Source organism: Kurthia huakuii LAM0618, assembly GCF_000505545.1.
Lineage (GTDB): Bacteria > Bacillota > Bacilli > Bacillales_A > Planococcaceae > Kurthia > Kurthia huakuii.
On sequence record NZ_AYTB01000013.1, the window covers coordinates 115343 to 172754 of the forward strand.

General features: G+C 40.8%; 61 protein-coding genes, 1 pseudogene and 4 riboswitches (1 of these 66 only partly in view). Of the genes and pseudogenes, 46 read left to right on the forward strand and 16 right to left on the reverse strand.

Annotation, left to right across the window (positions count from 1 at the left end; genetic code table 11):
- A protein-coding gene (gene tnpC, locus V514_RS0110385) for an IS66 family transposase (RefSeq protein ID WP_029499883.1) crosses the window boundary here: on the forward strand, positions 1–1345 show its 3' portion. 236 nt of this gene lie to the left of the window's left edge; 1345 of the gene's 1581 nt are visible here — the last part of the coding sequence; the start codon falls outside the window, past its left edge; it ends in the stop codon at positions 1343–1345.
- Between the two features lie 305 nt (positions 1346–1650).
- Here tnpC and V514_RS20400 read toward each other — a convergent pair whose 3' ends face one another.
- Positions 1651–1803, reverse strand: coding sequence for a hypothetical protein (locus V514_RS20400; RefSeq protein ID WP_161630191.1), 153 nt, complete (start codon positions 1801–1803; stop codon positions 1651–1653).
- A 184-nt stretch (positions 1804–1987) separates the two neighbouring features.
- Here V514_RS20400 and V514_RS0110395 point away from each other — a divergent pair, with 184 nt between their 5' ends.
- The 6 genes from V514_RS0110395 to V514_RS0110425 all read left to right on the forward strand — a co-directional run bounded on the left by V514_RS0110395 (position 1988) and on the right by V514_RS0110425 (position 8755).
- A complete protein-coding gene (locus V514_RS0110395; RefSeq protein ID WP_029499884.1) occupies positions 1988–2638 on the forward strand; it encodes a ribonuclease H1 domain-containing protein in 651 nt (216 codons plus the stop codon).
- Positions 2639–2880: 242 nt separating this feature from the next.
- Entirely contained in the window at positions 2881–3270 is a 390-nt protein-coding gene (locus tag V514_RS0110405; RefSeq protein WP_029499885.1) for a (deoxy)nucleoside triphosphate pyrophosphohydrolase, read from the forward strand.
- Positions 3271–3280: 10 nt separating this feature from the next.
- On the forward strand, positions 3281–6178 hold the full coding sequence (locus V514_RS0110410) for a DUF3427 domain-containing protein (protein WP_029499886.1): 2898 nt from the start codon (positions 3281–3283) through the stop codon (positions 6176–6178).
- Between the two features lie 357 nt (positions 6179–6535).
- Complete coding sequence (locus V514_RS0110415; RefSeq protein WP_029499887.1) at positions 6536–6889, forward strand: hypothetical protein; 354 nt, start codon at positions 6536–6538, stop codon at positions 6887–6889.
- Positions 6890–6916: 27 nt separating this feature from the next.
- Positions 6917–7618, forward strand: a complete 702-nt coding sequence (locus tag V514_RS0110420; RefSeq protein ID WP_235073273.1) for a hypothetical protein — start codon at positions 6917–6919, stop codon at positions 7616–7618.
- Between the two features lie 12 nt (positions 7619–7630).
- Positions 7631–8755, forward strand: coding sequence for a methyl-accepting chemotaxis protein (locus V514_RS0110425; protein ID WP_029499889.1), 1125 nt, complete (start codon positions 7631–7633; stop codon positions 8753–8755).
- Between the two features lie 354 nt (positions 8756–9109).
- Here the strand turns inward: V514_RS0110425 and V514_RS20220 are convergent, their stop codons facing one another.
- Positions 9110–9457 carry a hypothetical protein gene (locus tag V514_RS20220; protein ID WP_152528967.1) on the reverse strand — a complete coding sequence of 116 codons (348 nt, stop codon included), beginning with the start codon at positions 9455–9457 and terminating at the stop codon, positions 9110–9112.
- A 75-nt stretch (positions 9458–9532) separates the two neighbouring features.
- Between V514_RS20220 and V514_RS20760 the strand changes: the two genes are divergently transcribed.
- The 4 genes and pseudogenes from V514_RS20760 (at position 9533) to V514_RS0110430 (ending at position 10709) form a co-directional block, all read left to right on the forward strand.
- Positions 9533–9655 (forward strand): hypothetical protein, encoded by a 123-nt coding sequence (locus V514_RS20760; RefSeq protein ID WP_268744214.1) that lies wholly within the window; start codon positions 9533–9535, stop codon positions 9653–9655.
- A 221-nt stretch (positions 9656–9876) separates the two neighbouring features.
- Positions 9877–10062 (forward strand): annotated as a pseudogene (locus V514_RS20955) (IS3 family transposase); the annotation flags it as partial.
- Between the two features lie 9 nt (positions 10063–10071).
- Positions 10072–10176, forward strand: coding sequence for a hypothetical protein (locus V514_RS20915; RefSeq protein ID WP_152528975.1), 105 nt, complete (start codon positions 10072–10074; stop codon positions 10174–10176).
- 245 nt (positions 10177–10421) lie between these two features.
- Positions 10422–10709 carry a hypothetical protein gene (locus tag V514_RS0110430; protein WP_029499890.1) on the forward strand — a complete coding sequence of 96 codons (288 nt, stop codon included), beginning with the start codon at positions 10422–10424 and terminating at the stop codon, positions 10707–10709.
- Between the two features lie 120 nt (positions 10710–10829).
- Here the strand turns inward: V514_RS0110430 and V514_RS0110435 are convergent, their stop codons facing one another.
- Genes V514_RS0110435 through fdhF form a run of 3 tightly spaced genes read right to left on the reverse strand, consistent with a single transcriptional unit; the run spans position 10830 to position 15312 of the window.
- Positions 10830–11876 (reverse strand): P-loop NTPase, encoded by a 1047-nt coding sequence (locus V514_RS0110435; protein WP_029499891.1) that lies wholly within the window; start codon positions 11874–11876, stop codon positions 10830–10832.
- Positions 11877–11889: 13 nt separating this feature from the next.
- A complete protein-coding gene (locus V514_RS0110440; RefSeq protein ID WP_029499892.1) occupies positions 11890–12369 on the reverse strand; it encodes a DUF1641 domain-containing protein in 480 nt (159 codons plus the stop codon).
- A 3-nt stretch (positions 12370–12372) separates the two neighbouring features.
- Entirely contained in the window at positions 12373–15312 is a 2940-nt protein-coding gene (gene fdhF / locus V514_RS0110445) for a formate dehydrogenase subunit alpha (RefSeq protein WP_029499893.1), read from the reverse strand.
- A 609-nt stretch (positions 15313–15921) separates the two neighbouring features.
- Between fdhF and V514_RS0110450 the strand changes: the two genes are divergently transcribed.
- From V514_RS0110450 to V514_RS0110465, 4 genes are read left to right on the forward strand one after another with little or no spacing between them, the layout of a single operon-like run.
- A complete protein-coding gene (locus V514_RS0110450; RefSeq protein WP_029499894.1) occupies positions 15922–16269 on the forward strand; it encodes a DUF2294 domain-containing protein in 348 nt (115 codons plus the stop codon).
- 12 nt (positions 16270–16281) lie between these two features.
- On the forward strand, positions 16282–17073 hold the full coding sequence (fdhD, locus tag V514_RS0110455) for a formate dehydrogenase accessory sulfurtransferase FdhD (protein WP_029499895.1): 792 nt from the start codon (positions 16282–16284) through the stop codon (positions 17071–17073).
- Between the two features lie 23 nt (positions 17074–17096).
- Positions 17097–18113 carry a GTP 3',8-cyclase MoaA gene (gene moaA / locus V514_RS0110460; protein WP_029499896.1) on the forward strand — a complete coding sequence of 339 codons (1017 nt, stop codon included), beginning with the start codon at positions 17097–17099 and terminating at the stop codon, positions 18111–18113.
- A gap of 35 nt (positions 18114–18148) precedes the next feature.
- The gene (locus V514_RS0110465) at positions 18149–18928 is read left to right on the forward strand and encodes a formate/nitrite transporter family protein (RefSeq protein ID WP_029499897.1); all 780 of its coding nucleotides are present in this window, start codon (positions 18149–18151) and stop codon (positions 18926–18928) included.
- Positions 18929–18970: 42 nt separating this feature from the next.
- Here the strand turns inward: V514_RS0110465 and moaC are convergent, their stop codons facing one another.
- The 3 genes from moaC to V514_RS0110480 are packed head-to-tail and all read right to left on the reverse strand — an operon-like array spanning position 18971 to position 20522.
- Entirely contained in the window at positions 18971–19459 is a 489-nt protein-coding gene (gene moaC / locus V514_RS0110470) for a cyclic pyranopterin monophosphate synthase MoaC (protein WP_029499898.1), read from the reverse strand.
- Entirely contained in the window at positions 19456–20031 is a 576-nt protein-coding gene (gene mobA, locus V514_RS0110475) for a molybdenum cofactor guanylyltransferase (RefSeq protein ID WP_029499899.1), read from the reverse strand. Before mobA ends, moaC begins: the two co-directional genes overlap by 4 nt.
- Complete coding sequence (locus tag V514_RS0110480) at positions 20028–20522, reverse strand: MogA/MoaB family molybdenum cofactor biosynthesis protein (protein ID WP_029499900.1); 495 nt, start codon at positions 20520–20522, stop codon at positions 20028–20030. The genes mobA and V514_RS0110480 overlap by 4 nt, the downstream gene beginning before the upstream one ends.
- Positions 20523–20615: 93 nt before the next feature.
- Here V514_RS0110480 and V514_RS0110485 point away from each other — a divergent pair, with 93 nt between their 5' ends.
- The 5 genes from V514_RS0110485 to moaD are packed head-to-tail and all read left to right on the forward strand — an operon-like array spanning position 20616 to position 24108.
- Complete coding sequence (locus V514_RS0110485; protein WP_029499901.1) at positions 20616–21632, forward strand: MoeB/ThiF family adenylyltransferase; 1017 nt, start codon at positions 20616–20618, stop codon at positions 21630–21632.
- A 13-nt stretch (positions 21633–21645) separates the two neighbouring features.
- Positions 21646–22935: a molybdopterin molybdotransferase MoeA gene (locus tag V514_RS0110490; protein WP_029499902.1), complete on the forward strand. Its 1290-nt coding sequence runs from the start codon at positions 21646–21648 to the stop codon at positions 22933–22935.
- Complete coding sequence (gene mobB / locus V514_RS0110495; protein WP_235073284.1) at positions 22899–23417, forward strand: molybdopterin-guanine dinucleotide biosynthesis protein B; 519 nt, start codon at positions 22899–22901, stop codon at positions 23415–23417. The genes V514_RS0110490 and mobB overlap by 37 nt, the downstream gene beginning before the upstream one ends.
- Positions 23418–23885, forward strand: coding sequence for a molybdenum cofactor biosynthesis protein MoaE (locus V514_RS0110500; RefSeq protein ID WP_029499904.1), 468 nt, complete (start codon positions 23418–23420; stop codon positions 23883–23885).
- The gene (gene moaD / locus V514_RS0110505; RefSeq protein ID WP_029499905.1) at positions 23878–24108 is read left to right on the forward strand and encodes a molybdopterin converting factor subunit 1; all 231 of its coding nucleotides are present in this window, start codon (positions 23878–23880) and stop codon (positions 24106–24108) included. Before V514_RS0110500 ends, moaD begins: the two co-directional genes overlap by 8 nt.
- Positions 24109–24150: 42 nt before the next feature.
- On the opposite strand, the gene modB is transcribed toward moaD, so the two are convergent.
- A complete protein-coding gene (gene modB, locus V514_RS0110510) occupies positions 24151–24807 on the reverse strand; it encodes a molybdate ABC transporter permease subunit (protein WP_029499906.1) in 657 nt (218 codons plus the stop codon).
- Positions 24808–24809: 2 nt separating this feature from the next.
- Entirely contained in the window at positions 24810–25598 is a 789-nt protein-coding gene (gene modA / locus V514_RS0110515) for a molybdate ABC transporter substrate-binding protein (RefSeq protein ID WP_029499907.1), read from the reverse strand.
- Between the two features lie 101 nt (positions 25599–25699).
- Here modA and V514_RS0110520 point away from each other — a divergent pair, with 101 nt between their 5' ends.
- Both V514_RS0110520 and V514_RS0110525 read left to right on the forward strand, forming a co-directional pair.
- Positions 25700–26587: a substrate-binding domain-containing protein gene (locus tag V514_RS0110520; RefSeq protein WP_029499908.1), complete on the forward strand. Its 888-nt coding sequence runs from the start codon at positions 25700–25702 to the stop codon at positions 26585–26587.
- 90 nt (positions 26588–26677) lie between these two features.
- The gene (locus V514_RS0110525) at positions 26678–27127 is read left to right on the forward strand and encodes an OsmC family protein (protein WP_029499909.1); all 450 of its coding nucleotides are present in this window, start codon (positions 26678–26680) and stop codon (positions 27125–27127) included.
- A 276-nt stretch (positions 27128–27403) separates the two neighbouring features.
- On the opposite strand, the gene V514_RS0110530 is transcribed toward V514_RS0110525, so the two are convergent.
- Entirely contained in the window at positions 27404–28054 is a 651-nt protein-coding gene (locus V514_RS0110530; RefSeq protein ID WP_029499910.1) for a hypothetical protein, read from the reverse strand.
- Positions 28055–28140: 86 nt separating this feature from the next.
- Here V514_RS0110530 and V514_RS0110535 point away from each other — a divergent pair, with 86 nt between their 5' ends.
- From V514_RS0110535 to V514_RS0110545, 3 genes are all read left to right on the forward strand, one after another.
- Complete coding sequence (locus tag V514_RS0110535; protein WP_029499911.1) at positions 28141–28656, forward strand: hypothetical protein; 516 nt, start codon at positions 28141–28143, stop codon at positions 28654–28656.
- A 95-nt stretch (positions 28657–28751) separates the two neighbouring features.
- Entirely contained in the window at positions 28752–29393 is a 642-nt protein-coding gene (locus V514_RS0110540; RefSeq protein ID WP_029499912.1) for a hypothetical protein, read from the forward strand.
- 84 nt (positions 29394–29477) lie between these two features.
- On the forward strand, positions 29478–30140 hold the full coding sequence (locus tag V514_RS0110545; protein ID WP_029499913.1) for a PepSY domain-containing protein: 663 nt from the start codon (positions 29478–29480) through the stop codon (positions 30138–30140).
- 102 nt (positions 30141–30242) lie between these two features.
- Here V514_RS0110545 and V514_RS0110550 read toward each other — a convergent pair whose 3' ends face one another.
- From V514_RS0110550 to V514_RS0110560, 3 genes are all read right to left on the reverse strand, one after another.
- Positions 30243–30788, reverse strand: coding sequence for a PadR family transcriptional regulator (locus V514_RS0110550; RefSeq protein WP_029499914.1), 546 nt, complete (start codon positions 30786–30788; stop codon positions 30243–30245).
- A gap of 82 nt (positions 30789–30870) precedes the next feature.
- Entirely contained in the window at positions 30871–32034 is a 1164-nt protein-coding gene (locus V514_RS0110555) for a YhgE/Pip domain-containing protein (RefSeq protein ID WP_029499915.1), read from the reverse strand.
- 247 nt (positions 32035–32281) lie between these two features.
- Positions 32282–34015: an ABC transporter ATP-binding protein gene (locus V514_RS0110560; protein ID WP_029499916.1), complete on the reverse strand. Its 1734-nt coding sequence runs from the start codon at positions 34013–34015 to the stop codon at positions 32282–32284.
- Positions 34016–34433: 418 nt separating this feature from the next.
- Positions 34434–34608: riboswitch (cobalamin riboswitch) on the forward strand.
- A gap of 135 nt (positions 34609–34743) precedes the next feature.
- Between V514_RS0110560 and V514_RS0110565 the strand changes: the two genes are divergently transcribed.
- From V514_RS0110565 to V514_RS0110605, 9 genes are all read left to right on the forward strand, one after another.
- Positions 34744–35757, forward strand: coding sequence for a FecCD family ABC transporter permease (locus V514_RS0110565; RefSeq protein WP_200864031.1), 1014 nt, complete (start codon positions 34744–34746; stop codon positions 35755–35757).
- A gap of 2 nt (positions 35758–35759) precedes the next feature.
- A complete protein-coding gene (locus V514_RS19030) occupies positions 35760–36518 on the forward strand; it encodes an ABC transporter ATP-binding protein (RefSeq protein WP_035944665.1) in 759 nt (252 codons plus the stop codon).
- Between the two features lie 15 nt (positions 36519–36533).
- Positions 36534–37505, forward strand: a complete 972-nt coding sequence (locus V514_RS19035) for an ABC transporter substrate-binding protein (RefSeq protein WP_035944668.1) — start codon at positions 36534–36536, stop codon at positions 37503–37505.
- Positions 37498–38151: a sulfite reductase gene (locus tag V514_RS0110580; protein WP_029499918.1), complete on the forward strand. Its 654-nt coding sequence runs from the start codon at positions 37498–37500 to the stop codon at positions 38149–38151. The genes V514_RS19035 and V514_RS0110580 overlap by 8 nt, the downstream gene beginning before the upstream one ends.
- Before the next feature lie 501 nt (positions 38152–38652).
- Positions 38653–39216, forward strand: coding sequence for an alkyl hydroperoxide reductase subunit C (gene ahpC, locus V514_RS0110585; protein WP_029499919.1), 564 nt, complete (start codon positions 38653–38655; stop codon positions 39214–39216).
- A 226-nt stretch (positions 39217–39442) separates the two neighbouring features.
- Positions 39443–41002 carry an alkyl hydroperoxide reductase subunit F gene (gene ahpF / locus V514_RS0110590; protein WP_029499920.1) on the forward strand — a complete coding sequence of 520 codons (1560 nt, stop codon included), beginning with the start codon at positions 39443–39445 and terminating at the stop codon, positions 41000–41002.
- 121 nt (positions 41003–41123) lie between these two features.
- Entirely contained in the window at positions 41124–41681 is a 558-nt protein-coding gene (locus V514_RS0110595; RefSeq protein WP_029499921.1) for a hypothetical protein, read from the forward strand.
- A 299-nt stretch (positions 41682–41980) separates the two neighbouring features.
- Positions 41981–42247, forward strand: coding sequence for a hypothetical protein (locus tag V514_RS0110600; protein WP_029499922.1), 267 nt, complete (start codon positions 41981–41983; stop codon positions 42245–42247).
- Between the two features lie 98 nt (positions 42248–42345).
- Positions 42346–43239, forward strand: coding sequence for a 3-hydroxyacyl-CoA dehydrogenase (locus V514_RS0110605; RefSeq protein ID WP_029499923.1), 894 nt, complete (start codon positions 42346–42348; stop codon positions 43237–43239).
- A gap of 46 nt (positions 43240–43285) precedes the next feature.
- Here V514_RS0110605 and V514_RS0110610 read toward each other — a convergent pair whose 3' ends face one another.
- A complete protein-coding gene (locus V514_RS0110610) occupies positions 43286–43765 on the reverse strand; it encodes a hypothetical protein (protein ID WP_029499924.1) in 480 nt (159 codons plus the stop codon).
- A gap of 639 nt (positions 43766–44404) precedes the next feature.
- Here V514_RS0110610 and V514_RS0110615 point away from each other — a divergent pair.
- The 7 genes from V514_RS0110615 (at position 44405) to V514_RS0110645 (ending at position 50696) form a co-directional block, all read left to right on the forward strand.
- Positions 44405–45199: a hypothetical protein gene (locus V514_RS0110615; RefSeq protein WP_029499925.1), complete on the forward strand. Its 795-nt coding sequence runs from the start codon at positions 44405–44407 to the stop codon at positions 45197–45199.
- A gap of 143 nt (positions 45200–45342) precedes the next feature.
- On the forward strand, positions 45343–45519 hold the full coding sequence (locus V514_RS20405) for a hypothetical protein (protein ID WP_161630192.1): 177 nt from the start codon (positions 45343–45345) through the stop codon (positions 45517–45519).
- A 67-nt stretch (positions 45520–45586) separates the two neighbouring features.
- Positions 45587–46279: a response regulator transcription factor gene (locus V514_RS0110625; RefSeq protein ID WP_035944671.1), complete on the forward strand. Its 693-nt coding sequence runs from the start codon at positions 45587–45589 to the stop codon at positions 46277–46279.
- Positions 46272–47675: a sensor histidine kinase gene (locus tag V514_RS0110630; protein WP_029499927.1), complete on the forward strand. Its 1404-nt coding sequence runs from the start codon at positions 46272–46274 to the stop codon at positions 47673–47675. Before V514_RS0110625 ends, V514_RS0110630 begins: the two co-directional genes overlap by 8 nt.
- Positions 47676–48034: 359 nt before the next feature.
- Entirely contained in the window at positions 48035–48736 is a 702-nt protein-coding gene (gene bioD, locus V514_RS0110635) for a dethiobiotin synthase (protein WP_029499928.1), read from the forward strand.
- The gene (bioA, locus tag V514_RS0110640) at positions 48733–50133 is read left to right on the forward strand and encodes an adenosylmethionine--8-amino-7-oxononanoate transaminase (RefSeq protein ID WP_051392457.1); all 1401 of its coding nucleotides are present in this window, start codon (positions 48733–48735) and stop codon (positions 50131–50133) included. Before bioD ends, bioA begins: the two co-directional genes overlap by 4 nt.
- Positions 50134–50153: 20 nt before the next feature.
- Positions 50154–50696: a biotin transporter BioY gene (locus tag V514_RS0110645; protein WP_235073286.1), complete on the forward strand. Its 543-nt coding sequence runs from the start codon at positions 50154–50156 to the stop codon at positions 50694–50696.
- A gap of 72 nt (positions 50697–50768) precedes the next feature.
- Positions 50769–50876: riboswitch (TPP riboswitch) on the forward strand.
- Positions 50877–51155: 279 nt separating this feature from the next.
- Here V514_RS0110645 and V514_RS0110655 read toward each other — a convergent pair.
- Positions 51156–52388, reverse strand: coding sequence for a hypothetical protein (locus V514_RS0110655; RefSeq protein WP_029499932.1), 1233 nt, complete (start codon positions 52386–52388; stop codon positions 51156–51158).
- Between the two features lie 107 nt (positions 52389–52495).
- On the opposite strand from V514_RS0110655, the gene V514_RS0110660 reads away from it, so the two are divergent.
- From V514_RS0110660 to V514_RS0110680, 5 genes are all read left to right on the forward strand, one after another.
- Positions 52496–53155 carry a response regulator transcription factor gene (locus V514_RS0110660; protein WP_029499933.1) on the forward strand — a complete coding sequence of 220 codons (660 nt, stop codon included), beginning with the start codon at positions 52496–52498 and terminating at the stop codon, positions 53153–53155.
- A gap of 32 nt (positions 53156–53187) precedes the next feature.
- Positions 53188–54429, forward strand: a complete 1242-nt coding sequence (locus V514_RS19040; protein ID WP_161630193.1) for a sensor histidine kinase — start codon at positions 53188–53190, stop codon at positions 54427–54429.
- A 142-nt stretch (positions 54430–54571) separates the two neighbouring features.
- Positions 54572–54679, forward strand: a riboswitch (TPP riboswitch).
- A gap of 52 nt (positions 54680–54731) precedes the next feature.
- A riboswitch (TPP riboswitch) is annotated at positions 54732–54824 on the forward strand.
- Between the two features lie 66 nt (positions 54825–54890).
- Positions 54891–55565, forward strand: a complete 675-nt coding sequence (locus tag V514_RS0110670; RefSeq protein WP_029499935.1) for an ABC transporter ATP-binding protein — start codon at positions 54891–54893, stop codon at positions 55563–55565.
- A complete protein-coding gene (locus V514_RS0110675; protein WP_029499936.1) occupies positions 55562–56305 on the forward strand; it encodes an ABC transporter permease in 744 nt (247 codons plus the stop codon). Before V514_RS0110670 ends, V514_RS0110675 begins: the two co-directional genes overlap by 4 nt.
- A complete protein-coding gene (locus tag V514_RS0110680) occupies positions 56302–57309 on the forward strand; it encodes an ABC transporter substrate-binding protein (RefSeq protein ID WP_029499937.1) in 1008 nt (335 codons plus the stop codon). The genes V514_RS0110675 and V514_RS0110680 overlap by 4 nt, the downstream gene beginning before the upstream one ends.
- Positions 57310–57412: the final 103 nt, after the last annotated feature.

A 57412-nucleotide genomic window follows, 5' to 3' on the forward strand; every position in this document is an offset into this window, starting at 1 on the left:
TTTTAACGAATCTGAGCAGACAGAAGAAAAAAGCACCGAAACAATTAGTTATACGGTTAATCGTAAAAAGACAAATAAAAAACGTAATGATTCATTTGGAGAGCATATAGAAATTGAAGAAGTTCATTATCATCCAAATGATTCATCTTGCGATTGTTGTCATGAACCAATGGTCGAATTTAGCTCTGTCTTAGTTAGAGAAGAAGCAAAATTTATACCAGCTACACTAAAACGTGTACAGTACTTTGAGCATGTCTATGAGTGTCGATTATGTAAAAATGATTCTTTGAAAAAATCTCAAATTAAACGCGGCCAAGCACCAAAAGGTGCAATTCAAAGAAGTATTGCAGGGCCTACTGTTTTGGCAAAGCTTATTTATGATAAGTTTGCGCAATATTTGCCACTTTACCGTCAAGTAAATGAATGGTCAAGACATGGCTTATTAACAAACGATAAAAATTTATCCAATTGGGTAATACGTGTAGCAACAGATTGGCTGCAACCAGTGTACGAATTGATGAAAAAGCGTTTAATAGCAAAATCCGTTTTACATATTGATGAAACCTTTGCGCAAATTCTTAAGCGTTCCGATGGAAGACCAGCACAATCAAATGCTTATAACTGGGTAGCTCGCAGTGTTCAAAGTGAAGGCCCAGTGATTATTTTGTTTAAGAGTGCATTGTCTCGTGGTCGTGCGACCTTAGAAGATTTCATTCAAGGGTTCAAGGGCACCGTCATTTGTGATGGCTATTCAGCTTATAATCATTTGCCTGATGTTCAGTTCGCTAACTGTTGGGCCCATGTCCGCCGCTATTGGTTAAAGGCTGATAGTAACAATGGTCGAAAAGGCGTGCAATATTGCGATCAGTTATTTCATATTGAGCGTAAGATCAAGCATCTTTCACCGGAAGAACGTGTGAAAATTCGTCAGCAAGAATCCAAACCGATTGTAGATGAATTTTTTGAATGGGTGGATCGTTCGCCGTTCTTCGGAAAAAATGCACTTGCTAAAGCTGCTGACTACACATTGAATCGTAAAGTTGCATTAAAACGATTCCTTGATAATGGCTATATAGCCATTGATAATAACGCTGCAGAAAATGCGATTCGTCCAAATGTGATTGGTCGAAAAAATTGGCTGTTTTCTGTCAGTGAAGCAGGCGCTCATTCAAATGCCATTTGTTTAAGTCTTGCTGAAACTGCTAAAGCCAATGGCATTGATTTCTATCAATACTTGGTGAAATTGATGACAGATTTACCGAACCTGCCTTTTCAGCAGCAACCAGAAATTTTAGAGCGTTATCTACCATGGTCCGAAGATATTCAGGCCACTTGTAGAAAATAAATAGCCGACTTAGTCAAAAATCATTCGACTAATCGGCTATTTGCTGTGCGTACCGTTAAGGTGCGCGTTTTTTTATATTTCGGGCTTACAAATCAACTACATGTTGGTTTAGATTTTAATAGAAAAAAACCGCGAAATCGAGTATAATAAGAATTAGAAAAAGGTCGATGCGCGAACATCGACCTTTGCAACAGACTTCACTGAAAGCTCCAACTTTCGGTGTCGTACCTCTCAATTAATAAAAGTGTGTGAGAAGTCGTACACTTAAGCTGTTACCAGCAGCTCAAATGATTTAGGTGCTGACTCTAATCTTTTTGATTGGAGTCTTTTTCTTTTTCCGTTTTATCTCGATTGATCCCGAAGTGAACGGACGTTACTTTTAGCTTGCCATCTACACGTTCAACTTGGACGCATAGGAATGGCGTAACAATTAGTAGTAACGCAATAAGAAGTACCATAAATCGCCCCCCCTTCCAAGAGGCTCTGCTGCTTTGCAATTATAACATATATATGTGTAAGCCTTGTTTGTATTTGAATAATCATAAATAATTGAATATTGTGTAATTAAGTAGTTTGTAAAAAATCATCGTATCATTTTATATTTAAATTTTTACTAGCACTAATTTGTAGGAGGAAATACATATGGCAAAAAAAAATTTTTATGCTGTTAAGCGTGGGCGTATTCCAGGCATCTATACTTCATGGCCAACATGCAATGAACAAGTAAAAGGTTTTACGGGATGTAAGTTTAAAGGGTTTCAAACAAGAGAAGAAGCGGAGGCATATTTAGAAGGCAAGGAAATTGCAAAGAAACCTTCTAGAACACCCACAAAAAAAGCCTCTCAACAAATTCAATTTAAAGAACTAGATGTTTCAAAAGAACCAGAAGAAATTGTAGAAGAAGCCATTTGTGTAGATGCATCTACGAAAGGTTATCCAGGACCAACAGAATATCGAATGGTATTTTTAAGTGACCGGGAAGTCATCTATAATTCCCCGGTGTACCCAAATGGCAGTATCAACTTAGGTGAATTTGTCGCACTTGTTCATGCAATTCGTTATGTACAAAAACACCGCAGCAATTTACCAATCTATAGTGATTCGCAAACGGCTATTGCATGGGTTCGTGATCGTCGCCTTAATTCCACCTTTGATTTAATACAGTGTCCTGAATTGGCTGTAGAAGTGAAGAAAGCCCTAAATTATATTCAAACGCACCCCCCGTACGACAAAGTACGTAAATGGGAAACACATTTGAAAGGTGAAAATCCAGCTGATTTTGGAAGGAAATAATGATAAAGATATTGACCATTCTTTTTCTTAATCATTATTTTAGAGGAAATATAATACCCGATTTGGCTGACCTAATACCTAATGTAGGCGTTTCCGCTAATACCATTTTTTTCAACGCAAATCGCCTCCTATTTCAAAGGATACATTTTCTGTAAAAAATAATCTATCAACTTTATGCTATTCTCTATTCAACCGCCACATCAATCATCAAAACTCGTATACTAGAGTAGAGGTGACTAATCATGAAGAAAAAAGTACATGTTGTTGGAGCTGTTATTGAAAATGAGGTACAACAAATTTTATGCGCACAGCGAAGCCCTGTCATGTCGCTTGCGAATTTATGGGAATTCCCAGGCGGAAAAATTGAGGAAGGCGAAACACCGCAGCAAGCACTAAAGCGTGAAATTATTGAAGAATTAGATTGTGTGATTCATGTAGGTGAAAAAGTAGAAGATATGACATATGAGTATGAGCAAGTGATTGTACGTTTAGAAACGTATAAAGCAACAATTACAGAAGGGGCGCCCGTTGCAAAGGAGCACGCACAATTAGTCTGGAAAGCACGTGCGGAAATGCCGGAGCTAAATTGGGCCGCTGCTGATATTCCAGCAGTAGAGCAACTAACGAAGTAGGAGGGGTTTTATGGAGGTTCGCCAGCAATTAACAGAAGCATTAGAAAAGGGCTTTATGAATGAGTCCATTATCGCCAATGAACGGTTACAGCCGAAGTTACTTAGTAATAATGACCAAGGTCAAGTGCTACCTACACTGCTTCAGGAGTTGACAACGTGTCGTTCGTTTACGATTTCTGTCGCATTCATTACATCAAGTGGTCTTGTGATGTTAAAATCTGTCTTACAAGATTTGGCGAAAAAAGGTGTTCGTGGGCGTATTTTAACGTCTACGTATTTAGGGTTTAATAATCCAAAAGTATTTGATGAATTAATGAAAATTTCGAATGTCGATGTTCGTTTAACAACTATTCCAGGCTTTCATGCGAAGGGCTATATTTTTGATCAAGGCAGCTATGAAACGCTGATTGTCGGTAGTTCCAATTTAACCGATTCGGCGTTGAAAACAAATTATGAGTGGAATGTGAAGCTAAATTCGCTAAGTCAAGGTGATTTAATTCAGCGTTTTAATGAACAATTTGAGCATGTGTGGAACGGTGCAACGATTTTATCGCATGAATGGATTGCACTTTATCGTCAAACGTATGAACCGATGCCAAAGCGCAAAGTTACGCCATTTCCACTGTTGCCAGGACAAGCAGCAGAAGCCGCTGGCGCACCATTTGAAACAGAGACCACAGTTGATTATGTGACAGTTACGCCGAACAAAATGCAGCAACAGGCGCTCGCAAAAATTCAGGAAGTACGTGAATCAGGCGAAAAACGTGCGCTTGTCATATCGGCAACAGGAACAGGAAAAACCTATTTATCGGCATTTGATGTGCGTCAATATGCACCAAAAAAGATGTTGTTTATCGTTCACCGCGAGCAAATTTTAGAAAAAGCGATGCGCGATTATCAAAAGGTGCTTGGTGGAGATGAAGGAGATTACGGTAAGTTTGCTGGTACTGTACAAGATATCAATGCACGTTATCTATTCGCGACCGTTCAAACGTTATCGAAGCCGGAAAATATGGCACGTTTTGACCACGCAGCGTTTGATTACATATTAATTGATGAAGTACATAAGGCCGGTGCGTCGTCGTATTTACGTATACTTGATTATTTTGAGCCTGCGTTTTTATTAGGAATGACAGCGACACCAGAGCGCACCGACCAATTCAATATTTTTGAGCTATTTAATCACAAAGTGGCCTATGAAATCCGTTTGCAAGAAGCATTAGCAGAAGAAATGCTTTGTCCATTCCATTACTTCGGTGTTACTGATTTTGAACGTGATGATTATATTGTGAGTGAGGAGATGTCGATCGATCAATTAATGTTAGATGAACGTGTTGAGCATATTATTGAAAAAGTTGAATATTATGGTCATGCTGGCGAATCGGTAAAGGGACTCATTTTTTGTAGCCGTAAAGAAGAGGCAAAGCAATTATCACAAAAACTAAATGCACGTGGCTACCGTACGATGCCATTGACCGGAGAGGATTCGATTACTACACGCGAGCAAGTAGTTGAACGCCTAGAAACTGGAGAACTTGATTATATTTTAACAGTTGATGTTTTTAATGAAGGTATCGACATTCCGGTAGTTAACCAAATCGTCATGTTGCGTCAAACGCAGTCGAGCATTGTTTTTATTCAACAGCTTGGTCGAGGGTTGCGTAAACACGCATCAAAAGACTATGTTGTTATTTTGGATTTCATCGGCAACTACAAAAACAACTATATGATTCCGATGGCGCTTGCAGGAGACAATACGTACAACAAGGACAATTTACGCCGCAATACGACGGAAATGACGTATATTAAAGGCGTATCGAGCGTTCATTTTGAAGAAATTGCGAAGCAGCGTATTTTTGAAGCAATTAATCAAAAAACGCTCATTGGATTATATGATATGAAGAAGCAATTTGAACAGCTCCGCAATCGCCTTGGTCATACACCGATGCTTATTGATTTTATCGAACAGCATTCGATTGACCCAGAAGTATTACTAACGAAAAAGGATAACTATCATGAATTTTTAATGTATGTAGAAAAAAATATGGAGCCATTACCAGCGGCACAACATGCGATGCTGACGTTGTTGTCACAAGAATTTATCGATGGCAAGCGGCTGCATGAATTATTGTTGCTAGAAGCGCTAACGACAAAATCTGTAGTAGAAAAAACAGCATATAAAGCACAATTACAACAACAAGGCCTTACAGCAGATGAAGCGACCATTGCTTCTGTTGAGCGACTTTTGACACTCGATTTCTTTGTGAGTACAAATCGCAAAAAATACGAGGATGCATTAATGCTTCAAGTGAATGACACGAGCTATACGCGTACAGCAGCTTTTAATGAAGCAGTTGAAAACCCACAATTTATGCGTTATTTCAAGGACGTTATAGCGTGTGCAACCGAAAAATCTACACGCTATCCGTCTAAAAGATTAACAGTAGGCGAAAAATATTCTCGTAAGGACTATTGTCGTTTAATGAATTGGCGTAAAGATATGTCAGCCACAATTTATGGCTATAAAATTGACGAGCCAACAAAAACTTGTCCGCTCTTTATAACGTATCACAAAGATGAATCATTAAGCTCGAACACTTTATATGAAGATGAGTTTTTGAATTCATCTACGCTCAAATGGTTTACGCGACCAAACAATCGCATTGACTCAAAACAAGTCACACAAATTTTACATGATAAAACATTGCGCATTGATCTTTTCATTAAAAAAGAAGACGGCGAAGGAACAGATTTCTTTTATTTAGGTACAGCTAAGCCAAATGTTAATAGTGCTGAAAATATCCAGTTGTTACATAAGGGAACGCCGAAACCGTATGTAACGCTGAATTTTTCCTTAACAAATCCTGTTCCAGAAGCGATTTATCGCTATTTGCTCGGCACTATTTAAACTGATAAAAGCTTGACGATATCTCATTCGTTAAGCTTTTTTTGTATTAAAAATATAGCAAAACTTCTAAAATATTCTAAAATATGGAACTTATATGTCGAAAACTATTGTTCAATATATTTTAAGAAATTGAAAGGAAATATGGAATTATCGAGATTTTTTTGTTGTAATACAGTTATATAGAGGGAATTTAAGTGTGATATATAAATGGACTAAAGAACTACTATCGACAAAATTAGCTAAATTATTTATACTAGTAAAATATATGGTTGTAGGTAAAATAATACTAGTAAACTAAAGCGTTTGAGAAGTGTAGGTTGTTTGAAACGCTTTAGTTTAATGTGGAGGAGTTTAAACGTGATTTTTGTTGAAAAACCGCGATACCGAATGTCTATTTATGAACAGAAAAATGAAGTGCGGGTGGAAATTCTAGGATTTATTCGTGATGAAATAGTACCAGATTATTTAGAAGATATGAATGCGCTCATGGAGAAAGTGCCGACACATAGCTATACGATGATTGTCGATGCGACCGAGCAATCGCCGCTTCCTCGTAAAGTAGCAGCTGAACTTGGTCAAACGATGATGGTCTATACGACGCTTGGTTTTAAAAAAGTACGTGTTGTTATGCCAAAATCTAAAATTTCTTTTGTACAAGTACGTAATGCGCTCGCAACGGTGGATTTCCCTGGTGAAGTTTTAAACCCTTAAAGAATAGGACTGATTAAAATACAAGCAGTGACAAATGTTTACAGTTATGAAATTTTAGAAAAAGAGCAGCATGATTTGATCGAGCAAGCGGCCGCCGTTTTTGGGCACACGTTTGTTGGCATTGAAGTGGCTGGTAAATGGGTTCAAGAGCCGATGATCAGCTCGTTAAAATTAACATATGAAGATTGGTCGCAATTTTGTAAAGAGTATATTGAAGCTGTAGTCGATCAAGGTTTTTGTGCGGTAGCATTAGACGAACAGCGCCGAGTTGTCGGAGCACTTGCAGCTGATAGCAACCGTTTTGAACTTCATGGAGAGCCGATTTTTAGTGGTTCATTTGAAAAAATGAATGTCGTTCAAGAGGCGTTAGAAGATATTGATCATCGCTTTTTAGAAGATTACAAGCATCGTTACGGCAAAGAATTAGCCGATGGTGAAATTTTGCATATTTTTCTATTAGGCATTATGGCAGCGCATCACCGTCATGAAGCGGTTGAAGGGCTAAGTGAGTTATTAGCAACAAGAGCGCGCGAGGCGGGGCTACGGATGATGTTAGCAGAAGCAACGAATCCTAAATCTATGAGCCTGTTAGAGCGCTATCAAGGGATGACAAAGTATGTTGACCGCCATGGTGACTATATCGTGCATAAATACGCGACAAATGAACAATTAAACATGATCCCAGCGGAAGTTGCGGATGGTACATATATTATTACATGTGAATTATAAGGAGGAAACAACATGACGTTATTCTTTGGAATACTGACAGTGATTTTACTATGCACAACAATCTATTTTGGCTTGAAGTATAATGCATTAAGAAATACGGCGACAATAGATACGAGTGTATTAGAAAAAGTGTCACAACTAACGACAAAACAAATGGATACAACAAATATGAAAACATTTGTTGAAAACTTATCTGAACAAGCTATAACTGAAAAAGAGAATTTTTTACACTTTACACATGATGTTGATGGGAAAAGTGAAAACTTAAAAGAACAAGGTGAATATGCCGTTGAAAAGGCGGATATTGTACGTGCGGCGATTGATGAAGTAGGTAAAGGGCTTCATAAGCAATTAGTAGCGACCGAAGAAAGCACCGAGTCGATGAAGGATATTAATGAAGCGATTCGTGAACTATCGATTCGTTCAAATGATATTTCAGAGCAATCGAATATGACGCTACAATTGACACAAGATGGCGACGAGAAATTAAAAGAATCCATTCGTATTATGGATAAATTTAATCATACGATTAATACAACCTTTGATGGCATTAAAGTGTTAGGCGAAAAATCAAATGAAATTAGTACAATCGTTAAAGTGATTACAGGAATTTCTGAGCAAATCAATTTACTTGCACTCAACGCAGCGATTGAAGCGGCACGTGCTGGTGAGCATGGGAAAGGCTTTGCGGTTGTAGCAGATGAAGTCCGCAAGCTAGCAGGCCAATCAAGTGACTCGGCTCTTGAAGTATCAAATATCGTCAAAAGTATTCAAGATGAGACAGAGCGTGTTGTCAACTCAATGGAGCAAGGAACAAAGGAATTTGCGGTAACGAATGAAAAAGTGTCTGAAATTGCTATTATGTTCGACAAAATTTTAGAAACGACACAAGTGATTGCTGACAATAATATGAGTTCATCAGCAAGCACTGAAGAATTATCATCTAGCTCGCAACAAATCACTGTGGCGATGGATCAAATTTCATTTATTTCACAAGAGTCAGTTGAAATGTTTGATGAATTAGTCGGCATTAGCGATGAAGAATTAGCGACGATGGCAAAATTATTAGCAGAAGTAGATAGCATCATTGCTTTAAAAGCGCGTGCACAACAATTAATAGAAGCACAAGCTGCATAAATAACAAGAGAGGACTCGTCATACGTTGGCGAATCCTCTCTTTTTTTGTGACAACAACAATCGCAAATCGCTCTTCAGAAAATCGCTATGAGCTCAAGAAGCGTGTTTTGGATACAACATAGTTAATAATAAGTGACAATTAAGGGCTATTTACGCACAGAATAAATATAATTTAATAAGCATCGTGCAAAAGATTGTCAACATAAATTTTTATTTACTAATAAAAAGCATATCATTACCATTTTTAAGAACTGATTTCAGCCCATTTTCACCCGAAATGAGCCAAAAAGGGGCTGTTTTGCGTCTCTGACGGGTCATTTCCACACGAAAAATAAGGCCTTTGAAGAAATGCTGTCATTTATTCAAAAAAATCAAAAATGCGACACGCAGCGCTAGATCGGCGTGCAGACGTGTGTGGAAATCGCCCATTAACGGCATAAAAGGGGACAAAAATGAATCGTAACGGGCAGTTTTTGTCCGCTTTTTGCAAGATGTTGTTACGAAGTTGTTGTAACTATCGCCACGTATATCATAATCATTTGCGATAATGTCGCAGTAAAGTGGATGATTAGCATTTTCGTAAGCGTATTCACCTAGTGCTGGCGCATATTTAGAAATATGTCGTATCGAAAGCACGCTATCTGAGCTTATGAGCGATTTCTGAGAGCCGGTATCGTTTTCATCGAATGAATTTCTAATCACCGATAGAGCGCTACATAATTTCCGAACAGCAATTTTTAAAAAGCGTAGCGCGACACGGGGAACTGACCAAAAGAAGTGAAGGATGTATGTGAGATTAAAAATGAAACGCCAATCTATCAGTGGTTGAAATGGTTTAAAGATGGGGAGTTGCATCGATTAGAACAGCCCATTGGCAAACAATATAGCTATCGTAAATGACCTTACGAAGAAGGCATGAGTAGCTAAAGGTTAAAAATGAAGTGTTAGCTATTCAAAATATCTTACTAAAAAAGTACATCAAATCGAAAAGGAAGTGATGAAGTAAATTTTATTCCAATCATTAAGATATTAATTAAGTGAACGATTCCCTTTGAAACAAGCACCATCTAGAAAAAAATTTATAAAATTCCAAAATCTTATAGCTTCACAGCGATTAAGATTCTGTTTATACATCGCAAGCGTATCAGCAAGCAGTCAAAGAAAAAGGCGTTATCATGAGCATGTCCCGTAAAGGCACGCCCGCTAATAACGCCATCATTGGAACATTCCACGCCAGCTTAAAGTGTGAAACGTTTTATATTGAAGGGCTTTTAAGAACAACAAATGACGTTGTCGTTCAAACCGTTTAAGCATACATCAACTACTATAATCATACTCGAATTTTGGCAACGTTAAACCACCTTTCTTCAGTTGCGTACCGAAAAAAGATGGTTCAACGAGAATTTGACGGTGACTCCTAGGGGAAAAGCAGAGCAGAAGACCCCGCAGTGAGCTTGCGAGCGAGGAGGCTTCGGCCATGCCCCAGGAAAGCGTCCGTCAAATTCGGCTAAAAAGAAGTGTCTTTTTCACTGTCCCATTTTTGTGGGTCAGTTCCTAAAAAAGCGAACCTAGACTTTCTCGGCAAAAAAGCGTAGACTAAAGCCAGATGAATTTTTGGTGCTATATAATAGGAAGAAACTCGTAGGAAAAAGGACGGTTTTTGAATATGGACGCACAAATAACAGACTGGCTCATGCGTTTTCAGCGTGACAAAGACATCGAAGCGCTTGAAGGATTGAAAAATCATTGCGTGGCGATGATTGAGCCATTAATCGAAGAGTTTGAAGCGAAATACGGACAGCAAGCGGGCGATTTACTACGTGAAAATTGGGACAAGCGTTTTTTCTTTATTTTTACGAAGTATCAACTTGATGTGGGCTTACCACTTGAGACGTTCGTACAAAACACGTATCGCTTTTACTTTATGCAAGTGCTCAAACGCGCGGGCTATTAAACACAAAAGAGACGAACCTCTGCTTGCTGCAACAAGCGTGAGAGTCGTCTCTTTTTTTACGTTCAATATATAGATGAATTTTTTGGGTAAATTTTCGATATAAATAGAAGTAGGGATGTATTACTGATAAATGAAATCTTCGGCAAGATGCGTAAATGCTTCGCCAACCACCGAATCTTCGTCATAAACGGATGAGCCTGTATTTTCTTCGGGTTGCGCAAATGGTATTTGTGCGATGACTTCTGTGGCTAAAGCTCCTGCAAGCGCTTCGCCGCCACCTTTCCCGAATAAATAGTTGCGTCCTCCGTCTGGTGTTTCATAGAACGCCATGTTTTCGACAACACCTAAAATTTCGTGTTTCGTATGACGTGCCATAACACCTGCGCGAGAGGCGACGTGCGATGCGGCATTATGTGGTGTTGTGACAATGATTTCTTTGGCTTGGGGGATCATTGCCGCCACATCAATGGCTACATCGCCAGTGCCTGGTGGTAAATCTAATAGTAAATAATCAAGTTCGCCCCAATGAGTGTTTACAAGGAAGTTGCGGATCCACTTGTTTAACATTGGGCCACGCCACATAACGGGCTGATTATCTTTTGAAAAGAAGCCCATCGACATGACCTTGACACCCTCTGCCGTAACAGGGACAGCCATTTGGTCAATCATCGTTGGCTTTTCGGCAATATTCATCATCGTAGGGATGCTATAGCCGTAAATATCAGCATCGACAATACCGACGCGCTTGCCTTGGCGTGCAAGTGCTGCTGCTAAGTTGATTGTGACGGTTGATTTACCGACGCCACCCTTCCCACTAGTGACGGCGATAAATGTCACGCCTGAATCAGGACGTAGCATCGTTGGCATACCTTCTGCTGTTGTATTTTCATTTTTAAGCGTAGCGGTTAATTGCTTGCGCTCTGCGTCTGTCATGGAACCAAATGTTAGCGCGACATGTGTGGCACCTAATGCTGTAATGGCTTGTTCGACGTCTTGTTGAATCTTCGCTTTTAGGGGACAGCCTTGAATCGTTAAGACAATCGTGAGTGAGACATCTGTGCCTTCAATTTTAATATCGCGTACCATATTGAGTTCCACAACGCTTTTGTGAAGTTCTGGGTCCTCCACATTTTTTAAGGCATTGACTATCGTTTGTTCTGTTAACATCGGTTTCGACTCCTTAATCTTTTAATCCTTTACCAAGGCCTTTTAAGAAGTGTACGCCGAAGTTCATTGCACGATTGACATCGGGGTCATTCATGACTTTCATCAACTTGAAGATACTCATTTTTTCATCTGCTTCGACAGCTAGTTTTGCTTCGTCAAGACCTGAGTTTAAACTTGTCATTAATTTTGCGACCATTTGAGCATCCATTGCTGTTAGGGCTCCTGCAGCACCTAACATGACGTTCATCATGTTTGTTACGGGTTCGCGCGTCACTTGACCAAGGGCAATATGGGCAATTTCTTCTTTTGCTTGCAGCATTTTTGTCACCGCTTCAAGGGCACCGATGTCGTTGAGCTCAGCCATAATCGAAAAGATTTGCGCGACAGCCTGTTCGTTATCGGTCACAAGTGCTTTTAATTCTTCTAATTTTTGAGCGGCGATTTGCTCATCTGTTAGCACTTCTTTTTTAATCGTTGTAATCGGAGTAGCCATACGTTACACTCCTTCTTTTTCGGTCGTTAAGTGTACGTAGCCTGGGCGATCCCATTTACGCTGTACTTCAACCCCATTTTGAGGGTGACGTTTTTTATTACGCGGATTTGTTGCTGGAAGTGGATTTTTCCCTTTTCGTTTTAATACTTCAACGCGGATTTTCGTTTGCTTATAAGCCGGCGTTTGCGTATTAGCGTCGCCCTGTGAACCGGTTAAGAAGTTAATTGATGACTCTTTATTTGTTGAGTTCATTGGTAGGAATAATTCATTTCCTTGCACGCGGTCCGTCACAAGTGCGGGTACTTTTAGCGCGCCGTAAGGGGATACGAGGCGTAAAAGTGCACCGGTTTCGATGCCGCGTTCTTTCGCAAGTTCTGGTGAGACTTCAACAAAGATTTCTGGTACTTTCAGTTGAATACCGGTTGATTTGTTTGTCATATTGCCTTCGTGGAAATGCTCTAGCATACGACCATTGTTAATATGGCAGTCGTATTGGCATTCATATTCTACTGGCTGTGCCCAGTCATTGAGCGCAAAACGTGCTTTTTTGTCTGGGAAATTGAAGCCATCTACGAATAATAGTGGTGTGTTAGCGCCTGAAATGGGGTCACCCCATACGAAGCTATTCCAGCCTTCCATGACATCGTAGTTATTTTGTGCAAAGACCGGCGTTAAGCTCGCCATTTCTGCATAAATTTCACTTGGGTGCTCGTAGTTCCAGTTGGCGCCAAGACGATTGGCAACATCTTGGACGATGCGCCAGTCTGGACGAGACTCACCTAGAGGCGGTAGTACTTCGTATAAACGTTGTACGCGGCGCTCTGTATTGGTGAATGTGCCTTCTTTTTCAAGCGATGGCGATGCCGGTAAAATGACATCGGCATATTGTGCTGTACGTGATAAGAACACATCTTCTACCACGCAGAAGTCAAGTTGAGCTAATACTTCATCGACGTGGTTAGCATTGGCATCCACTAACGCCATATCTTCGCCGACAATATACATAGCTTTCATTTTACCTTCTGCAGCTGCTTGCAGCATTTCAGGATTTGTGCGACCTGGAGTAGCTGGGATTGTCGCCCCGTATGCTTCTTCAAATTTCGCACGTGCTGCGTCGTCGGTTACTTTTTGATAACCAGGCAGTAAGTTTGGTAGCGTCCCCATATCACATGCACCTTGTACGTTGTTGTGGCCACGTAATGGGTAAGCACCGGCGCCCGGACGACGGTAGTTTCCTGTTGCTAATAATAAGTTTGAAATCGCCGCAGATGTATACGAACCACCTGTGTTTTGCGTCACACCCATACCCCAAAGGATACATGTGCCGTCTGCATCGCGTACCATTTCGGCAATAGCAATCATCGTTTCTTTCGCAATGCCTGTTTCTTGTACTGCATAATCAAGCGTATATTTTTCTAATACGTTTTTGAATGCTTCGTAGTCGTTGACATTGTCGTTGATAAATTGTTCATCGTGCCAGCCGTTGTCGATCATATATTTCGTGACCGCCATCAGCCAAACTTGGTCGGTACCTTGTTTTGGTCGAATGTGAATGTCTGAGCGTTCAGCCATTTCATTTTTTCGAATATCGGCAACGATGAGTTTTTGACCGTGCAATTTATGCGCACGTTTAACACGTGTTGCAAGTACCGGGTGACCTTCCGCTGGGTTCGCCCCAACGATAATGACAAGACCAGCTTTGGCAATATCTTTAATTGTTCCGGCATCGCCACCAATGCCGACTGTGCGATTTAAGCCGTCAGTGGCAGGTGATTGGCAATAGCGTGAACAGTTATCGACGTCATTTGTGTTAAACAGTTGACGTGCTAATTTTTGAATCAAGTAGTTTTCTTCATTCGTAATCTTTGATGAAGAAATGAAGCCGACTGAGCCAGGACCGTATGTTTGTTGAATACCGCCTAGTTTTGACGCGACTAAATCAAGCGCCTCGTCCCATGTTGCTTCGACGAATTCGTCACCTTGACGGATCAATGGTGTCGTAATACGTTCTTCCGAATTGACGAAGTCCCAGCCAAATTTCCCTTTCACACATGTTGAAATGGCGTTTACTGGTCCTTCAGATGGTTGTACTTTTAAGATGTGGCGGCCTTTTGTCCATACTTCAAATGAACAGCCAACGCCACAAAATGTACAAACCGTTTTCGTTTTCTTCGTACGCTCACTACGCATTGCAGATTCAATTTCAGAAATCGCTAAGATGCCGCTATAACCAGGCTCAACCTCTTTAATAAGGTCAATCATTGGGTCTAGCATATCTTGCTTCATGCCTGTCATGAATCCAGCTTGACCTAACATAGATTTTTCCATTAAGGCGTTACATGGACAGACTGTGACACATTGACCACAGCTAACGCATGACGAATCATTAATGGCCGCACCATCATCCCATTTAATGCGAGGGCGTTCCGCTTCCCAATCAAGTGATAATGTTTCATTCACTTGCAAGTTTTGGCACACTTCGACACATTGACCACAAGCGATACATTGGTTTGGATCGTAGCGGTAAAATGGGTGCGACATATCTACTTCTGTCGGGTCTACTTTTGGTGTGTATGGATATTTTTGATGTTCAATGCCCATCATATCGACGGTGTTGTGTAACGTACAGTTACCATTGTTGTTGTCACATACTGTACAATACAGCATATGATTTTCAAGCAGGCGGTCCATCGCTTCTGTTTGTGCTTCTTTCGCCTTTGATGAAGCTAGTTGGATGTCCATACCGTCCGCCGCTTTTGTTGAACATGAACGTACTAATTTGCCGTCGATTTCGACGATACATGTATCACATGTACGAATCGGATCGACTGCTTCAACATGACACACTTGTGGGTGCTCGATGTTGTTTGCGTTAATCGTATCAAGTATCGTAGCTCCCTCTGCTACGTCGTAAGGAACGCCATTGATTTTGATTTCCGTCAAAAGAAACTCCTCCTTCTCTTGCGACTTCAGTGTAAAAACTACAAGCCCTTTACAAATGCCGCTGCATTTGAGTGTCTTGTTATGAGGCTTGAAGTAGTCACACCAAAGTGCGCAATCAAGTTTAAAATTGAATCGTGCTATCAAGCCGGTATAAAATGGCATGATAGGGGAATGCTATAAACACAAAAAAATCCACCACGAAAAAAACTGCTACGATGATGCCATCGCATAGTATTATTTCATGGTGGATAAGAATTTTAGCAGTACGTGCTTAAAAAGCCAATCCGACATTTTAAATTTTAAGTCATAAAAATAACAGCAAAACATTATAGTATACTAACGAAACGCGTTCTAGTGGAAGTTTGAGAAACATTTCACAAGAACGGGTATAGTAAGTGTAGCAACAATATCTCGTCATCATTTTTTATTCGCTCCCTAGTATACAGCTTATGTCTTAAACATACAAGGAAATTTAGAAAAAATGGTATTTGATAATGATTCTCAGCAAACTTAGGGCTTTTATTTTTCGAAATCTTGCTATATCATTATCAAACTGTGAGGGTCATGCCCGCTAATTTTAGAAAAAATAATGGAAAGGAGGGCACCACAATGTCAAAAAAAATACATGAATTTAACGACATTATTCGTAAATTACGTAAAGATTTATTTGGCAAAGGGCCAGAACGCATTCATACAGTATTCGTTGAAAACCTAGCCGTATCAACGCTTTATGGCAATATTACGCCGACTGAAAAATTTATTGCAGGGACCGTTGAAGGTGCAAAAATGGTGCATGAAGCGCGCACGATTATGATTCAAGATCTGTATGCGCAAGCGACGCCAGATGGTATGGAAGAGTTAGTAGGTGCGAAGCTACTTCATTTGTTCTCAGACATCAAAATTGAAGAAGATATGGCCGTCTCGGTATTTATGTTTGATAAAACGATTGAAGAGTAGGAGGTGCCGCGAATGGAAACACAAGTAATGCGTCCGATTATTCGCGTGCGTGGTACCGCGCATGAAGAGGCGCTTGATGCGGTTGTGACCGAGCACGCCGTTACGGTGAAAATCAATCAGCAAGAATTCGTGACGATGGTCTGTACACCAGAGTATGTCGAGGATATGGTTATCGGCTATTTAGCATCGGAGCGTATCATTCGATCGTATGACGATATTGACCGCCTTTGGTATCAAGAAAAAGAGGGCATCGTCCATGTCGAAACGACGAAACTAAATCCATACGCGCGCGACGTGCAAAATAAGCGCTATATTACGTCGTGCTGTGGCATGAGTCGCCAAGGCTTTGTTTTTGCGAGTGATGCATTAGCAGCGAAGCAAATGGAGGACGTTCACGTAACGGTTACACCGGAAGATTGCTACCGCTTGATGCGGGTGATGCAGCAACAGGCGGTAACATTTAAAGAAACAGGTGGCGTGCACAATGCGGCACTGTGTGATACAAATGGTGTCATTGTTAGCCGCATGGATATCGGGCGCCATAATGCACTCGATAAAATTTATGGCTACTGCATGAAGCATCACATTTCCATTGAAGATAAAGTCATCGTTTTTAGCGGACGGATATCATCGGAAATTTTAATGAAAGTATCAAAAATTGGCTGTGAGATTGTGTTATCAAAATCAGCGCCAACAGAATTAGCCCTTAGTTTAGCGGAGCAGCTAGGCATTACAACAATCGGCTTTATTCGCAATGACTCACTCAATATTTATACGCATGCAAAACGTGTGAACTTAGACTAACAACAAAAGGAGGAGGTGTTAAGATGAACCCCATTTATGACCAATTGAAACGACCGCTTCGAGACTTACGAATTTCGGTGACAGATCGCTGTAATTTCCGCTGTAGCTATTGTATGCCAGCAGAAATTTTTGGCCCGGATTTTGCTTTTTTACCATCGGACAAAATTTTAAGCTTTGAGGAAATCGAACGCCTTGTGAAAATTTTCGTGTCATTCGGTGTCAAAAAAATTCGCATTACAGGTGGTGAGCCGCTGATGCGTCGCGATTTACCGGTGCTTGTACGCATGATACGTGCGATAGAGGGCGTCGAGGATATCGCGATGACGACAAATGGCTCGCTGTTAAAAAAATATGCGAAGCCACTGAAGGAAGCGGGACTTGACCGCGTGTCGATAAGCCTCGATTCATTAGAAGATGAGCGTTTTTTAGCAATGAATGGCAATCGCGGGAAAGTAAAAACGGTGCTTGCCGGAATTGAAGCGGCCGCTTCTGCCGGGCTGTATGTCAAAATTAATATGGTTGTGCAAAAAGGCAAAAACATCGAAGATATTATCCCAATGGCGCACTATTTTAAAGAAAAACAGCATATTTTACGTTTTATCGAATATATGGATGTCGGTAACTCCAATGGTTGGCGTTTAGACGATGTGTTCTCGAAAAAGGACATTATCGACGAAGTGCAAAAATTAGCACCTGTGAAACCGGTCGCGCCAAACTATGAAGGTGAGGTGGCGTCGCGTTTCCGCTATGAACATGGCGATGGCGAGGTCGGTGTGATTTCATCTGTAACCGATTCATTTTGTGGTAATTGTTCACGCGCGCGCATTTCAGCGGAAGGAAAGCTTTACACGTGCCTTTTCGCAACGGAAGGTACAGATTTACGTGCATTACTGCGTTCGGACCTCGACGATGAAGCAGTCGCTGCAAAAATTGCAGACGTCTGGGCGCATCGGACTGACCGATATTCAGATGAACGTACAGCACAAACAGCTAGTCGTCGCCAAAAGACAAAAATAGAGATGTCGCATATCGGCGGCTAGCACGTTGCAACTTTGGAGAGTAAAGGAAGAATATGATGGCTTTTTATAAACCAGAAGAGATTACAGAAATTGCAACGAACACCGGAGTAAGTAAAGCGAGTGCGAGCATTTTAAAAATGTTAATTTTAGGCTTCTTCGGCGGCGCGTTTATCGCGTTCGGCTTTTTATTAGATATTCGCGTCATGGGCACGATGCCTGCTGAATGGGGGAGTTTTGCTACATTCATCGGTGCGGCAGTGTTCCCAATCGGTCTTATTTTAGTATTGTTAGCAGGCGCGGATTTAATTACAGGGAATATGATGACCGTTGCGATGGCGTTTTATTCGAAAAAAGTGACGATGACAATGCTCGCGCGTAACTGGTTTTTCGTAACGTTAGCGAACCTTTTAGGTGCATTGTTTATCGCGTATTTCTTTGGGCATTACTTAGGCTTAACAGAAGGTGCTTTTGCAGAAAAAACAATTGCGATTGCACAAGGGAAAGTCGATGCGACGTTTATGCAAATTTTTATTTCAGGTATTGGCTGTAACTGGCTCGTTTGTTTAGCAGTATGGCTATGCTTTGGCGCACAAGATTTTGTCGGCAAAATCGTCGGCATTTGGTTCCCGGTGATGGCCTTTGTGACAATTGGTTTCCAACACGTTGTGGCAAATATGTTCGTCATTCCAGCGGGTATTTTTGCAGGCGGTGCGATTACATGGGGCGACTTTTTACACAATGTTGTCCCCGCCTTTTTAGGTAATGTCGTCGGTGGGGCTGTATTTGTTGGTTTAGCATACTATGTAGCGTACCAAAAGAAAGCAGTCAAATCATAATAAAAAAGGAATCGCTACGCTGCGATTCCTTTTTCGTTGAGGCTAGTCGATGTTATGGACAAACGTGCCGCTTTTGCCACCGGTTTTTTTCACGAGATAGGTGTTTTTAATGATCATCGATTTATCGACCGCCTTACACATATCATAAAATGTTAGCGAAGCAATCGACACGGCTGTTAAGGCTTCCATTTCGACACCGGTTTTGCCGTCGCATTTAACGACCGCTTCGATGTGAAGGTCATAACCGGCTTCAGTTTGTTCATAAGCAAATGTAAAATCGGTGCCTTGCAGCATAATCGGGTGGCACATCGGGATAATGTCTGCGGTTTTTTTCGCACCCATAATGCCGGCGATTTGTGCGACTTGTGTCGGGTCTCCTTTCTTGATCGTGCCTTGTTCAATTGCTTCGTAAAGCGCCGTTGATAGCGCAATCGTACTACGAGCAATCGCAGTACGGCTCGTTGGTTGTTTGTCGGAAATGTCGACCATTTTTGGGCGGCCGGCTTCATTCCAATGTGAAAATTCACTCATACTGTATCTCCTTTATCGCGCTGTGGCCAGTCCGCAGCGGCATTAATATTTAAAAATAATTTCGCGTCATCGATTGCAACAAATTGCACGCGAACTTCATCAAGTAACGCGCGCATACTACGGCGGTTGTGTGCGAGTGCTTGTGTTGCTTGCTGAAGTGTGCGTCGGTGATAAAGCCCAGCGAGTGGCTGCCATTTGCCATTAACGGTTGGAATAATCGCATCTATATCGGCTGTGATATGCGCAGCAAGCATTTGCATAAACGCCGCATTAAGATACGGCATATCCGCTGCGACGACAAAATACCACGCCGCGTCAACTTGTGTCATCACTTGTGCCAGTGCATAGAGTGGCCCTTCATGCGGCTGTTGCTCGACAATAAATGTCGCATGTGGCACGTCAAAATGGGGGCGTAATGCCGCATTTGTCGCAATGACGAGCGGCCAATTTTGTGCGTCGAAGGCATGTACAGCGACCATGTACAGCGGTTCGTGACGCCATCGTTCAAACATTTTTGGCTTGCCATAGCGCGACGATTTGCCGCCAGCTAATAAAACTCCGGTAAGGGTCATTGGCGCTTCAACTCGCCTAAAAAATGTTGCACAGTCGGGACGATTAATTTTGTCATACCGAGTGTGACGGCATTCGTTGAGCCGGGAAGTGCATAAATGGCCGTGCCTTTTACAGCGCCTGCAATCGCGCGGCTAAACATCGCCTTTGGGCCAATGTCATCGTAGCTTAACATACGAAATAGCTCGCCGAAACCGGACATTTCCTTGTCGAGGAGCTGTGAGACGACATCATAGGTGACGTCGCGCTTTGTAAAGCCGGTGCCACCTGTTAAGATAATCGTATTAATGCTCGAATCGTTGCACCAAGCCGCTAGTTGTGCGGTAAGTGCCGGTGCATCATCTTTTAAAATTTTATACGCCACAATGTCAAATTGTGCGTCGTTTAATAAAGCTTGAATCGTTTGACCACCTTTGTCAGTCTCTTGTGTACGTGTATCACTGAGTGTCAAGATGGCTGCATGGACACGTTGTTGCTCATGCGTTGGATGCACAGTCATCGCCTCCTTTGGCAAAATCAATGTTTATATTATAATGCGGACAATCGATACGTCAAACGAAATTTAGACAAGAAAGGAAGTGTTGTCATGACAGAACGTTATTCTCGTCAACAACTCTTTACCCCAATTGGAGTGGAAGGACAACAACAATTACAACAAAAACATCTTTTAATCGTCGGTGCCGGTGCACTAGGAAGCGCGACAGCCGAGCCACTTGTACGCGCGGGCGTTGGGCGCATTACGATAATTGATCGTGATTATGTCGAATGGAGTAATTTACAGCGTCAACAATTGTATACCGCATCGGATGCAGCAGAAAAATTACCAAAGGCGATGGCAGCAAAAGCGCGCTTGGCCGCTATTAATGATGAAGTAGACATTCAGGCGATTGTCGGTGATGCCGATGTCGAAACGCTCGAAGGACTTCTCACTGATGTCGATTTAATCATCGATGGCACCGATAATTTTGATACGCGTTTTATCATTAATGACTTAGCGCAAAAGCATCGTATTCCGTGGATTTACGGCTCATGTGTCGGCAGTTACGGCGCGACATACACAATTTTACCGGGGGAAACGCCTTGTTTGCATTGCTTATTGCAAGCGATGCCAACTACCGGCATGACGTGTGATACGGTCGGTATTATTAGCCCGGCTGTGCAAATCGTCGCCGCCTATCAAGTAGCCGAGGCGTTAAAAATTTTAACGCACAATGAAGAGGCGTTACGCGGGACGTTTTTAACGTTTGATGTTTGGCAAAATCAGCATTTTGACATGACGATGCAGGCGGCGAAAAACCCAGCGTGTCCGAGCTGTGGTGATGCGCCGATATATCCGTATTTAGCGTATGAGCAACAAACGAAAAGCGCGGTATTATGCGGTCGCGATGCGGTGCAAATCCGTCCAGCTACGGCGAAAAATTATGATTTAGAACAATTAGCGCGTACGTTAGCGCCGCATGGTACGATTCAACAAAATCCATACTTACTATCATGCCAATTGAGCGACAATCGCCTCGTTATTTTTAAAGACGGTCGCGTGCTCATTCACGGCACACATGATATTCACTATGCAAAAAATTTATATTATCGTTTACTAGGCTAAGGAGGAATAAGAAATGTTAGAAAAAAGAACCCCAATCGCGGTCGGTGAAGCAGTGAAGCGCGTTATGCAGTATGCAACAGAAGGGAAAGTCGAGCATGTCGATATTACGGCGTGTTATGGTCGCTACGTCGCTGAAAATATAGCAGCGGACCAAGATGTACCGGCATTTGACCGTTCGCCGTATGACGGTTTTGCGATTCGTGCGGTTGATAGTGCAGGCGCATCTGCAGAACAACCGGTGACATTTGACGTTGTCGGGACAATTGGCGCGGGCTTTGTGTTTCATGGTGTCGTCGAAGCGGGTCAAGCGGTGCGCATTATGACGGGTGCGCCGATTCCACAAGGTTGTGATGCCGTTGTCATGCTTGAATTGACGAAAGGGTATGAGGAAGCGGGTAAAACGTATATGTCGGTGAAGCGCGCATTTGCGTCTGGCACGAACATTTCGTACCGCGGCGAAGATGTTAAACAAGGTGCTGTCCTCGTCACAAAAGGCACATATATTAATCCCGGTGTTGCGGCGTTACTCGCGACGTTTGGCTATGCGAGCGTCCCGGTATTTGTCAAGCCGGTTATTGGTGTCATTGCGACAGGCAGTGAATTATTGGAGCCTCACGAAGCACTAGCACCTGGGAAAATTCGTAATAGTAATGCCTATATGATGCTCGCGCAAATTGAACGTGCGGGCGCTACGGCGAAATATTATGGCAAATTAAGCGATGACTTAGCATTGTGTATTGACGCGGTCAAGCAAGCGATGAGCGAGGTCGATTGCTTGATTACAACAGGTGGCGTGTCGGTAGGGGATTTTGATTATTTGCCAGCGATTTATGATGCGCTAGGTGCTGACGTGTTATTTAATAAAGTAGCGCAGCGCCCTGGTAGTGTGACAACGGTGGCGCAGTGTAATGGCCAGCTCTTATTTGGCTTATCGGGAAATCCATCTGCGTGTTATGTCGGCTTTGAACTGTACACGAAACCGGTTATTAAAACGGCTTTTGGCAGTCAGAAGCCGCATTTACGTCGTGAAACAGCAACACTTGGCGTCGACTTTAAAAAGCCAAATCCATTTACGCGTTTTGTACGGTCGACTGTGCGCACAGAGCAAGGGCAGCTTGTTGCGGCGCCATCGGGTTTTGATAAATCAAGCGCGGTGTCATCGCTTGCAGAAGCCAATGCGTTTATCGTGCTACCGGGTGGTACGCGTGGTTATGAAGCGGGTATGCAAGTCGATGTACTTCTGCTTGAAGAGACGACGGGAAGTGAGTGGCCTTGGGACAATATCGTCGCGTCTTACAAATAGTCGGGTATCAAAATAGTGGGAAGACAACACTCGCTGAAAAAATGATTGCGTATGCGAGCGAGCAAGGATTACGTGTTGGTGCGATTAAACACCACGGCCATGGCGGTGCACCGCTATCTAATTTGCCAAAAGATAGTACGCGTCATGCACAGGCAGGCGCGCTTGTGTCAGCTGTCGAAGGAGAGGGTGTCGTGCAGCTACAGTTAGCGGCACATACCGTCGATTTAGCAGCGTTACTGGCGTTATATGAAACGGCTTTTTTGACTAATTTTACAATTGTAGAAGGGTATAAAAGTGAGTGTTATCAAAAGGTTGTGCTACTAAAAACTCCTGGTGATGAAAAACTTTTGACGCTTAACAATATTGTCGCAGCGATTTATTGGCCGACATTTCCACGACCACACTGTACGGAATTTCCATGTTTTGCACTGCACGATGAAGCGGCGTATATTCCATTTTTAATAACGAAAGAAGGATGTTAAATGACAACACGATTTGAAATTAGCGACAAACCACTTGTCGTCGATGATGTAACGCAAAAAGTAGTGAGCCGCAATGCCGGGGCGATTACCGTTTTTATCGGCACCGTTCGCGAGCTGACAAAAGGCAAAAAAACGTTATCATTAGAGTATGAAGCCTATCCGGCGATGGCGCTTAAAATGTTTCAACAAATTGAACGTGAGATGCACGAACAGTGGCCAGAAGCACAGCTAGCCATTACGCATCGCGTAGGGAAACTTGCTATTAGCGATATTGCGGTCGTTATTGCCGTTTCTTCACCGCATCGCAAAATGGCGTATGAAGCGAATGAATTTGCGATTAATCGCATTAAGCAAATTGTACCGATTTGGAAAAAAGAACATTGGGAAGATGGTACAGCATGGATTGGCGATCAATTAGAAAATGTACCGTACCTAAGCGGTGCACCAAAGGAGGGGTTCGATGATTAATGTGTTGTTGTTTGCGCATTTGCGCGAAGTAGTTGGCGAAGAAGAGCTTGTTATTGCGACAGAAGAAATGACTGTAGCAGATGTGAAGGCATGGCTTGAAGCGCGCTATTCACTAGAGCTAAAGCAAGTAATGAGTGCCGTGAACGAGGCGTTTGCGATGGAACATACGGTCGTTAAAACAGGGGATACAATCGCCTTTATTCCACCGATTAGTGGCGGTTAAAAAAATGGGAGCTCCGCAAAAGGAGGCTCCCATTTTTCGTCGTTATTTTTGGATTATATGCACGCTGAGGAGCATAATAAACGATAGTAAAATCATGACGCCAACCCAAAGCCATGCAAGTTGCATATTACCCCCGTCAATGGCTGTATAAATGGCGAGTGGCGTCGTTTGTGTTTTCCCGGGTAAATTCCCAGCGAACATTAATGTTGCGCCAAATTCGCCGAGCGCGCGCGTATAACATAAAATTCCACCGGCAATAATCGCTTTAAATGCCATTGGAATTGAAATATAAATAAAAATTTTCCATTCAGAGGCGCCATCCACTCGCGCGGCATTTTCAATATCGCTATCGACCGCTTCAAAGCCAGTTTTGACGGTTTGATACATGAGTGGAAAGGCGACGATAGCTGATGCCATGACAGCCGCCCACCACGTAAACATAACCGGTTGACCGAAAAGCCATTCGATGCCTTGACCGACAATACTGTTGCGCCCAAAAATAATAATGAGTAGGAACCCAACAACTGTCGGTGGCAAGACAAGCGGTAGTAACATAATTGTTTCTAATATCAGTTTGCCACGAAAGCGTCGTTTCGCCATAAATTTGCCGATTAGGATGCCAAAAATAATGGCCACTGTACCCGCAACGAGCGAAATTTCAATGGATAATTTAATTGGCGTCCAAAAATCGGTTAGCATCGCTAATTCGCTCCTTTAAACCCGTAGTCCTTAAAAACGCTCATCGCCTCGTTTGTTTGTAAAAATTCGTAAAATGCCGTTGCCTCATCAAAATGTTTGCTGTTTTTTAACACACCGACTGGGTAAATAATCGGTGTATGTGACTGACTGCTTGCTGTTGCAACGATTTTTACGTTATCGCTAGTCAGTGCATCGGTTTTGTAAACGATTCCGGCATCAACATTGCCCGTTTCCGCATACGTTAACACTTGACGCACATCTTTTGCATACACAACATTTGATTTGATTTTAGTCCATACATCGATGGATTTTAACGTTTCGATACCATATTGGCCGGCTGGTACAGATTCTGGCGTACCGAGCGCGACTTTATCGGCTTTTGTTAATTGCTCAAATGACATAATTTTTTTATCATTTGTAGCCGGCGTAACAAGTACAAGCTCATTCGCTAACAAGTCAGTGCCGTCTTTTTTTACGATGTCGCCATCATTGACTAACGCGTCGAATTTATCTTCAGCTGCAGAGAAAAATACATCGACCGGCGCACCTTGCGAAATTTGTTGTTGCAGCGCACCAGAACCACCAAAATTATACGTGATTTTCACGTTTGGATGGTCCTGTTCATACGTTTTTGCAAGGTCTGTTAACGCGTCTTGCAAGCTTGCGGCTGCAGAAACCGTTAATTCGATGGAGTCATTTGATGATTGCGCTTTGTCTGCATTGTTGCCACAACCTGCTAAGATGCCGCCAGCAATGCATAGTGAAGCCAGAAAGGTAGCTGTTTTTTTCATTTGTTATAGTCCTCTTTTCGCTTATGAATTATAACAAGACATAACCAATTATAACTAGTTATAATTAAAAAGAAAACAACAATGATAAAAAAGGTGATTTTATGACGCAGGAAACATCGTATACAATTGAGGAAGTCGCACAACTGTTAAAAGTTTCAAAGCTAACGATTTATGATTTAGTGAAAAAAGGCGAGCTTCCGGTCTTTAAAGTAGGGAGACAAATGCGCCTTGCTGCAAACGATTTAGACGCGTACATTGCGAAACATCGCATAAATAGTACGAATGAACAACAAACGATTATTATTAGCGGTCAAGATTTAGCGCTCGATCGGTTAGGCAAACATATCGAGCAGCGCCTTGGCTATAAAGTATTGCGCTCGCACGAAGGGAGTTTTAATGGCTTAATTACGATGTATCAAGGCAATAGCGATATTGCAAGTTTACATTTATATGATGGGGATACTGCGGCATATAATTTGCCGTATATTCGCAAAGTTTTTGTCAGCCATCGTTATATTTTATTGCGCCTATTGACGCGAAAAGCGGGCTTTTATGTGGCGAAGGGCAATCCGTTAAATATTACGAGCATTGCAGATTTACAAGGAGATGTGCGACTTATGAATCGCGAAAAAGGCTCTGGTATTCGCACATTGCTTGACGAATTATTGCGTACGCATGGCATCTCATCAACGCATGTGACTGGCTATGAACGCGAAGAAAAAGATCATGTGAGCGTAGCCACAGCGGTTGCGAGTGGTGCGGTAGATGTTGGCGTTGGGATTGAAAAAACAGCGCGCTTAGTTGATGTGGATTTTGTGCCATTGATTGATGAACATTATGATATCGTGCTCTTGAAAAATGCCGGCAATGAGGCGTTCATTGCGACCGTTCGTGCGATTTTAGAGGATCCCGTATATCGACAAGAAATTCGCGCGATGGGGGGCTATGATGTGGCGCAAATGGGGACGGTTGTATTTGAAACAATTTAAAAAGAGAATTTTCTGAAAATGGCTTGACAATGATGATAAAAATGACTATCCTTACCATAATACTTGGTATTAGAAAGAAGGAATGACATCATGGCAAAAACAACGGTTAAAGCACAAGCTCATTTACAAGAAAATTATCGCGTGGAAGTGTCTGCACGTACGCATAAATTAATTATCGATGAACCAGAATATTTCGGTGGTACCGATAAAGGGGCCAACCCGGTAGAAGTATTATTAGGTGCATATGGTGCTTGTCATTCGATTGTAGCGCGTACATATGCTAAACAATTTGATATTGATTTACAAGATTTTTGGGTAGAATTAGAAGGCGACTTTGATTCAGACGGCTTCTTAGGAAAATCAGATGTACGCCCAGGGTTCTCAGATATTCGTTATACATTCCATATTCAAACGACGGCTTCAGACGAACAAGTTCAAGCATTTATTGCTCATATTGAAGCGCATTGCCCAATTGGCGACACATTAGCAAATTTAGTGAATGTGTCACTTGCTGGCTATGTTATCGAGCAAACCGTTTAAAAAACGCTTCTTTTAGCTGAATTTAACGGACGTTTTCTTAGGAGTCGTAACCACCTTTTTTCGATGAGCAATCGGAGAAAGGTGGTTTTATTTTGTTAAAATCCGCGTATTCTTGAACAGTTCGATGCTGGCGTTATTAGCGGGTGTGTCTTTACCGGGCATGTTCATGATAATGCCTTTTTCAGCTCCTTCATAACGATGGTATTTGCTACGTATCTTTCTTTTTTGCCCATCAAAAAACACTTCCAAAATTAGAAGTGCCTTTCGCTTTTTAGGTCAGTCCAGTTGATTTGAGACGTATAAAATATCGCCGCATGTAAACGACACATCGCACGTGAACGCCTCGATAGATTGCTCAAGCGCAAGCATCTCACGCGACGTTGGAATGATTACCGCCTCATCGTCCAAACAATCACTATTTTGGCGGCGCCAGCGTGGCCATGAAAAATGGCGTTCGTCTAGGCCGCCGTGAAAGGTTTCAAGTTCTGCTCGGGTCATTTGTTGCACCGAAGCATAGGCGCTATTTAGTACACGACCATCTGGCATGGCTGTCATCCAGTGTAGCGCTGCATTTCGCTGTCGCTCATACCATTTGCGCTTGCGAATGCCGGGTACGATGTAAAAACCGTCCTGCCTCGTCCATAATTGCGTTGCCGGGACAATATGCACCGTATACGTTGGCAAGTTGAGCGCTGTCGCAAGCTCACCTTGATAGTGATTTAAATAGTTTGCGAGTGCCGCACACGAGAAAAATTCACCGACTAGCGTTTCACCAGCATTTGCACGACCGACATAACTTGTGCGTCGTATTAGTTCGGCAACAGCTTCATCGACAGTTGTCGCTTCTAATGACAGTTCGTGCTCGACAAGTAAGCCATTTAATAACGCATAAATGCCGCACGTACTACCACGTTGTTCTAAAATCATATAAACACGTCCATTCTCTGCAATCTATTATAGCAGGGTCTCGCTTTTCACGATATAATGGAAAAAATATGAAAAAGAGGTGCTTTATGAAAAAAACAATGGCGCTACTGGCGATGACGGTATTTTTAGCAGCATGTGGTGATCAACAGGCAAACGAACCACAATCACAATCACAACCATCAACGACAACGACTTCTCCGACGAAAAAAGTTGAGCAAGGGGAGCGCGTGACACTATACAATGATTTTTCAACGACAGATGACAGTGTTTCAAAAGGACAAGAACTATCGTATGTGTACAAACGTGATGGCTCATTGACGCGCTTTTTGTTGACAAATTTAGGTTACAATCAATATGTAAAATCGTATAGCGTCTCAAAAGATGAAAAAACAGTTATGCTGGACTTTAAGCAATCGGTCATGAAAACACAGCTTTTCCAAGGCTCGTCAGGTGCTAAACAAACGCGCGATGCCATCGGAAAAACATTTTTTGCGAATATGCCAAAATTAAAAACATTGCAATTCCGCCTCAATGGTCAACAGGAAGAATGGGATCATATGAATTTTACAGACTACAAACGTAGTGATTTCTCACTAGACTAATTGTGACAATAGTATTAAAAATGTTGAAATTTTGTAAATTTTATCCTTATTATTGTGCGCTATAATGGAAAAAAGCGCAGATAGGGGATGGGAATATGGCAATTGGCTACTTTTTTCTTGGTGATACGGGGCTTCATGTAGCACAGCACGTGACACATCAACTCGATAATATGCAGTTTGTGTCGCTTCATAAAACGACCTATATAGAGGACGGGTATCGTAAATTATTGGCGTTAGATGAACGTAAAACAGCGGACAATCTAACGCAACCTTACGAACATCATTATCACAATATACCAGACTATATCGAGTGTTTACGTGGCAAACTATTATTTTGTAGTGTGCCAGATACGCAATTTGGCTCATTTGATACGAGTCATTGTGAGGAGCGCATTGCAGCGTATGCGGATTTATTAACGCGCATGATGGCGCCATATGAGCAAGTTGTTTTTGTGATGCGCCCAGGGCAAGCAAGTGGTGAGCTTTGCGTTGAATGTTGCGTGAATTTAGCACAGCAATTGCAAAAAGGCGTGCAATTAGTAACAACGCGTGGGCTTGCATTCGAACAAAAAATGAAAGATGCGGCTGATGTACATTTGCGTAAATTGAAGCGGCTGCGCGTACCGATTACCGTTGTAGAAGTGCCGATTCATCGCCCGCGTATTTTGGACACGTATGATGATTTATATCGCGCGATGGCCCGCAAAGTAGAAGATTTACAGTACGAAATGGCCTAGTGTGTCATGAAAATTTCATTTTAATCATTTGTTTAATTGGGTAGACAAGAAGTAGAGTCTAATTAGAAAGGATGCGATGAACGAATGAAAAAATGGCAATTACTTAGCGCTATGGGGATGCTGACAGTGACATTGGCAGCTTGTGGTAATGATGATAATGCAGATGATTCATCGAATAGTGGTGAGAATACGGCGGTAGAGTCACCCGATAAAACAGACAATTCCTCAACTAATTCCAATGTTGATAGCAATGATAATGACGACAATAACGATGACAATTCCTCAACTGTGAGCGATAAACGTCCGGTCAGTGAGGTAGCGTTGGCGCTTGACGAGGCACTTATGACATTTGATGACACGTATAAAGGGGCTAAAATTTCATCAATTGAATTGGATGAAAGCAATCATAAATTTACGTATGACATCGATGGTTTCGATGACAAGAAAGAATATAACGTTGAAATCGACGACGATAATAAGGTCATTGAACAACAACAAGAAAATCGAGACAACGACGACGATTACAACGAGTTAATGCTCGACGACTATTTATCGGTTAATGAAGCGATTGATAAGGCGAGCGAAGCATCAGAAGTCGGTGATTTAGAGGCGACAAGCTGGTCATTAGAATATGATGATGACGATAAAACAGCCGTTTACAACGTGAAATTTGAAAATACAAAGCATGAAGTAGAAGTGACGCTCGATGCAACAACCGGCGCTCAGCTACAAGTTGAAAAAGATTAACGACACGCACGTTTAGAGGGCCAACCTTTGAACGTGCTTTTTTACGACAAAAAGCCAGCTCTTGGCGGTGAATTACCGGAAAAAGCTGGCTTTTAGATCCATTCAGTTATTTTCGTCGGCTTCTAATAACGAACGAATAAAATGTTGATACGTCGCAATATATAAGCCTGTCGATTCGCTAACGAAACGTTCAAAAACATCGACATATTGCAAGGTTGGTTCATCAATTTCAATGCGTTCATAAATCGCATTTAGCTCGTGCTGACGCTTTTTAATACGCGCCACTTTTTGTTCTAAAATATCAATAACGCGTGATTTATCGACATATTGCATTGCATTAATACCTACGACCATATCCATTGGTGATTGCGCTTTATCAATCATTTTATAAATCATTTCAGGTAATGCTTCGCGCCCTTTTGGTGTAATTCCAAATATGTGTTTGTCCGGACGATTGGCTTCGTGAATAATTTCAACTTCTTCAATCATTTGTTTTTTCGCTAACGAATCAAAATGGTAATAGAGTTTGCTGTCAGTTAAGTTGCTCATTTCCGCAAAAGGAACAGGCTCTGATAACGCTTTTTTTACTTTATAAGGATAGCTATTTTCTTCCATTAGCTTCGTTAAAATATAAATTTGAAGAGACATTTTTTCAACTCCCTATTTGCCCAAATAGTAAAAGGAAGCTCCCACCCATTGCTAGATAGAAACTTCCTTTATCATATCAAAGTTACGCTGTAATTTCTTTAGAATCTGTACTATTTTTAAGTGGAACCTTTTTGTGTACAAATGTCACAATTAACATATTAATTAATACAGCACCTACACCGACCGCTGCAAGTCCGAATAAAAATGGTGTCGGGCTTGTTGAACCGAAGAATACGGCTAAGTAAGATTGTACTGAATAATACATCGGCGTAATATAACTAATCATTTCAAATGGCGCATACATCATATCGCGTGGCATTGTTGCACCATTCGCAATGGTTTGTACAAGCAACACAGGAATGTTTAAAATCATACCGGCTTCACCTAATAAGAATGTAAACATCGCACAGAAGTTAAACGATACCATGTATAACAACACTTGTTGACCCGCTGCTATAAATAATGTATCTGTATTAATATCAGCGACTAAATAAGCAATAACAAGCGCTGCGATTGTGCTAAGTACAGCAATGATAAGTGCTGACAATTGTACATAACCGAAGAGACGCATTTTTGATGCTTCACCGCGGAACTGTTTAAATGCTCCGACAAGTTGCATCGCCGCAATCATTGCACCAACGTAACATGCCATCGTTAAGAACATTGGCAGCATATTGTTGTGCATACCATCTGGTACATCATTGACGACAACGTAATTGCCGACATAACTTTCTTCAATTTGTTTTGAGATATCTTTTGCTTGATCTTCCGGCACGTTCATATTCATTAACACACCTTGAGCTGTTTGTTCAGAGAAGCTTTTACTTAATTGGTTATTCACTTCATTGACAACAGAACTCATACTTGAAGCAATCATTGTAGCAGAAGCTTCATTGACGGTGTAGTCGATTTGTGCCGATTTCCCTTTACTTGCATTTTCCGAAAAATCTTCCGGAATGTGGATGACTAATGCATAGTCATTATCTTCTAATGCTGATAACGCTTCTTTATTTGTGACATCGGTATCAATGTCTTTAAACGGTAAGCTTTCAACTAACTGTTCTTCAATTTGTTTTGAAGCTTTCCCATTGTCATCATTTACAAAGGCAATTTTCAATTCATCCATTTGCCCTGGAATGGCGGTATAGCCAATTAAAAAGATACCAAGCATGGCTACCGCATATAATACACTCATAAAGGCCGACGATTTTACACCGACCGAACTAAAAAACTTTTTAAAACTCACGTAAAGTCATTCCTCCATCATTCATGTTCTCTCATACTCTTTTTTGAAGTACTCTAATTTGAGTACTCTTAGAATTCTATAGAAAATGAATTTGAAAGTAAAGAAAAAAGTTAGCGGAAAGAGAAAAAAATATGTTAAACGCTAGAAATATGGCGAAATAGTGAAAAAATGACTTGATTATTCGATGAAAGGGTTTACAAAAACGATAAAAAAAGAAACCGCATCATGCGCGGTTTCTCAAACTTCATTAATTTACCATCTGCTCATTTACATAGGAAGCATAGAGTGGATGTGTGACTAATAATTCGTGGTGTGAGCCGTGACCTGTCACTTCACCATGCTCAATAAAGTAAATTTGATCGGCATCAACAATTGTTGACAGGCGGTGCGCAATCACAAGCGTTGTCCGACCTTCCATTAATTGATCGAGCGCACGTTGCACTTTTTCCTCTGACTGCGAATCAAGACTCGCCGTTGCTTCATCTAACATTAAAATTTTCGGATTGCGTAAAAAGGCGCGTGCAATCGCAATCCGTTGTTTTTGTCCACCAGATAATTTGACGCCGCGCTCGCCAATTTCTGTTTCCAATTGTTGCGGGAAGCTTTTGACAAATTGCTCTGCATATGCAAGCCCCAAGCCATGCCACAATTCATCATCGCTTAATGTACGCCCTAAACCATATTGTAAGTTATCGCGAATACTCCCTGCAAAAACCGCGCTATCTTGTGAAACATAACCAATTTGTACACGCCAATCGGTCATATCGAGTTGTTGAATGTTTTGACCATTCACAGAAATCGTACCACTTGTTGGTTCATAAAAACGTTCTAATAATGCAAAAACAGTCGTTTTCCCACCGCCACTTGGCCCAGCAAAAGCGATGACCGAGTTTGGTTGCGCGTCAAACGAAATATTTTTTAGCACCGGACGATCTTCATGATAATAAAATGACACATCGCGTGCTTGAATCGTGTGGCCAACGACATCGATTGTCGTGCCATCGCCGGCAGGTTCAAATGGCGTTGCTAAAATTTGTTCAATGCGTTCGGTAGCGCCCATCGCTTTTTGGATTTGCGCAAAGAACATCGCAAATGTGGCAGCCGGCATTAAAATATTAAATAAATAAAGTAAGAAGGCGACAAGTGAGCCGGTTGTTAATGTACCAGCTTGTACACGCACCGCCCCGTAGCCAAGAATCCCAACAAGTAAGCCTAAAATAACCGTCATCATAATTGGCTGTAGCACCGCTTCGATTTTTGCATCTTTGACACCTAATGTGAAAATTTTCGCAATAAACGTGCGCCCATTCGTTTGTTCAAATGGTTCACCATTACTTGCTTTAATTAAACGAATTTCTGCTAGTTTTTCAGTTGCCTCAGCGTTAAAGTCAGCCGTAGATGCTTGTAGTTTTCGCCCGATTTTAGACATGATTTTACCAATTGGGAATAGTACAAGCGCAATAATTGGTACGGCAATTAACATAATCGACGCCATTTTCCAGTCCATAATAAATAAAATAATCATCGAACCGACCAGTTGAATAAGTCCGGTAATAAAGCTTGGGAAATGCGACGTCACAAGTTCTTTAATAACGCCGGTATCATTAACAAGGCGCGAGCTACTTTCACCTGATTTGTGTTGGTCAAAATAGCTAACCGGCAATTTTAACAAATGGTCCCATAATTTTTCACGCAATGTTTTGACGGCACTTTCCCCGACATAGCGTAAGAGAAAGCCACCAATCGTCCCAAAGATAAGCTGAGCCGCAAATGCCAGCAGTAAAATGCCGAGCATCGTTAAATCAATTTTTGCGAGCTGACTCGTATCGACTAACGTTTTCATGAATTGCGGTACGAGTAAACTCGCAACACTAGTCACCAAACTTAACGCAATCCCTAATAGAAATAAGCCTTTTTTGGGATTGACGCTATTAATTAGCCGCAAAAAATCTTTCATTTTAAATGTCTGTTTTGTTTCCATTATTGCCCTCCGTTATCTTTTTGCAAATTCCTGTTGTTTTATCATTTTTTTCGCAGAAGACACCCTCCTCAATTGTTGCTAATTGCTTTTGCGTGAAGCGCTATTTTTCTCTATGATAACAATGGCGCTGCTCACTGAGAAATGCTTGCTTTTTTTGAGTTCAACATGCTTCATAAGCAGTGTATGAAATGTGTATAGGGGTCGTTAAACTCGTATCATTTAAGACCTTCTTTCTATATAGAAAAGGTTCCGTGCCAACACGCTTAGATGACGTCTGCATTCGGGCATCTAATTCTTTGTCAAACATACCATATTTCACAATTAATTAGGGATTTCCTGTACAATATGCTTCTTTTTCTTTCGCTTACCACAATTTTATGACAACGCTCGCAAAACGGTGTTATCATGAATAGAGAACACAATTGAATCGATTATTGGCGCTACCAATGTAGCTTAATAGGGAAGAACGGTGAAAATCCGTCGCTGTCCCGCAACTGTAACTCTGAGTGTCTGACCATTACCACTGCGCAAGCGGGAAGGGGTGAGAGATGATGACGAGAAGCCAGGAGACCTACCAATAATCCTCGTCTATTCAACTCACGCGGATGAGTCTGAAATGGTAGCGTTTTTTTGCGTCTGCTTTTTCAAGCACTTTTCTGTCGAAAGGTGCTTTTTTTGTTGTCAAAAAGGAGGAGAACATCATTCGGAAAAAGTCCTTTTTTATCATGATGGCTGTCTTAATGGTCGTCTTAATCGCCTCGATGGTGGTCGCAATTGTCGTTGGGTCAGTAGGCATTACCCCGTCACTTATTATGCATGTATTATTGCAAAAGCTTGGCATCGCAACCGATGGAGTGCCGACACGTGCCGAACAAATCATCATTTGGGAAATTCGTGTGCCGCGTGCATTATTAGCCGCTACCGTTGGGGCATCGCTAGCTGTAAGTGGCGCTGCGATTCAAGCGCTTGTCAAAAATTCGATTGCGGACCCGTACATTTTAGGGGTGTCATCAGGTGCTTCGGTTGGGGCAACGGCGGTTATTTTAGTAGGTGCTTTTAGCTTTTTAGGTATTTACGCGTTGCCACTTGCTGCATTTTTCGGCGCCTTAATCGCCGTGTCGATGGTCTTTATGCTTGCGCGTGTCGATGGCCGGACATCTGTCATGCGACTGTTATTAGCAGGTATTGCCGTGTCGATGGTCTTTAGTGCTGTTACAAACTTTATGCTCATGATGTCAAAATCGCAAGGCGGTATTCAAGCGGTCATGCAATGGATGCTCGGGAGTCTTGCTGGTGCTAAATGGTCAAATAGCGTGATTCCATTGCTCGTCTTTGTTGTCGTCTTTAGTTTATTATGGCTTAGCTATCGCCAATTAAATGCGCTATTACTAGGAGAAGAAACGGCCATGACGATGGGCTTTAGCGTCGAAAAATTCCGCTTGTATATTATTGTGCTCGTATCGTTACTGACAGGTGTTGCGGTGTCAGTAAGTGGCAGCATCGGCTTTGTTGGCTTGATTATTCCACATGTCGTTCGCATGATGATTGGCTCGAATTACAAATGGGTGTTGCCATTAAGTGCGTTGCTCGGCGCTATTTTTATCGTGTGGGCAGATATTGTTGCCCGCTTGGCGATTGCACCTGAAGAAATGCCGATTGGAATTATTACGGCACTTTGCGGTGGGCCATTTTTCATTTGGATGTTGCGTAGACAGCGCTATCACTTTGGGGAAGGAGATTAATGATGATTCGACTGCACGACATTTCATTTTCAATGGGTAGTACTACTATTTTGCACGACATTTCATTGACGATTGCACCAGGAAAGTTTATCGGCGTCGTCGGCCCGAATGGCAGTGGTAAATCAACGATGCTGAAAATTTTATATCGTTATTTAATACAGCAAACTGGCCGCGTAACACTATATGACAAAGAACTTCAACACTATACGGCGAAACAATTTGCAAAGCAGATGGCGGTCGTTAGTCAAGAATCACCGACTGTTTTTGATTTTACGGTTCAAGATTTAGTATTGATGGGCCGCATGCCATACAAAAGGTTACTGAGTACAGACAACAATGAAGATTTCCGTATTGTGGCGCGCAGTATGGCACAAGCCAATGTAACGCATTTAGCAAAGCGTACATTGAGTGAGCTATCGGGCGGCGAAAAAAAGCGCGTGATGTTGGCGCGTGCGCTCGCACAAGAAGCAGAAATTTTAGTGTTAGATGAACCAACGAATCATTTGGACATTCAACACCAATTACAACTGATGGATTTAGTAAAGGGCTTACCGATTACGATTATTGCCGCGTTGCATGATTTAAATTTAGCAGCCGCGTATTGTGACGAATTATTCGTTATGAATGAAGGGCACTTACATGCTTTTGGTACACCTGAAGAGGTGCTCACAGAACAGATGTTAGCCGACGTATTTGGTGTGCAAGCACATATTACGCAAAATCCATTAACGAAAAAGAGGCATTTATTTTTTTATACATAGAAGGGGAGCGTAAAGATGAAAAAAACATTATGGGGTGCATTAGCGGTGACAACGCTACTATTAACAGGATGCGGTGAAACGGAAAAAACAGCGGATCAAAAGCCCGAAGCAACGGCAACGATCACAATTAACAATGAAGGTGTCACAACACACTATGAGCAGGCGCCTGAAAAAGCTATTGCTGTTAATCAACACGCAACTGAAGTAATGCTTGCGCTAGGACTAGAGGATAAAATGGTCGGGACGGCGTATTTAGACAATCAAATTTATAAGCCGCTTCAAAAAGCCTATAATCAAGTCCCGGTGCTCGCCAAGGAATATCCGACAAAAGAACAAGTTATCGCAACCGAAGCCGATTTTGTGTATGCTGGCTGGCCAAGTGCCTTTGATGCGAAGGCCATTGCGACACGTCAAGAATTAGCAGCGCTAGGCATTAACACATATATTCAATCATCATCGGTTAAAGTAGCGCCAACGCTGGACGATGTTTATCGAGATATTCAACAGCTTGCGAAAATTTTCCGTATTGATGAACGCGGCGACAAATTAGTCGCAGACATTAATGATGATGTGCAAGACATTACCGAAGAACTACCGGCGACAAAAAAACCATTGAAAGTACTCATTTATGATAGTGGGGAAAAAGAAATTTTTACGGCGACGCAAAACTTTATGAACACGCTCGTAACACTTGCTGGCGGCACCAATGTATTTGGCGATATTAAAGATAATTGGGCAACTGTATCAAAAGAAGAAGCAGTTGACCGTCAGCCAGAAGTCATCGTCATTATGGATTATGGTGCGACAACGGCTGAAGAAAAAATGGCCTTTTTGAAAAAGGACCCCGCACTCAGTCAAACGCCTGCTGTACAGCAACAGCGCTTTGTCATCTTACCATTGTCAGCGGCATCTGAAGGTGTACGTGTCGCAGAAGCATTAGAGATTTTAGCGCAAGGCTTTTATCCAGAGGCATTTAGCAATGACTAATTTTAACGACAATTTTGAACGTGCAATGGAGCTACCAATGCCCGCGCGTACGTTTGCGAAGTTGAACGCGGCCGGAGATTTTGTATCATTAACAGTACGCCCAGGGCTTATTAATAAACATGTAACGGCTGAGCAATTACAAGTCTTAGCGCAATTAGCAGATGAAGCGGCTGTGAAATATTCAGCTGGTCATAGCTTTATTGTATCTGTAGAACAGCAAAAGCTAGAAGCGGTTGTAGCAAAATTGACCGCAGTGGGCCTTTATGCGATTCAACCGGGTGCACGAGCCGTTGTAAAATGCTGTGACTTCTGTGATGGCGACCGCTTAGAAGCACTATCTTTCGCGCGCGAGCTACTACAACAAATTGAGCAATTGCCAATGAAAAAGCGTCTGCGTATCGGTTTTAATGCGTGTACAGAAGCTTGCTATAACGCGGTGCGAGATGATATTGGACTCGTGTATCACAATGGTTACATTGATTTATATGCGGGCGCTGTGCAAATGGGTCGTCGTGCGAGTTCGGGAACACTCTGGAAGCGTAAAATACCGGAACACGAGCTATTACCGCTACTTCAAAATATACTATCTGATTTCGAACAATCTGATTGTAAAACGTTTGCGGCATTTGTAAAAAGAGGTGAGTGAGAAATTCATCTCTTTTTGCGCATAAAATTAATTGCATGTGTTGTAGTTGCTACAATGGGATGTGCGAAAACATTAAAAATAAAGAAGAAATGGTTGGCGTTATCAACTAGCTTTAAAATACTTTCTCATTTGTCAAATTTTCAAATTCGACAAATGAGACTTTTCATTTAAAAATGACGTTCCTGTGACAACTAGTAATGCTAATTGAGAAAATCAAATGTTAGAAAAAATGAAAAATGACGCAAAATACAAAATTGAGTGCTGTTCGAGCATATTGTGAGTTATTTCACATATACAATTATTTTAAAATATAAAATGAATGAAAATGGCTAAACGTAAAGGACGTACTCTAAATCAACATTTCAAAAGAATTCTGTTAAACTGTAGCAAAAGGGTTGACAGAAAAACCTTTTCGTATGATAATTTAAGTGTAAACAATAATCATTCTAATTAAAAAATGGTTATTAAATATAATACGAGCTAAATGGAGGAATATTCGATATGTCATTAGTAAACAAACAAATCTTACCATTCACTGCAGATGCATTCCAAAACGGTGAATTCAAAACTGTAACAGACGATACATTAAAAGGTAAATGGGCTGTTGTCGCATTCTACCCAGCTGACTTCACATTTGTGTGCCCAACTGAACTTGAAGATTTACAAGCTGAATACGAAACATTAAAATCTTTAGGCGCTGAAGTATACTCAGTTTCAACTGATACTCACTTCACTCACAAAGCTTGGCATGACCATTCAGAAGCAATCTCTAAAATCCAATACACAATGATCGGTGACCCAACTCACGCGATTTCTCGTAACTTCGACGTTTTAGACGAAGAAGCAGGTCTTGCTCAACGCGCAACTTTCTTAATCGATCCAGACGGTATCGTACAAACGATGGAAATTAACAACGATGGTATCGGCCGTAACGCTTCTCAATTAATCGACAAAATTAAAGCAGCTACTTACGTGCGTAACCACCCAGGTGAAGTTTGCCCAGCGAAATGGAAAGAAGGAGCAGAAACATTAACTCCTAGCCTAGATTTAGTAGGTAAAATCTAATTTCTTTGTTAGCGAACATTGAAACGTAACAGAGAGAAAGGAGCGCGATAACCGCGCTCCTTTCTGCTATTAACATGAACGAACATGCTCTCTGTCTTCTAAAATAGAGGTGGAAATTCGAACTTTCTTGAGAGCAAATCCAGATTGACTGTCACGTATAGGATGCACGATTTGGAATGACTATACGACACACAAACATGACGATTTGAAAGGACGATGATTATTCATGGCAGTATTAGATGCAAACATTAAAGCACAATTAAATCAATTATTAGCATTACTTGAAAGTGACTTAGAACTTACATTAAGCGCTTCAGACGATAAAACATCACAAGATATGCGCGAGTTAGTAACAGAGCTTGCGGCAATGTCACCACGTATTACCGTAAAAGAAGCGACACTTGCGCGTACGCCAAGCTTCAGCATTAATAAATCAGGTGAAGAAGCGTCAGGCGTTGTATTCGCAGGTCTACCATTAGGTCACGAATTCAACTCATTAGTATTAGCGCTTCTACAAGTATCTGGTCGCGCCCCAAAAGTAGATGATGCAACAATTAAACGTATCGAAGCAATTACAACACCTGTAAACTTCGAAACATTCGTCAGTCTTACATGTCATAACTGCCCAGATGTCGTACAAGCATTAAACATTATGGCGGTATTAAATCCAAATATTACGCACACAATGGTTGAAGGTGGCGCGTATCAAGATGAAGTAAAAGAAAAAGATATTTTAGCGGTCCCAGCAGTTTATACAAATGGTGAATTCTTTGAAGGTGGCCGCATGTCACTTGAAGACATTCTTGATAAATTAGGCGCTGCACAAGATTCAACAGGTTTTGACGACAAAGAAGCGTATGATGTATTAGTAGTTGGCGGTGGCCCTGCTGGTGCAGCATCTGCTATTTATTCAGCGCGTAAAGGGATTCGCACAGGTCTTGTAGCGGAACGCTTTGGCGGCCAAGTCAACGATACATTATCGATTGAAAATATTATCGGTACAAAAGCAACAGAAGGTCCCGCTTTTGTAGCGAGTCTAGAAGCGCACGTTGCAGAATATCCTGTAGATGTTATGAAAAACCAACGCGCGACAAATATCGCCAAAAATGATTTAGTCGAAGTAACACTTGAAAATGGTGCGGTACTAAAATCAAAAACGGTGATTGTCTCAACAGGTACACGCTACCGTCAATTAGGCGTACCAGGTGAGCAAGAATTTAAAAACAAAGGTGTGGCATATTGTCCACACTGCGATGGTCCGTTATTCAAAGGCAAAGATGTAGCGGTTGTTGGTGGCGGGAACTCAGGCGTTGAAGCGGCAATCGATTTAGCAGGTATCGTGAACCACGTCTATTTATTACAACGTAGCGGTGAGTTAAAAGCGGATATCGTGCTACAAGATCGCTTACGCAGCCTACCAAACGTAACGATTTTAACAAATGCCTTAACACAACAAATTACAGGTGAAGGTACGGTTAATGCATTAGAATATAAAGATGCTGTAACAGGTGAAGAAAACATCATCACATTAGATGGCGTCTTCATTCAAATTGGTTTATTACCAAATACAGAATTTTTACAAGGTACACTTGAATTAAACCAAAACAACGAAATCATCGTTGATAAACATGGTGCAACAAGCATGCCAGGCGTATTTGCAGCAGGTGACTGCACCGATACAATTTATAAACAAATCGTCATTTCAATGGGTTCTGGTGCTACAGCAGCACTTGGTGCATTTGATTATATGATTCGTTCGGATGTAAAAGAATTAGTCGAAGCTTAATAAATTGTGAGCACCTCTTCATGTGAAGGGGTGCTTTTTTAATAGGTAAACAATCGCCGGAGGACCTATTTTACTTGCTTAAAAAAAGGGTAAAGGTTACAAACGTTGAAATGAGGTGGCAATGTTGAAAAAACGTCTTAAAACGATGTTGATTGCAGCAGTGGGCGCATCAGGTTTAGCATTTAGTACACCAGCTTTGGCTGAAACAGTAGGCAGTGGCGCAATGTTTTTACCAAGCACGACAAAAACATATACAACGCATGACGCGTATATGATCCCGCAAAAGAACACATTCTCTTACAACTACGGTGATTCAAAACGTGAACGCATTAGCAATACGACAAAAGGCTATGCTTATTATTACACCGACAATCGCCTCGTTGTTTTTGAAAAAAATACGCATTTTTACATCTTTGTTCCAATTAAATTTCCGTTAACAGAAGGGAAAACGTATGCACAAAGCTATCCTATGGAAGGGCAAACCGTGAAATGGAAAGTGACGGTTCAAGACGTTGGCGGTACGAAGAAAATTGGTACAAAAACGTATACGAATGTTATGCGTCTGAAATTTGATAATGGTGATAAGTTATTGCTTGCGAAAAATCATGGGCTTATCCAAGCGTTGCACAAAGAAAATGGTGCGTATGTAACAGATTTTAAAATTGTTGACTATCGTTAAAAAACTGCGTCGCTAGCGGCGCAGTTTTTTAATGTTGTGGGTGCGTATAATCAAAAAATTTTTGATGAAAAATCTTAAAATGAATGTTTAAGTTTACATAATAACGGGAAAAAATAAAACTTAACAGTGATGTGAGTAAAGTAATGGTTTTGTTTTGATTTTTGGGGCTTAAAGTAATGGTGTTTTTGATAAATCATTAAATAAATGTTACCTTCTTCATGATAAGTGGGTGCGTTACGTATTTAGGTAGGATGCTACATATTATATTTTTACTATTAAACTAGGAAGGGTGTAAGTAGATGAATACAAAGATTAGGACAAGTGATTTATTTTTTCTTCAAGATAATCGCTTATCACTGGCCGCTAAAGGATTGCTAATGTATTTGCTCGCTAACCCAGAGGAACGTTATGCTACTTGTGAAGATTGGTTAGTAGATACAAATAATACACGAGAAGAAATGCAGTTGATGCTTAATGAATTAATACAATTTGAATATGTTGTGCTAAATGACCAGCATCTTTCTTTGCCATTTGTTTGCGGAAAAAAAGAAATACTTCATGTATAAGTGTCACATTTAAATGTAAGTGTTTACTTGTTTTTTTGTGAACATACGTTTAAACTGAATTTATAAGTAAACACTAACTTTTAAGAGGGGTAATTTCTATGACATATAAAAATGTAACAGTAGCAGGTAGTGGCGTATTAGGTAGTCAAATTGCGTTCCAGACAGCTTTCTTCGGTTTTAATGTAACAGTATATGATATTAATGAGGCAGCGATTGCGAAAGCACGACAATTATGTGCGCAACATAAAGAGACATACGGTGCGTATTTTCACGATGAAGCGCGCGCTGAGCAAGCATTTGAAGCATTACGTTATTCAACGGACTTAGCGGATGCCGTAAGTGATGCGGATTTAATCGTTGAAGCAGTGCCGGAACGTCTTGATATTAAACAAGGTTTTTATGAACAACTTGCACAAGTGGCGCCAGCAAAAACAGTCTTTGCATCCAATTCTTCAACGATGTTACCGAGCCAATTTGCAGCATACACTGGTCGTCCAGAGAAATTTTTAGCATTACACTTTGCAAATGAAATTTGGCGTAATAACACGGCTGAAATTATGGGGCATGCGGGCACTGAAAAACAATATGAGGAGCAAGTTGTAGAATTTGCACGTGAAATTGGTATGATTCCATTCCATCTTCACAAAGAACAACCAGGTTATATTTTAAATTCATTGTTAGTGCCATTTTTAGATGCAGGTATGCAGCTATGGGCTAAAGGAGTAGCAGATCCAGCAACCATCGATAAAAACTGGATGATTGCGACAGGCTCTCCGCGTGGTCCATTTGCGATTTTAGATGTTGTTGGCATGGAAACACCATACAATTTAAATCTAGCAAAAGCTGCAGCTGGCATTCCAGGGACACAAGAAATTGCAGATAAATTAAAAGCTGAATATATTGATCAAGGAAAAATGGGCATTAACACAGGTGAAGGATTTTATACGTATCCAAACCCTGCGTATGCTGCAGCTGATTTCTTGAAAAAATAACGATTAAAAAAGAGAGCTTTCCGCGATGGAGAGCTCTCTTTTTGAGTTAAAATTCATATTTTTCGCGATGATTTGAGCTTGCAGGAATGAGCAGCGAAATTAATGCGAGGAAAATAATGAAGCCGACAAATGTAAACGTATTAAAGTAAATATTAGTAGAATACGCATTAATCATTGAAAAGACGACATCCGTTTGTTGACTATTTAACGCATTTTTCAATTGGAAAACATCGCGCATTGTACGAAATACAATAAAGATGGTCAGCACACCATATAGGACTAGTAACACTATACGCATACGCGCGTTGAACATGCGATGGAAATTTCGAAGCATAATGACTGTGGCAACTGCAAAATAGACAATGAAAATAAAGCCTAATTGAAAGTAGAAGCTATTGTATAAGCCATCTGCATTTGCTTTATATAAATCAATATCAAAATCTGGTGTTAATACGTTCATACTCATCCAGACAAAGATGGTCGCCAAGCCTGTAAAAAACATGGTGATATATAAAATTGGTTTCAAAATACGACCCTCCGTTCTGCTTTGCTTCTATTAGTATATCAAAAATAAATATGTATTTTGAGACATTTTCAAAAAGAATTTGTAGAATCCTTTAGCGAGGACATGAACGAGAGAATCAAGCCATTTCAATTGTTCATACGCCCTCGTATTTATACGCTTTAGGAGAAGTGAATGTTCCATATACAGAAAGAATTTTCCTGGCTTTGTTGAAACCATTGCGCCTCGCAAGACGTCAAAAAGTACGTACAATGCAACAAGTTGGGTTGTGTATCGTAATCTAGCGATGAAATGATGCCGTTTTACAGTACCTGCTAGGGTATCATAGTAATAGAATGGCAAATTTTATAATATGTACGCAAATTTTTGTGAAATAAATGATTAAAAACAAGTCTAAAGGTACGTATAGCACGTAATAAATAAGCGTTGGAAAGCTGTGTTGAAAGTATTTCAATATACTTTAACAACGATTGCATGTAACAGGACGATTTTGTTAAGAATGGTATAATAATGTCATAAAGTAAGAGAAAAAGTAGTTCAATGTTAGAAATACTTCATTGCATTTCACGATATACTTATTATTGTGACAAAATGTTCTTTGTGTAAAAACAAAATTACAGGTATACTACAAGAGGAAATGGAGTGAAACTTATGCAAAAAATGATGCTTTTGACGGCAGCAACAGTTGCCATGTTAGCTGCTTGTGGAAATAATTCTGATAATTCAAGTGCTAACAACGAGCAAGCACCAGTGACTCAAACAGCGGAGGAGTCTTCGAGTGCGACAACACAAACAGAGGACGAACAAACTGAAGCGGATGAGCAGCAACAAGAATCCACAACATCCGATAGTAAGGATAGTAATGCAACAACAGATGAAGAACAACAACCGACTTCAAATGACGAGGTCACTACTGAGCAAGAAACGACAACTGAAGACAATAAAGACACCGGTGCTGTAAGTGGAGAAACGGAGTCTGAAACAGCTAAGGCAGATTTAACAAAGCCACTCAGCTTAAAAGAAGATGCCACAGATGATTCGATTGTTATTTATGATATGAACGATGAGCAATTTATTACAACGCGTGTCGATTATTCTTACGCGACAGAAGGCTCTCAAACGAAAAAAATCTTAATGACATTATATGATCGTTATTATACGACGTATTTTAATAATTATGCGGTATCAAAAGATGAGAAAAAAGTTATTCTTGATCTTAATGGTCAAGGGATGTTAGAAAATAATTTTGCTTATACAAATGAGAATTATGTAGAAATCATTACCTCACTATTTACAAACTTTCCGAAACTCGAAACGATTCAATTTAAAGTAGATGGACAAGTGACTGAACTAGATCACTTTACAGAAACATCGCGCGAAGATTGGGAAAAAATGTTTGAGCAAAATGATTACACATACAATGTAGTAGAAAACTAATTCGTTTATGGATAAAGTGTGGAGCCATCACAAATAGTTTGTGACAGCACCACGCTTTTTTTTTGCCATTTTTCATGAAGTAATTTTTTGAAACGTAAACATCGTTATACTAACAGTAATGCGTACGAAACGGAGGAAAAAAGATGTCTACAAAGCAGATGTTTATTAGTATGTTTGTGATGACAATTGTGACATTCGTTGCCGTATATTTAACAGCTGTTTTTGAAAATGTTTGGATTTGGGGCGTCTGGTTTATGTTAATGGTCGCCATTGTTGCTTGGTTTATGTTTATTAAACCGAAGTTGCATAAATCGTCATGATTGTGAAAATCGCGCAATAGCGCGTTTTTTACTATTTACGCTATACTGATGACAAGGAGTGATAGTGATGCGTTTATTGGTCGCAGAAGATGAAGTGCTCATGCAGGAGCTATTAACGTTGCATTTGAGCGCGGATTATGATGTTGTAATTGCGAAAGATGGTGCTGAGGCACTTGAAAAAATTAACCTCGAAACATTTGATGCTATTTTATTAGATATTATGCTGCCGTATGTGGATGGTTTTACACTTTGTGCAGAAGTACGTCGTATGAGTCAGACACCGATTTTAATGTTGACGGCACGCACAGAAGTTGAAGACCGTGTACGAGGATTAGAATTAGGAGCTGATGACTATTTAGTAAAGCCATTTGATTTTGCGGAGCTAAAGGCGCGAATTCATGCGTTGATTCGTCGTTCAACGATGCAGGAAGAAAAGGATGAATCGGTCATTCAATATGGGCCATTTAAAATGGATATTCAATCGTTTAGCGTTTATATGGATGGGCAAAAAATTGATTTTACTGTGAAAGAATTTGAATTGTTAAAGCAACTAGCGTTAGCGCCGAATCAAGTGTTTACGCGCGATGATTTGCTGCACTTATTATGGGATGAGGATCATGAACGCGATGGACGTGCGATTGATTCACATGTCAAAAATGTTCGTTACAAAATGAAAAAAATTGGGACATCTACAAAGCTCATTAAAACCGTCTGGGGCTTAGGTTACCAATTTGATATGCCTGAGGATGCGCATGTTTAATCGCGTCGGCTTTAAATGGGGTGCGCTTATTATGGCGCTCTTTTTAATTATTTTAGTGCCACTAGCGGTGTTGATTGATCGTATTTTTGCAAATATTTATAGTGATTATGTCGATGCCTCCGTTGAGAAGCTGGCGACGCGTGCCGTGATGCAATTGGAACAAGAGCCTGTTATCACGTCAGATCGTATTGATTTAATGCTTAGTTTAAGCGATGATGCCATTATTGTGTTTGATAAAAATGGTAAAATCTTATCGCGCTCGGCATACGAGTTTTTTGAACAAGATACGATTGATGCACAGTGGCGTGAACCGCTTGAAAATGGCGAAAAATCGTATACAGGGAGCCGTACGGAAAATGCTACAGGAGCGCGCTATCATTATGTGGCAAAGCCGCTATTAAAAGCCGGAAAATACAACGGTGGCGTGCTCGTGATGTCCAATGTCACGAGTTGGTACGATACGATGAACCAAGTACGTTATTGGACATTGCGCAGTATTTTAATGGCGATTTTGTTGGCATTTGTTTATACGATGCTAGTGTCATGGAAGCTATCGCGGCCACTTGTAAATATGACTGCAGCTACGCGTAAAATTGCGAAAGGCCAAGATACAAAAGTAGTAGTAGCGAGCAAAGATGAACTTGGTGTACTTGGTGAATCGATTAATGATTTAAGTGTCGAATTAAATAATTATCGTAAAAATCGTAGCGAATTGCTGGCGAATATTTCACATGAGTTGCGAACGCCGGTATCGTATTTACAAGGCTATGCGCAGTTGATTGAAAATGGTCAGTATCATTCCGACGAAGAATTGAAAAAATATGCACATATTATCGACACAGAATCGGTACGCTTATCGAAATTGATTCAAGATGTTTTTGATTTGTCAAAAATGGAAGAAGGCATGATGACGTTTTATAAACAGGCAGTTGATATAGAGGAATTGCTTGAAGGCGCCGCAGATAAGGTGCAATTAAAAGCGCAGCAAAAAAATCTTGCGCTAGATGTAGCCATTCAACAACCGCTGCAAGACCTTGAAACAGATGGCATGCGCTTTGAGCAAATTATTATTAATCTATTGCAAAACGCTGTCAATTATACGCAACAAGGTACGATTACATTGCGTGCATTTGAGAAAAAAGCGACATTGATGATTGAAATTAGCGATACAGGCACTGGGATTCCAGCAGAAGATGTGCCATTTATTTTTGACCGCTTCCATCGCGTTGAAAAATCACGCGTGCGCGATAAAGGTGGTACGGGCCTCGGTCTTGCGATTGTGAAAGCCTTAACGGAAGCGCTCGATGGTGAAATTGCCGTTGAAAGTGTCGAAAATCAAGGCACAACCTTTAGATTGTCATTCCCAATTCATACTTTTTCCACAACTAACGATTAAACTAAACATATAAACTCATGAGACTCCACCCCCGGATGTCATGGATACAAAAAACTCACCTACGTCAGGAATAGGTGAGTTTTTTAATCGTTTATCGCAACGACATACTGAACAGGCTAGTTTAAACTGAGCTATTTTCCTCTGTTGTCATCATGCATCTAGTATCACCATCATAGGATGAGTAAATTTTTTTTAAATAGCTTTATATTTAAATGTATAAAATTCTAATAAATAAGCTTTTTATTAAAAAATACAATTATACATTAGTGAAAAAAGTTAAATCCCCTTTACAATACAAGTTTTTTGAGTTAACTTTTATTTGTGTTTGGTTAACTCAAATGCAAAAAGGAGGAAAAGAAATGACACATTTTTGGATGGTCGGCACAGACACGGATGTCGGCAAAACATTTTGTACTGTACTTATGATGCGTACACTTCAACTTCAAAAGCAACGAAAAGTAACTGTTTTTAAACCCGTTCAAACAGGACAAATTTATGTAAATGGAGAGGCGAGTTATTATGATACATCTATGTATAAACGCTTTTCGCTTATCCCGTTAGAGCTTCATGATCTGAATAGCTATTCGTTTAAAACGCCAGCGTCGCCACATTTAGCGGCACGATTAGAAAATGCTCATATTGATTGCCAAAAGCTTCAGCATACATTGCAGGAATTGACAACACGTTATGAGCAAATTATTTGTGAAGGGGCAGGAGGTTTGTTTGTGCCCCTTAATGAACAACTAGACTGTTTAATCGATGTTATTCAAGCATCTTCCTGGCCAGTCGTACTTGTTACTAAAACAGGCCTTGGTACGATTAATCATACTATGCTTTCATTTGAAGCGTTAATATCTCGTGGTATTCAAGTTAAAGGCATCATGTTCAATAGCTATACCGATTGTGAAATGGAAAATGATAATATCGCCACTATTTTGCGTATGACGGCAATACATACTAAAGAATTACCATATGCCATCGTACCAAAAGTAGCTGGTGAAGAAGCTATTCCAACGATTTCATTAGCTGAAAGCTCGCTCATAAAGGAGATGACACGATGAAACATAGCACGACATCTTTAATTACTAACAATACATTGACTACACTACAAGAACGCGATTTACGACATATTTGGCATCCGTGTTCACAAATGAAAGATTATGAACAGTTTCCGCCTAAAGTAATTCAAAAAGCTCAAGGCGTTTGGCTGTATGATGATGCAGGAAATCGCTATTTAGACGCTGTTTCTTCGTGGTGGGTAAACTTATTTGGCCACGCCAATGAACGGTTGGCCAATGTACTAGCAGAACAAGCTCATTCGTTAGAACATGTCATTTTTGCAAATTTTACTCATGAACCAGCCATCGAATTAGCAGAGCGTCTTGTTCGTATGACACCTGAAGGACTTGAAAAAGTTTTTTTTGCCGATAACGGCTCATCGGCAGTTGAAATTGCCTTAAAAATGAGTTTTCAGTATCGTGCACAAACCGGACAAACACGCAAAACACGTTTTTTAGCTTTTACAAATGCTTATCATGGCGAAACGATTGGCGCACTTTCCGTTAGTAATGTTGAACTTTATAATAAAGTATTTCGCCCATTAATGTTTGACACTATCCGTAGTCAAGGACCAGATTGTTATCGTTGTCCTTTTGGAAAACAGCGCGATACTTGTGAAGCACCATGTATTCAAGCAGTTGAACAAGATATTATCGCTCAACATGAGGAGCTGACAGCAGTTATTATCGAGCCGCTGATCCAGTGTGCTTCGGGTATGAATATGTATCCACCTGTTTTTTTAGAAAAATTAGAGGCATTATGTAAACAATATGATATTCATTTGATTGCTGATGAGGTAGCAGTGGGGTTTGGACGCACAGGGACTGTTTTTGCTTGTGAACAGGCAGCTATTCAACCTGATTTCATCTGCCTGTCAAAAGGGATTACAGGTGGGTTCCTGCCATTGTCTGTCGTCGTTACGACGAATGAAGTTTATGACGCTTTTTACGATGACTATCAAACGTTAAAAGCTTTCCTGCATTCTCATAGCTATACTGGCAATACGCTAGCGTGTCGCGTGGCACAAGAAGTATTGACAATTTTTGAAGATGAACATTACATTGAAATTGTACAGCAACAGGCGAGACGTTTAAGAGAAGGAGTCATCAAGCGATTTAAAGACTTCCCCTATTTAGGTGAGTTTCGTCAAACTGGGATGGTTGGTGCGATTGAATTAGTTAAAAACACTCGTACAAAGGAACCTTTTGCAAGCGATGAACGTATTGGGTATGAAATTTATAAGCGAGCGCTTGAGAAAGGCGTCTTATTGCGTCCACTTGGGTCCATTATTTATTTTATGCCCCCTTATATTATTAGTGAGGATGAAATGAATTTTATGTTGGATGTGGCCTATGAGGCGACATGCGATTACTTTAAAGAGCGAGGAGCAAGCTTATGAGAAAAGAACCTACTCATTTTATGATTTTAATCGCCATTTTCGCTGCATTAACTGCTATAGGAGCATTTATTAAAATTCCGCTTCCAGTTGTGCCCTTTACGTTACAAATTGTGATGGTTTTTTTAGCCGCGGCTTTACTAGGAGCAAAGGGTGCTTTTTTTAGTCAAATTATTTATATAGGGTTGGGGCTTATTGGCTTACCGGTGTTTAACGAAGGTGGAGGGCCTATGTATATTTTTAAACCATCCTTTGGTTTTTTAATTGGCTTTCTTATAGCTGCTTTTATCATGGGAAGTTATTTGGAAAAAAAAGAGCAAAAGACGATGAAAGAATATGTTACCGCTAATTTTATCGGACTTATTATTATTTATAGTATCGCCATACCGTATTTATATGTCATGTTAAATATTTGGCTACAAGCAGATGTGTCATGGCGCTACGTGTTGATGATAGGTTTTGTGACAAGTATTCCAGCAGATATCTTGTTAGCCATTGTTAGCGGCTTTTTAGCGACAAAGTTAGTAAAAGCATTAAAACCAATATATCTTCCATCAAAAGTTTAAATTTTTATATTATTTTTTGGATATTCTCAACTCCTATCTTTTTTATGGTATATTTCTTGCTAATCACATACAAAAAAATGCTAGGAGTGCTGATGTTGTCAGCAGAGAAATCCACGTAATGAATTAATCCTTGAACCTGATCTAGTTTGCACTAGCGTAGGAAAGCGTTAATTGATTTTTACATAATCACGTCCCATGCCCGTATTCTGGCTTGGGGCGTTTTTTCATTTTTACTTCGCAGATCTGTATGCACCATGGCAATGTGGCAAAAATGAAAATCGTAACGATCTTTTACACGAATTTTTCCAAAAAAGAATGGATTTGGGGCAACTCACATCATCGAAAATAGAAAAAGCACTTTCATTGATCAACAATCGATCACGAAAGTGCCTCAACTGGAATACCACCCAGGATGCATTTGAATATGAAGTGGTGCAGTTAATTTGACAATCTATTTGTTTAAAAACTTTCGGTAAAAATATCGTCAATTGTTAGCTCCCGCAACATATGTTCAAATTCTTTTGTCGCTTTTGCAGCCGCACAAATGGTTACGGTAGCTGTTTCTAAATCGATATTTTGTGCGAGGTCCTGTGCGGTCAAGCGCTGTTGTGTTCCCTCTCTTGTGACGTAAGGATAGTAGTGGAATTGTGGCTGTGTGCGTTGCAACTTGCGGAAATAGCCATCTAATGCGAGTTCATCCATCGTGCGTACAGACCAATATAAATGAAAAGGTTGTGTAGGATGCTGCTTCCAAACATTGACTGCAGCTAGAGCAGGTGTGATGCCACTACCTCCTGCAATATAAAGAAGTGGTTTTTCGAATGATGGCAATGCATCATAGCCCTTTGAAAGAAATAACGGTGTTTGGGCATCAAGTGTTGCGAGCCGTTTCGTAAATGAACCGACTTTTTTGAAAATGAATGTGTATTGTGTGTCGTGTTTATCAACAATTGTTAAGGGGTGCTCAGCTGCGCGTTGGCGAATCCAGACAGTTTGACCAATGGCTAACGGCTGATTTGTCTCGACAATCATTTCAACGATTGTATTACTGAGAGGCTTCATTGAGACGATTGTTGCATTCGCTCGGCGTATTTTTGCGTAAAGAAGCGGTACATAAAAGCTCAGTGCGGCGATTAAATAACATGCATATAAACTACTAGCAAGTGGCGCGCCAAGTGCGTTATTAATAAAGACGACATGAAGGCCCATTAATGCGATCGCTACAAGATTGAAGTGATGAAGCCATTTCACCCAATCATAGCGAACAAATGATAATTTTTTAATATATTTTTGCAGGATAGCAGGTGTATAAAGAAGCCATTTTGTTGCTAAAAATACGAGACTTAACCCAGCAATAATTAAAAAAATCGTTTGGGCATTACCGCCATAGCTTGCGGCTTGATGTGTGCTCTCGGGATTATCGACAAATCCTTCAGCTTGATTGTGAAGGAGAATGGCCCCGATGCCGATGACTGCTAAAATACGATGCGCTTTTTGTCCAACATGGTACGCAATAAAGCGCGGACGAGCACCTAGAAATAGAACGAAACTTAATGAGCTAAATGCGATGGCACCAAATGATACGGCCATAATATTCCAAAATGTCAGGGCATTTGGCTGTAATACGAGTTGCCAAATAATGAGTGGGAGTGATAAAACACTAATAAGCGTAATTAATTGTGTGCGTGTCATAAGGCATCTACCTACCTTTCTTCTATTTATACATTGAGTATAGCCGTTAAAGCTGTTAAAACAATAAAAGAAAGCTGAAGATTTGCTGAAAATTTAGGGGGGATACGATGATAAAAATTTTAGTGATTGATGATGAGGAAAGCATTACACAGTTTTTACAGATGGGCTTAGAAGCGGAGCAATTTGATGTAGTTGTGGCGAATGATGGCATGACTGGGGTACAACAAGCTAAAAATATAGTACCTGATGTGGCCATTGTTGATATTATGATGCCTGGTATGGATGGTTATGAAGTATGTCACTTATTAAAAAAACATATTGGTTGCCAAGTAATTTTATTATCAGCGAAAGGGGAAGTAGAGGACCGCATTAAAGGGTTGAATGCGTTAGCCGATGATTATATGACAAAGCCATTTAGCTTTGAAGAATTATTAGCACGAATTCATGCAAGGCTACGCAATGTGCGGGTACAGCAAGAAGAAGCGTTGTTAACAATTGATGAAAAGCAAAAGCAAATTCGCTACCGAGGCGAACCATTGTTGCTTACGCGAACAGAATATAAACTTTTGCATTATTTTATTGAGCATCCGCAAACGGTTTTATCGAAGGAAGCCATTTTAAATGCGGTATGGGGCTACGATTATTTTGGTAGTGTAAATGTTGTCGAAGTGTATATGAAAACATTACGTCAAAAACTTGGGGATACTGAGCATACGATGTTGCAAACGGTACGAGGATTTGGTTACAAATTGGATGTGCCCGTATGAGTATGGGGAAACAATTAATCCGGCGAACCATTATGATATTCATTATTTTGTATGGCTGTTTGAGTATTTTACTGGCAGGTATTTTTAAATATTCGATGCATGCGGAACAACAACAGTTAGTAGATGGTGCGGTACAGGCACTGCAATTTGAAGGTTCACAACTAACTGCAGAATCACAGCGCTTTTTAGCACAGCAATTTCCTACAGCAAAAGTCTTAATAGATGGTCAACAAATTTTAGCGCTTCGCGGACCACATCGCAATCAATCGACGATGCGTATTTTTAATGAACAAGTACAAGGACACACGCTAAAAGTGGCATTTCCACTACATGAAGAAAATGAATTAATGGCAACGCAGCTCATGATTTTTACGCTCGTCGTTGCCGTATTATTCACCTTAGCCTTGTTGTTCTATCGTCGTGTGATCCGCCAAACGCTACAACCATTAACGATGCTAAACACGCAAGTACGGCAATTGTCTGCTGAAACGATGCACAACAGAGTAGAAGTGCCACACGCACCAACTGAGATTAAGGAACTTGAGCAGTCTGTACAACAGATGCAAAACCGCTTACAAAAAGCATTTGAAAAAGAATATGCAACGCAGCAAACATTGCAGCAATTTGTGTCAGATGCATCCCATGAATTGAAAACACCGCTGACATCGATACGCGGCTTTACGGAAGTGTTGCTTCGTTCATCATTAGATAATCCGCAACAAGTACGGCAATCAATTGAGCAAATCCATATACAAGCGACACGCATGACAAAGCTGACAGCGCATTTATTACAGCTAGCGCATTTAGATCGCGAGGAACCTTTGCAATGCGAGCTGATTTCACTCGATGAATTAGTTGAGGATATGGCACCTGTATTAAATATGCTACATGCAGATTATACGATTGATTATATGCTACAGGCGCCGGCACTTTTATCGCTCGATGTCATGAAAATCCAGCAAGTCATTTTAAATCTCATACAAAATGCTGTACGCTATAGTCCGCCACATACAACGATAACGATTAAGGCGTATGGTCATATATTAGAAGTGCTAGATGAAGGAGAAGGGATTGCGCCGGAACATTTGCCACATATTTTCGAACGTTTTTACCGTGTCGATCAGCACCGAGCGCGTCAATCGGGTGGAGAAGGATTAGGCTTAGCAATTTCAAAATCGATTATGGAACAGCATGGCGGTCAAATTCGTGTGGCTAGTACAGTGGGAGTCGGGACATGCTTTACACTTATTTTTAATGAGAAAGGCAATGCGTGATGTTTTTCAAGTATTGAAAATTTTTAGTGAAGGAACTTAAATAAACGAAAATAATTTCAAAAATTTAAGTTTTTCACATTATTTTTCATATATAACGAATTAACGTGCTTTTTTATGGTATACTTCTTGCTAATCACATACAAAAAAATGCTAGGAGTGCTGATGTTGTCAGCCGAGAAATTCACATAATGGATTAATCCTTGAACCTGATCTAGTTTGCACTAGCGTAGGAAAGCGTTGATTGATTTTTACATGATCACGTCCCATGCCAGTAGTCTAGGTATGGGACGTTTTTTCATTTAATTGACCACTAGGGGAGCTGTAGCCGGCTGAGATGACAACCCTTATGACCTGAATTAGGTAATGCTAACGCAGGGAAGTGGGCTCTGTTTATTGTTCGATACAAGAGCCATTTCCTATGCGAAATGGTTTTTTTGTTGTGATAAAGGGAGGAAAGGAACATGATTGTAGCAATGGAAGATGTCTACTTCTCATATGGGGAGAAGGCGATTTTAGAAGATCTCACGTTACATATCGCGGCACGAGAATTTGTAAGTTTAGTTGGTACAAGCGGTTGCGGAAAAAGTACGGTATTTCGCTTGTTACTAGGGTTAGAACAGCCGCAGCAAGGCCATATTATGAAACCTGAACGCATCGGTTATATGCCACAACAACATCAGCTTATGCCGTGGCGCACAGCACTTGATAATGCGATTGTGCCACTAGAATGTCAAGGTGTTGCTAAAAAGGTCGCAAGAGAACGTGCACAGCAATTATTTACACGTTTCGGACTTGTGGGGTATGAAACGAAAAAACCACATGAACTATCAGGAGGTATGCAGCAACGCGTGAGCTTTATTCGCACGCTGTTAACGGGAGCTGATGTGTTATTGCTTGATGAACCATTTAGCGCACTTGATGCTCTAACACGGACCGATTTACAGCATTGGTTAAAAGAAGTTGTCACAGCCGAGCATAAGACGGTGCTCTTTATTACGCATGATATCGAGGAGGCACTCTCTTTGTCAGAGCGTATTTTGATTGCGACAACGCGTCCGATTACAACGTTTGAGGAAGTCGATGCTACTGCGAATAAAGAGCAGATTTATGCGAAGATTGGTGGGCAGAGACAATGAAAAAAATTATGCCACCACTTACATTGATGCTACTGTTACTCGGCATATGGGAAGGGCTTGCGCGCATGATTGCGTCGCCCTACATTTTGCCATCACCATTGCAAATCGTGCAGAAAATGTGGGAGCTTCGCGAACCATTACTAACAATTCATCTACCCGCAACCTTTGCAATTATTGCAATTGGTCTTGCAATTTCTCTCGTATTAGGTGTCGTTTTAGCGTTGTTAATGGATGCAAGTGTATGGATTGAACGTGCTTTTTATCCGCTACTTGTTATCTCACAAACGATTCCAACGACGGCTCTTGCTCCAATTTTTGTGCTATGGTTTGGCTATACAATTTGGAGTAAAGTGCTCGTGACCGTATTAATTGCGTTTTTCCCGATTGCGATGAATACATTTGACGGCTTGCGTAGTGTTAAAAAAGGACAGTTAGAACTCTTGCAAACATTTGGTGCAAGTCATTTCCAACAATTTTGGAAATTAAAAGTACCGAGTGCCTTACCATCGTTTTTCACAGGTTTAAAAATTGCTGTACCATTAACGGTTATTGGGGCAGCGATTGGGGAATGGCTTGGTGCACAAGCAGGGCTCGGCTATTTCAGTAAGCGCATGATGACGCAAATGGATGGTGCTGGCGTTTTTGCACCAATTATTGTGTTATCGCTGATGGCGATGTTATTTGCGGCCATTGTTGCCGTTGTTGAGAAAAAATACATTACATGGAGGAAAGAATCATGAAAAAATTAATAACTATTTGTATCGTAAGTATTTGTATGATGTTACTGAGTGCTTGTGGCAGTAGTGATGAAAAATCACAAGCTGAAAAAGGCTTAGAAGAAGTGACGCTAGTGCTAGATTGGTATCCAAATGCGATTCATAGTTTCATTTATGCAGCAGAGGAAAAAGGCTATTTTAAAGATGAGGGCATTAAACTAAACATTCAATATCCTCAAAATGTCACTGATCCATTAACGTTAACAGCAGCGGGCAAAGCAACAGTCGGCATTTATTATCAGCAAGATGTTGTACGCGCACGCGCGAATGAAAATATTCCGGTTAAATCGATTGGGCCGATTGTACGCGAGCCATTAAATCACATTATTGTGTTAGATAAAGAAAAAGATATTCAGTCACCAAAAGATTTAGAAGGAAAAACAATCGGTTATGCAGGGAGCGACCTGAGTGAAGCGTACGTGCAATCGATGGTGAAAGCGGATGGCGGCGACCCAGCAAAAGTGAAGATGCAAGATGTGGGCTTTGATTTAGTACCGGCGCTCATTACGAATAAGGTGGATGCGCTAAGTGGCGCACTGATTAATCATGAAGTGCCTGTCATGGAAGAAAAAGGATTCAAAACGCGTACCTTTAACCCAGCAGACTATGGTGTACCAAATTATTATGAATTATTATTTGTTTCAGGAGATCAAACGATTAAAGAAAATCCAGAACTATTAAAAGCGTTTCTTCGTGCATCGGAAAAAGGCTATGCCTATATGACGAAGCATCCTCAAGAGGCACTACAAATTTTAATGGACAAGCAAGATAAAGAAAACTTCCCGTTATCTAGTAACGTCGAAAAGAAAAGTTTACAAATTTTAATGGATAACATGGAAGATAAAAACGCAGCATTTTTATCTGATAATGCCGATGCGTGGCAACAACAAATTGATTGGATGACTGAACAAAAAATGATTACGACAAAACCAGATACGGATGACTTATTTATCGATTTGTTGCGTTAAAAAAGTATTCGCTAGTTTAAATGGCTTGTATTCCTAAAAAAAGAGGCTGGGACAAAACAGTTCCTTTTCCTTTTTTAGCGCTCGCCACAAAAAACCGGAACCG

What these genes read in the sequence shown, in the direction of transcription:
- V514_RS0110535 (WP_029499911.1), top strand. Translation starts at nt 28,141, where the DNA reads ATGAAAAAAACAATGGCGCTACTGGCGATGACGGTATTTTTAGCAGCA.
- V514_RS0110660 (WP_029499933.1), top strand. Translation starts at nt 52,496, where the DNA reads ATGATAAAAATTTTAGTGATTGATGATGAGGAAAGCATTACACAGTTT.
- V514_RS0110550 (WP_029499914.1), bottom strand. Translation starts at nt 30,788, where the DNA reads ATGTCTCTTCAAATTTATATTTTAACGAAGCTAATGGAAGAAAATAGC.
- V514_RS0110410 (WP_029499886.1), top strand. Translation starts at nt 3,281, where the DNA reads ATGGAGGTTCGCCAGCAATTAACAGAAGCATTAGAAAAGGGCTTTATG.
- V514_RS0110465 (WP_029499897.1), top strand. Translation starts at nt 18,149, where the DNA reads ATGGCTTTTTATAAACCAGAAGAGATTACAGAAATTGCAACGAACACC.
- V514_RS0110680 (WP_029499937.1), top strand. Translation starts at nt 56,302, where the DNA reads ATGAAAAAATTAATAACTATTTGTATCGTAAGTATTTGTATGATGTTA.
- bioD (WP_029499928.1), top strand. Translation starts at nt 48,035, where the DNA reads ATGACACATTTTTGGATGGTCGGCACAGACACGGATGTCGGCAAAACA.
- V514_RS0110490 (WP_029499902.1), top strand. Translation starts at nt 21,646, where the DNA reads ATGTTAGAAAAAAGAACCCCAATCGCGGTCGGTGAAGCAGTGAAGCGC.
- V514_RS0110630 (WP_029499927.1), top strand. Translation starts at nt 46,272, where the DNA reads ATGTTTAATCGCGTCGGCTTTAAATGGGGTGCGCTTATTATGGCGCTC.
- bioA (WP_051392457.1), top strand. Translation starts at nt 48,733, where the DNA reads ATGAAACATAGCACGACATCTTTAATTACTAACAATACATTGACTACA.
- V514_RS0110430 (WP_029499890.1), top strand. Translation starts at nt 10,422, where the DNA reads ATGGACGCACAAATAACAGACTGGCTCATGCGTTTTCAGCGTGACAAA.
- V514_RS0110670 (WP_029499935.1), top strand. Translation starts at nt 54,891, where the DNA reads ATGATTGTAGCAATGGAAGATGTCTACTTCTCATATGGGGAGAAGGCG.
- fdhD (WP_029499895.1), top strand. Translation starts at nt 16,282, where the DNA reads ATGGAAACACAAGTAATGCGTCCGATTATTCGCGTGCGTGGTACCGCG.
- V514_RS0110440 (WP_029499892.1), bottom strand. Translation starts at nt 12,369, where the DNA reads ATGGCTACTCCGATTACAACGATTAAAAAAGAAGTGCTAACAGATGAG.
- V514_RS0110580 (WP_029499918.1), top strand. Translation starts at nt 37,498, where the DNA reads ATGACTAATTTTAACGACAATTTTGAACGTGCAATGGAGCTACCAATG.
- V514_RS0110655 (WP_029499932.1), bottom strand. Translation starts at nt 52,388, where the DNA reads ATGACACGCACACAATTAATTACGCTTATTAGTGTTTTATCACTCCCA.
- V514_RS0110425 (WP_029499889.1), top strand. Translation starts at nt 7,631, where the DNA reads ATGACGTTATTCTTTGGAATACTGACAGTGATTTTACTATGCACAACA.
- mobA (WP_029499899.1), bottom strand. Translation starts at nt 20,031, where the DNA reads ATGACCCTTACCGGAGTTTTATTAGCTGGCGGCAAATCGTCGCGCTAT.
- V514_RS19035 (WP_035944668.1), top strand. Translation starts at nt 36,534, where the DNA reads ATGAAAAAAACATTATGGGGTGCATTAGCGGTGACAACGCTACTATTA.
- V514_RS0110540 (WP_029499912.1), top strand. Translation starts at nt 28,752, where the DNA reads ATGGCAATTGGCTACTTTTTTCTTGGTGATACGGGGCTTCATGTAGCA.
- V514_RS0110600 (WP_029499922.1), top strand. Translation starts at nt 41,981, where the DNA reads ATGAATACAAAGATTAGGACAAGTGATTTATTTTTTCTTCAAGATAAT.
- V514_RS0110405 (WP_029499885.1), top strand. Translation starts at nt 2,881, where the DNA reads ATGAAGAAAAAAGTACATGTTGTTGGAGCTGTTATTGAAAATGAGGTA.
- moaA (WP_029499896.1), top strand. Translation starts at nt 17,097, where the DNA reads ATGAACCCCATTTATGACCAATTGAAACGACCGCTTCGAGACTTACGA.
- V514_RS0110530 (WP_029499910.1), bottom strand. Translation starts at nt 28,054, where the DNA reads ATGATTTTAGAACAACGTGGTAGTACGTGCGGCATTTATGCGTTATTA.
- V514_RS0110485 (WP_029499901.1), top strand. Translation starts at nt 20,616, where the DNA reads ATGACAGAACGTTATTCTCGTCAACAACTCTTTACCCCAATTGGAGTG.
- V514_RS0110595 (WP_029499921.1), top strand. Translation starts at nt 41,124, where the DNA reads ATGTTGAAAAAACGTCTTAAAACGATGTTGATTGCAGCAGTGGGCGCA.
- V514_RS0110675 (WP_029499936.1), top strand. Translation starts at nt 55,562, where the DNA reads ATGAAAAAAATTATGCCACCACTTACATTGATGCTACTGTTACTCGGC.
- V514_RS0110645 (WP_235073286.1), top strand. Translation starts at nt 50,154, where the DNA reads ATGATTTTAATCGCCATTTTCGCTGCATTAACTGCTATAGGAGCATTT.
- V514_RS0110525 (WP_029499909.1), top strand. Translation starts at nt 26,678, where the DNA reads ATGGCAAAAACAACGGTTAAAGCACAAGCTCATTTACAAGAAAATTAT.
- V514_RS20400 (WP_161630191.1), bottom strand. Translation starts at nt 1,803, where the DNA reads ATGGTACTTCTTATTGCGTTACTACTAATTGTTACGCCATTCCTATGC.
- modA (WP_029499907.1), bottom strand. Translation starts at nt 25,598, where the DNA reads ATGAAAAAAACAGCTACCTTTCTGGCTTCACTATGCATTGCTGGCGGC.
- V514_RS20405 (WP_161630192.1), top strand. Translation starts at nt 45,343, where the DNA reads ATGTCTACAAAGCAGATGTTTATTAGTATGTTTGTGATGACAATTGTG.
- V514_RS0110435 (WP_029499891.1), bottom strand. Translation starts at nt 11,876, where the DNA reads ATGTTAACAGAACAAACGATAGTCAATGCCTTAAAAAATGTGGAGGAC.
- ahpF (WP_029499920.1), top strand. Translation starts at nt 39,443, where the DNA reads ATGGCAGTATTAGATGCAAACATTAAAGCACAATTAAATCAATTATTA.
- V514_RS0110520 (WP_029499908.1), top strand. Translation starts at nt 25,700, where the DNA reads ATGACGCAGGAAACATCGTATACAATTGAGGAAGTCGCACAACTGTTA.
- V514_RS0110545 (WP_029499913.1), top strand. Translation starts at nt 29,478, where the DNA reads ATGAAAAAATGGCAATTACTTAGCGCTATGGGGATGCTGACAGTGACA.
- moaD (WP_029499905.1), top strand. Translation starts at nt 23,878, where the DNA reads ATGATTAATGTGTTGTTGTTTGCGCATTTGCGCGAAGTAGTTGGCGAA.
- V514_RS0110605 (WP_029499923.1), top strand. Translation starts at nt 42,346, where the DNA reads ATGACATATAAAAATGTAACAGTAGCAGGTAGTGGCGTATTAGGTAGT.
- V514_RS0110500 (WP_029499904.1), top strand. Translation starts at nt 23,418, where the DNA reads ATGACAACACGATTTGAAATTAGCGACAAACCACTTGTCGTCGATGAT.
- V514_RS0110450 (WP_029499894.1), top strand. Translation starts at nt 15,922, where the DNA reads ATGTCAAAAAAAATACATGAATTTAACGACATTATTCGTAAATTACGT.
- V514_RS0110625 (WP_035944671.1), top strand. Translation starts at nt 45,587, where the DNA reads ATGCGTTTATTGGTCGCAGAAGATGAAGTGCTCATGCAGGAGCTATTA.
- V514_RS19030 (WP_035944665.1), top strand. Translation starts at nt 35,760, where the DNA reads ATGATTCGACTGCACGACATTTCATTTTCAATGGGTAGTACTACTATT.
- moaC (WP_029499898.1), bottom strand. Translation starts at nt 19,459, where the DNA reads ATGAGTGAATTTTCACATTGGAATGAAGCCGGCCGCCCAAAAATGGTC.
- V514_RS0110560 (WP_029499916.1), bottom strand. Translation starts at nt 34,015, where the DNA reads ATGGAAACAAAACAGACATTTAAAATGAAAGATTTTTTGCGGCTAATT.
- modB (WP_029499906.1), bottom strand. Translation starts at nt 24,807, where the DNA reads ATGCTAACCGATTTTTGGACGCCAATTAAATTATCCATTGAAATTTCG.
- V514_RS19040 (WP_161630193.1), top strand. Translation starts at nt 53,188, where the DNA reads ATGATATTCATTATTTTGTATGGCTGTTTGAGTATTTTACTGGCAGGT.
- V514_RS0110565 (WP_200864031.1), top strand. Translation starts at nt 34,744, where the DNA reads ATGGCTGTCTTAATGGTCGTCTTAATCGCCTCGATGGTGGTCGCAATT.
- ahpC (WP_029499919.1), top strand. Translation starts at nt 38,653, where the DNA reads ATGTCATTAGTAAACAAACAAATCTTACCATTCACTGCAGATGCATTC.
- V514_RS0110395 (WP_029499884.1), top strand. Translation starts at nt 1,988, where the DNA reads ATGGCAAAAAAAAATTTTTATGCTGTTAAGCGTGGGCGTATTCCAGGC.